Origin of the sequence: Pseudoalteromonas atlantica (genome assembly GCF_043641955.1) — a bacterium.
In the GTDB taxonomy this organism is placed as follows: Bacteria; Pseudomonadota; Gammaproteobacteria; order Enterobacterales; family Alteromonadaceae; genus Pseudoalteromonas; species Pseudoalteromonas atlantica_A.
Genome location: NZ_JBHZRV010000001.1, coordinates 576,715 through 634,385, shown reverse-complemented (window position 1 = coordinate 634,385; position 57,671 = coordinate 576,715). Strand labels below are relative to the sequence as shown.

Here is a 57,671-nt window from a genome sequence, read left to right as displayed (position 1 = left end):
CGGCCCCAACAAACGGCATACCACCTTGTTGTGGGCATAAATCAACATGTTGGAAAAACTCAGGCATAGCACCTGATTTAAAAGGAAGTGTATACCGGGGATCCACAGGTTTTAAAGTCATTTCTTTCGACACGGGTACATGAACACCAGAATTACGTGCTTTAGCAAAGCAAGCTTGCACAATCACGCTTACTTGATCGTTTTGTACAGCTTTGGCTAAAACTTGAGTACTGTTTTTACCTTCTCGTAATATTTCAACATGTAATGAAAAGTCTGTGTCGGCTAATAATGGTCCTACAAAATTTGTACTTAATGACAGTAAACGTCGCGATGGCTCAATCTGCTGGCGCATGGCTTGATAAAGTAGTGATGCAGATAAGCCGCCAAATGCGGTTCTACCTTGGCACCAATTAGCAGGAAACTGCATGGTTGCTGTTTTTTGTTCAAGTGCTGACATCTTACCTATTTTTGTTGCAGCTTGTAGTAAATCATCAAAGTGCATAGCCGTTCCTTTGGAATAATATGTTATTTAGTTAATTTATATCACACAAAAACTGATCAGACCACTTGTGAAAGCGTGCTCAAATGGTCTAAAAAACACCAATTCATACTTGTTATAAGGTTATTTGCAAAATAAATTACAAAAAATCACTTTTTTTTCATTTTTACAGTTGAATTCAGTTTGGGGCATCCCTATTTACTAGTCATCGAACGTATTAACGAATTTTGAAGTTGGAGATGATTCATGGGTAAAATTATTGGAATCGATTTAGGTACTACTAACTCTTGTGTTGCAGTACTAGATGGCGATAAAGCACGCGTAATTGAAAATGCGGAAGGCGATCGCACAACACCATCCATCATTGCGTACACGCAAGATGGTGAAACATTAGTTGGTCAATCTGCAAAGCGTCAAGCAGTGACAAACCCTACTAACACTTTATTTGCGATTAAGCGTTTAATCGGTCGTCGTTTTGAAGACGAAGAAGTACAACGTGATATAGGCATCATGCCTTTCAAAATTATCAAAGCTGATAATGGCGATGCATGGGTTGAAGCGGGCGGCGAAAAACGCGCTGCACCACAGATTTCAGCTGAAGTACTGAAAAAGATGAAGAAAACAGCGGAAGACTTCTTAGGTGAAGAAGTAACTGAAGCGGTTATCACAGTACCAGCTTACTTTAACGATTCACAACGTCAAGCAACAAAAGATGCTGGCCGTATTGCGGGACTTGAAGTTAAACGTATCATCAATGAGCCTACAGCTGCTGCGCTTGCGTACGGTATGGATAAAAACAAAGGCGAAAACATTGTTGCAGTATACGATTTAGGTGGCGGTACTTTCGATTTATCAATCATTGAAATTGATGAAGTTGAAGGCGAACACACTTTTGAAGTACTTGCTACTAATGGCGACACGCACTTAGGTGGTGAAGATTTCGATAACCGTGTAATTAATTACTTAGTTGCTGAATTCAAGAAAGACCAAGGTGTTGACCTAAAAACTGACCCACTTGCAATGCAACGTGTTAAAGAAGCAGCAGAAAAAGCAAAAATTGAGCTTTCTTCGGCACAATCTACTGAAGTAAACCTTCCGTATGTAACTGCTGATGCTTCAGGTCCTAAGCACATGAACGTGAAATTAACACGTGCTAAGCTTGAGTCACTAGTAGAAGACTTAGTGATTAAGTCAATTGAACCACTAAAACGTGCACTAGCTGATGCAGACCTATCTGTTAGCGACATCAACGACATTATTCTTGTTGGTGGTCAAACACGTATGCCATTAGTGCAAAAAACTGTGAGTGAGTTCTTTGGTAAAGAGCCACGTAAGGATGTTAACCCAGATGAGGCTGTTGCAGTAGGCGCGGCGATTCAAGGTGGTGTTCTAGCAGGTGACGTTAAAGACGTACTATTACTAGATGTTTCTCCACTGTCTCTAGGTATTGAGACTATGGGTTCAGTAATGACTGCGTTAATTGAGAAAAACACGACGATTCCTACTAAGAAATCGCAAACTTTCTCAACAGCTGAAGACAATCAAGCAGCGGTTACGATTCACGTACTACAAGGTGAGCGTAAACGTGCAAGCGACAATAAATCTCTAGGCCAATTTAACCTAGAAGGCATTCGTCCTGCACAACGTGGTACACCACAAATCGAAGTTACTTTCGACGTAGATGCGGATGGTATCTTACATGTATCAGCTAAAGATAAAGATACAGGTAAAGAGCAAAAAATCACTATTCAAGCGTCTTCAGGTCTAAGTGATGAAGAAGTTGAAAAAATGGTTCGTGATGCAGAAGCTAACGCTGAAGAAGATAAAAAATTCGAAGAGCTTGTAGCGACTCGTAACCAAGCTGATGCAATGGTTCATGGCACGCGTAAGCAAGTTGAAGAAGCTGGCGATGCACTGCCTAGTGAAGACAAAGAAGCAATTGAAGCGGCTGTTGTTGACCTAGAAGCAGCAATTAAGAGTGACAACAAAGAAGAGATTGAAGCAAAAACTCAAGCTCTTGCTGAGAAATCACAAAAATTGATGGAAATTGCACAAGCTAAAGCACAACAAACTGGCGGCGACGCTGGTGAGCAACCACAACAGTCAGCTAAACAAGATGACGACGTTGTAGATGCAGAGTTCGAAGAAGTAAAAGACGACAAGTAATTGTCACTAACGCTTCTCACTAACCTAAAACATCATGACTAAATTGGGTGTTTAAGTTAGGATGAACAAATGAGGCGCGTAGGCTAAAGCTTAACGCGCCTTTTGCATGTAAAAAGAGCATGTAAAATAGCTTAAAAATTAATGGTAAATCGATATGATTTATCGGTTTATCCGCAGCCAAGCTGCAGTAGCAAAAGAGTAGTGTGATAGATATGTCAAAACGCGATTATTATGAAGTTCTTGGTGTGGCAAAAGATGCCAGCGAAAGAGACATTAAAAAAGCGTACAAACGCTTAGCGATGAAATATCATCCAGATCGTACCGCCGGTGATAAAGAACTGGAAACCAAGTTTAAAGAAGTTAAAGAAGCTTACGAAATCTTAACCGATGATCAAAAGCGCCAAATGTATGACCAATATGGTCATGCGGCCTTCGAACAAGGTGGTGGCGGTGGTCACGGTGGTTTTGGTGGCGGCCAAGGCGACTTTGGTGATATTTTTGGTGATGTTTTCGGTGATATCTTTGGCGGAGGCGGCGGTGGTCGTCGTCAATCTCGTCAGCAACGTGGTGCCGATTTACGTTACAACATGGACTTAAGCTTAGAAGAAGCTGTTCGTGGTAAAGAAGTTGAAATTAAAGTCCCTACATGGGTGAGCTGTTCACCTTGTGACGGCAGTGGTGCAAAGCCTGGTTCTAAGCCAAAAACATGTACAACATGTCATGGTGCAGGCCAAGTACAAATGCGCCAAGGTTTCTTTGCTGTTCAACAATCGTGTCCTACGTGTCAGGGCACAGGCCAGATTATTTCTGACCCCTGTAATAGCTGTCATGGCCAAGGCCGTGTAGAGAAGACTAAAACCTTATCAGTTAAAATACCAGCGGGTGTTGATACGGGCGACCGTATTCGTTTATCTGGCGAAGGTGAAGCGGGAGCTCATGGAGCACCTGCTGGTGATTTATATGTTCAAGTATCGGTACGTGAACACCCAATCTTCGTGCGTGATGGCAACAACCTCTACTGTGAAGTACCAATTGGCTACACCACAGCAGCCCTAGGCGGTGAGATTGAAGTACCTACGCTAGATGGTCGCGCTAAGCTTAAAATACCTGCTGAGAGCCAAACGGGTAAGATGTTCCGTATGCGTGGCAAAGGTGTTAAATCAGTTCGCAGTGGAGCTGTAGGTGACTTACTTTGCAAAGTGGTTATAGAAACACCTGTAAACTTAAATGAGCGTCAACGCGAATTACTTGAAGAGCTTGAGTTAAGCATGGGTAAAGACGGTTCAAAAAATCGCCCTAAAGAAAAAGGCTTTTTTGAAGGCGTGAAAAAATTCTTTGATGATTTAACTAAGTAATAATCGTTAAGTGATTTAAAAATGGCGCCACATGGCGCCATTTTAGTATAAACTGAAAAAATAGCGTGTGTATTCAATTATACAGCAGCACTTCCCGCACCTAAGCGCTAACCTCCTCAGCATAAAATTTAAACCAGATTTTATTTATAATTTTGTTGATTTAGTACATTTAACAACCAAGAAAAATTAAAACCAACTCTGTTATTGTCCAAATATTCCACAAAGTATGTAATTAACCTGAACTCTGGATAATAAATCTATCTCCAGCGGCTACTTTCACCGCTAACTGCGTTGAATTTACTTGCAATAGGCCAGCTATTGACGCGTAAATTCGCCTTGTTATCGCTAAAAGTTTCCGGCTGGAGACTAATAAATATATTTGTGATTTAATATCAATACATTAGTACATCTCTTAACCAGAGTTCAGGTTAATTATCTGCAGTACGTTTTATGTACAGATTTAAGGAAAAATAACAATGACACCGGCAATTATACTCTTAGAGCAAAAGCACATAAACTTTACTGTATTAAGTTATGAACATGATGCAACAGCAACACAATTTGGACTTGAAGCGGTTGAAAAACTTAAATTAAATGCAGAACAAGTATTTAAAACGTTACTGTTAGAAACGAGTAATAACAAACTCGTTGTGGCAATTACGCCGGTATCGCAGCAGGTAAATTTAAAGCAACTGGCTAAAGCATGTGGGGTTAAAAAAGTAGCGATGGCAGAGCCAAATAAAGTGGCTGCTAGTACGGGCTATATTTTAGGGGGAGTCAGCCCGCTTGGTCAAAAAAAACGTCTTGATACATACATTCATCAAAGTGCTGAAAAATTTAACACTATTTATGTGAGTGCAGGTAAGCGCGGCCTTGAGATAGCACTGTGTCCGTTGGATTTACAAACGCTAACGCAGGCGACCTTTGCCTGTTTTTGAAAAATATACCCAAGCCACCTCAAGATGCAGAATTCAGCGTTGCACAGGGGCTTAATATCAAGGCGTTACTTTGCAAGAATGGCAGTCCCTTTTAAGAATTAACAACGATGAGAGTAAGTACCTGTGAAACGCCCAAGGGTTTGGTTTAAAAGCGATTTATACTGCGTTATTGATTTTAACAAGGGAACAACCATTATTTGCAATCAATGCCTTGCCTAAATCGCTTTTAATTCCAACTGAAACTCACATCTTGAGGTGGCTTGGGTATAAAATGATAGATTTGCGGTTTTATTGCACAAAAATTCAAAAGTATTTTCAATTCAGCTTACACGTGTAAGCCGTTTTTATTCAATAACTTATGCATACCAAAAATAAATAAATTGAAAAAACTGTTAAAAAGTTGGTTAGAGCAATTGATCTAAAGTGATTTTTATGACGTAATAGTACTATAAATTATCTGGTCGGATGAGTTAATCATGAGTTTACGTACAAAATTAAAAAAAGTGTTACCTAGTATTTCTATTACTGAACAAGAAGCGCTTGATGCGGGTGATGTTTGGTTAGAGGGCTCTATCTACCAAGGTAAGCCTGATTTTAGCGCCTTGCGCGCTGTGCCAGCTGCAACATTAAGTGCAGACGAGCAAGCCTTTATCGATGGCCCATTACAAGAACTAATGGGCATGATTGACGATACAGAGATTCAAAATGGCATTCATTTACCTGACTACATTCTCGATTTTCTTAAAAAAGAACGTTTCTTTTCACTTATCATCCCTAAGTCGTTCGGCGGTTTAGAGTTTAGTCCTTATGCTAACTCAACTATCGTAGGAACAATTGCAACTAAAAGCTCAGCGGTTGCGGTAACTGTTATGGTACCTAATTCATTAGGTCCGGGTGAGTTACTACTTCATTTTGGTACAAAAGAGCAACAAGCTCATTACTTACCACGCTTAGCAAATGGCCGTGATATTCCCTGTTTTGCATTGACTAGTCCAGAAGCGGGTTCTGATGCAGGCGGTATCCCTGATTTAGGCACCGTGACTAAAGGCATGTATAACGGTGAAGAAGTATTAGGCCTTGAAATCACATGGGACAAACGTTACATCACGTTAGCGCCAATCGCTACAGTACTTGGCCTAGCCTTTAAAGTAGTTGACCCTGATGGTTTACTTGGCGGCAAAGAAAACCTAGGCATTACCTGTGCGCTTATTCCAAAAGAGCACCCAGGTGTTGAGCTTGGTAATCGCCACGACCCTATGGGTATTCGCTTTTACAACGGTACTACCCGTGGTAACAAAGTATTTGTACCAATGGACTTCATTATTGGTGGTCAAAAGAACATCGGCCGCGGTTGGCAAATGCTGGTTAGCTGCTTAGGCGCTGGCCGTGGTATTTCATTACCGGCATTAGGTGTAAGTTCGTCACAAGTTGCATTTAAAGGTGCATCTGAGTATGCAGCAGTGCGTGAGCAATTTGGTTTAGCCATTGGTCAGTTTGAAGGTATTCAAGAAAAACTAGCAGACATTGCAGGTAAAACTTACCTACAAGAAGCAATGCGAGTACTGACAACTGAAGGCTTAGGCATGGGCTTAAAACCATCTGTTGTTACAGCAATTGCAAAATACCACATGACAGAGATTGGTCGCGATGTACTTGATTCAGCAATGGATATCCAAGCCGGTAAAGCGATTCAAAATGGCCCGCAAAATACATTAGCCAGTGGCTATGTGGCACAGCCTATTGCTATCACTGTAGAAGGTGCAAACATTCTAACTCGTAACCTAATGATTTTTGGTCAAGGTGTTATGCGTTGCCACCCATATTTACAGTCTATGGTTGAGTCAATCCACAGCGAAGATAAAAACGCAGATAAAGAATTCAACAGCATTTTACGTAAAACAGTAGGCTACAGTGTAGGTAACAGCTTACGTGCATTCCGTTTAGGTGTTTTACCATTTACCGCGGGCGCAGAGTCTAAATTGCCAGAAGTACGCGAATACGAAAAAGCAGCGCAAAAGTTATCTGCAAAACTTGCTGTTTATGCTGACTTCTCGTTACTAGTGCTAGGCGGTAAACTTAAGCAAGCTGAAATGCTTTCAGCACGCTTAGGTGACGTGATGAGCTTTTTATATGCGGCGATGGCATCAATCAAGTACTACGAGCAAAAAGTAGCGAGCAGTGAGCGTGAGCAAGCATCGCCATACTTCCACTATGCAACTCGTTTTGCTTTACAAAGCGCAGAAGAAGCATTGCACAAGTTTTTAGATAACTTCCCAGCAAGCGGTACACGTAAGTTTATGCGTTTCATTACCATGAACTACTCAACTAAAATGCCAAAGATCAGCGATGACTTAATCCGTGAACTATCTAAGCAAGCACAGCTAGATACAGCGTTTAAAAAGCAAATCACGCATCTAGTTAAGCCAGTTGAAGGCGACGGTCATCATATTAATGAGCAAGCATACCAAGCTAAAATGGCGTGTTTAGACTTACTTGCAAAAGTTAAAAAAGCATTACGCAGCAAAACAATCAAGCCAGGTATTCGTTTTGCCTTAACACTTGATAATGCGCTTGTAGCTAACATCATCACAGAAGATGAATATGCAAAATTAATTGATTACAACAAAAAGCGTGAACGCGCAATTCGTGTTGATGAGTTTGATTTTGACTTAAACTTGTTAGATGAAAATGCAAAGCCAGTAAACCCACTGAAAAGCGTTGTTAATCAGTAATATTTGATTTAATTCAACAATGTTAGCGCCCAGCAGTTCGGGCGCTTTTATATTCAAAAGCCCATACAAAATTGTATGGGCTTTTTTGTTTGTGATATCAAATTACTCGTGCCATTTAAAACGAAATGGATAAACCCACACAAATAGTAAAGGACGGTAAAACCCTCAACTTTACCTATGGTCCGCAGCATATGCGCTTTAAACAAGTAAATGGCAGCGTGACTACTTTTTACAGTGATAAATTGTATGAAGAAGAAATCGACGGCACAAACACTACCTGGCGTGCCTACATAGACGACATCGCCGTAATAAGCCAAACCACCCATGAAGGCGCAGCCATCCGCTATACTCACCGCGACCGCCTAGGCAGCGCACGGGTATTTACCGACCACAACGGCCAAGTAGAAGCAGAGCGAAACTACGACCCATTTGGTAAACCTCGCCTAGCCAGTGGTGGGTTAAAAAATCCAGCTAAAGAAGATGATTTAGAGGATACTAAAACACGAAGAGGCTTTACCGACCACGAACATTTAGATAATGTAGAGCTTATTCATATGAACGGGCGGGTGTATGACTATAACCTTGGTCGGTTTATGAGTGTTGATCCGTTTATTCACCTTCAAGGTGGCAGTCAGGGAATTAACCCTTATTCGTACATCATGAATAATCCATTGTCGGGGACTGATCCTACTGGTTATTTACCTGAAACAGCTGAGTTTGACGTTGACGATATAAAAAATATAGAAATCTACGAAGACGGCTCAATTACTGTCAACTTTAACAACGGAGCTGAGAGCGCGAGTTTTTCAAATGTAACTATATCTGACGGAGTTAATACTGTTGATATAGGAAGCCAAGTATCAATTGCTAAAAGAGATGCTGCTATTGCTCAGGATGTGTACAGCGAGAAAAGCACGTTTGGGAAAGATTCAAATCTGCAAAGACTCGGCCAAGAAAAGCTGGAAGAACTGGGACTGGATGGTTTAGATTTCAATGATGACGAATCTGGGTTTCAATCTGCTCTTTATCATGACTCTGAAAGAGATGAATACATTTATGCTTTTGCGGGTACTCAAGATGCTAAAGACTGGGCAGCAAATGGAGCGCAGATTGAAGGGGAATATTCAAAGCAACATGATTTAGCCCAGTACAACACTGGAATCATAAGGCAATCTCTTGGCGTTAACAGTGACAACCTGTCTACTACGGGGCACTCTTTGGGAGGAGGATTAGCCAGTTTGAGTGCAATGAAGTATTCATTAAGATCCTCTACGTTTAATGCTGCTGGTTTACATCACAATAGTATTCACGGCTTTCGGGCAAACAACGGAAGTACCACAAATATAATGGCTTACTATTTTGAATACGATATTGTTTCCAGAGCGCAAGATCTTCTGCAGTTTGCTCCAGCTGCTCTGGGCAATCGTGTAATGCTTCAACCAGCATTCAACATTAGACCAACTAACCAAGGCGATTGGCTACGCGCACACGGTATTGATGAAATCAGAAACTCATTGGATAGATTATGATGACAGTTAATTGCAGCCTACTCTCGACTATATCGATCGTATGTTTATTTTTCCTAATTGGTTGTGGTGATACTAAAGAGGAATTTTTATCAGTGGAACCCAAAGGGCAAACTTTGGTGAAAAATGGTCATTCAATTAACCATAGATTAGCTAAAGCTATAAATGAAAGTGACAAAGAAGCTTTTAATGCGGCACTGGAGGAAGGAGCAGATCCAAACGCAAAGCTTGATAATGGTGGCAGCCCTCTAAGTTTATCTACCATAAATTTCGACCACTATTATTTCAACGAACTCCTTAAAGCGGGGGGGGATCCGAATTTATACAAAGATTCGGCAAATAAAAATCTTATTTTTGAAGTTTTAGGGCCAGATAGAAGGGAACACCTCAGGGTGCTGTTAAAGTTTAATCCAAATCTGGATGTTAAAGATGGCGTTGACAGCAGTCCACTTATTTATGCGGCAATTATCAGTAATTATGAATCAATGAAAATTTTGATTGAGTATGGAGCTGATAAAACGGCAGTAAATAGATTTGGGTACAGTGCACTTGACGTAATCAAAGACAATGCAACAAGAGAATGCCTTCATAATGAATGTCCTTTATTAAATGAATTAAAGGAGCTGCTTGAAAAGAGCAGAGACTAGGGTCACCCATTAGAAAGTTCCGGTCAAGCAGGCAGCTGTGTTTTCTTGATCTTTTTATTCAAAAAACCAAGCGACAAATAAAGAAGACACCCATGCTAATGTTTGTATTTTTTATATTTTGCACTAACTTTTAATTAGTGCAAAATATGATTAGGGTGTCACATGGCAATTGCAAGAAAGCGTCAAGTAAGTTTGGTTGATACAAAGTATTATCACTGTATTTCACGTTGTGTTCGACGTGCTTTCTTGTGCGGTGAAGATCGTTTTACAGGTCAGTCTTTTGAGCATCGCAGAGGCTGGGTTGAAGATAAGCTGCTTGGATTAGCCAAGGTATTTTGCATTGATGTATGTGCTTATGCAGTCATGAGTAACCACACTCATTTAGTGCTGTATGTTGATGATAAAAAAGCGGAGCGGCTAAATGATAAAGCGATTGTTATTCGCTGGCATAAACTGTGTAAAGGCACCTTGCTAACGCAAAAATACGTACAAGGTGAAAAGCTAAGTAAAGCAGAACTCATCTTTTTTAATCAAACGGTCAAACAGTATCGCGAACGCTTATCAAGTATTAGCTGGTTTATGCGGTTGCTAAATGAAGATATAGCGCGCAAAGCAAATAAAGAAGATAACTGCACAGGTAGGTTTTACTCGCTGCCATCCATGGCGCTCACCCTTCGGGCCGCCTAAGGCGTTCAAAGTTGTTCCTTACAATTTTGTGGGAAGGAAGGTTCAAGTCACAAGCGCTGCTTGATGAAGCCGCACTCGCCGCCTGTATGGCATACGTTGATTTAAATCCTATCAGAGCAAAAATGGCGCAAACACCGGAAGCATCGGACCACACAAGCGTACAAAAACGATTAGAAAGCGTAACAGAAGGCAAGCAACCAAAAAAACTATTGCGTTTTGCCGGCATGCCACGTCAAATTAAACCAAAAGGATTACCGTTTGAACTTAAATCCTACCTTGAACTGGTTGAATTAACAGGGCGTTGTATACGAGAAGGCAAGCGCGGGTATATTGAAAGCACACATTTACCTTTACTAGAAAGAGTCAATATTTCCCCAGAAAACTGGTTAAAACTGACTACGCAATTTACGCGGGTATTTCATGGCGCAGTAGGTAGGACGACCTCACAAGACAGTTACTGTGAAAACTTGAACAGAAAACGGCGTAGCAACGTCAGCAATAGCGAAAAGTTACTGGCATAAAGTTAAAAGCCTTCAATAAAGAATGAAAACTGCAATCATGCAGTTATTTTTATGCGTGTAATTTAGGTGTAACAGTGATAAACGCTCACTTAATGAGCGATGTGTTAGTGAAAACAGAAAAGAAATAAGTTTTTAGTCCAAAAGAGTAAACTTAGTCGCACAGTCATATTTACTTAATTAAAGTGGCTGTCTAGATTATTTATAATTAAAGTGGCTGTCTAGTTTATTTACGATTCTAGAGCCCTATGCGCGGTTATATTTAGTTTTTTATGATAATTAGTGTGCTGCTTTTATACCTTTATACAAAAGCGGCACTCTGGATTTAATTTATGATTTGCCTAACCAGTAGCTGTTTTGGTAGATATTTTCCTTGTACGTTGATTCGCTATAATCGTACACGCGTTGCCAAAACAAACGGTCTAACAAGTAGTTATTGCCATCTTTGTGGAGTAACTTAAAGTTAATAAGGGAAAGGTATGTACCTGTTTCATTTGCTAAAATGCTGGTTTTACAGGTTGTAAAATCAGTTGCTTCTGGGCAGTTTGACATCATTGCAAATGTAATGCTGTTATCTTCTTCAAATTGCCAGTATGTGTTTGGTTCTAAGCTAGAAGAATTTGTAAGCCCATTTTGTGCAAAACTTAGGAAAGAACCGGTATTGTCATCATTTAAATACCAGTAAGCTGAACTGTAGCCAGAGTTATAGTCTTCGCGCAGGTAATTAAAGAAATGTTTGTAATCTGCGAGTGTTACCTCTTCTTCATCGATTACCTCAAGAAGTGGGTAACCTAGCATAGTATGGCGTTGCTCTTTATTACGTGCATGCGCTACGATTGTTTGCCCATCAAAAAGCTCAAAGAAATGTAATGTCGATTCTTCACCATTGCCTGATACTTTGATTGTCTCGCCATTATTATCAAGGCTTAAATGCCAATTAAACGTCTCGCCCGTTTTTGGGTTGTCAAAGGATACGGTTGCATTGTCATTTGCAGAGACTAAAAAGCTTGAAGGTACATACCGAATAGCAAGGCCTTCACCTGTGTCTACTTGCCCTTGTATGAGGCGCCCTGTATAGCGTTTGCCTGTTTCTAGTGTTGGCACTGCCATAGGCTTTATTACCCTTACAGCAAAAATGCTTTCTTGCGTGTCCATAGCAGCGAGTAGTTCAGGTGTTTCAAGAATGTTATTGGCTGTTAAGTCATCATGGTAGCTTAATGAATGAGATAACTTGAGCACGAGGAATTCATTAAATTGCGCTACCACATCGGCATGCTCTAGGTTTACATCAAACTGCGCATTAAACGTATTTCCTTCATTATTTTTTTGAAGCTTATCAATGGTGGCAACTGTTTTAGCTGAGTTTATTGTGAGTCGAGTACCTTGTAATACAGCAGAGAAGTCGACGTATTCTGTGTCTGTTGTTGTACCCGCGCTATCATACATAGGTAACGAAATTGCAATTTGCGTTTCAAAAAAGCTGTCTTCACTTTCTGCGTTTAAGTGACTCACTATCTTGTATGATGAAATTGAGTGATTAGTGTAATACCCCGAAGAAATAGCCGAAGGAATATCTTTATAAAGCGTGACTACTTCACCTTTATCTTCAGTCACATTAAAAAATTCAACGCGAATCGCATCATCACGCTTTGCAAGCACATCAATTTCTATTAGCTCTCTTTGCGCACAGCCGTCTCCAATACAATTTGGTACGAACTGCGTGCTTAACGTTATTACGTCAGGATTGCTCCAGTAAAAGCTACTTAAAATATTGTCATTAAATAGTACGCCTCTCTCTTCGTTTGCAAACGAAATCAGTATATCTTGATTTGCTGTATGCCAACTACCCATGATTTCACTGTTGGTCAGTTCAATGGGTTGCCATGCTTCACGATTTTCTGCCACATTAACAAACAACTGATACTGATTACTTGCTTGTCCGTCAGATATTTCAACAGTAAACGTATGGTTATTAACCTCAAAAAGGCTGGGGTTGATATTAAATGTTGCTTGGTTATTTTCAGTGCTTACCGTTATCCATTGTGGTTGATTAATAATGGTTGCACTAATTTCATCGCCTTGCTGGTCATAAAGGTCAACAACCAGGCTAGCCGTTTCAAGAGCTTTACTGTTAATTGATAGTGTTCCAGAGAGTGTGGGGGGGGTATTTATTTCAATAGGAATTGTGTCGTCTGATGTATCTTCACAGGCTGTTAAAACTAAAGCAAGAAGAGGCACACTAATTAACTTTTTCATTTATGTCCTTTTAATTTTGTTATTTTGTTGAAAATTACCTATAGAAGGTATTTTAGTCAACAGTGTTTGTAACTAATCGTAAACGCTATCTAACTTAATTAAATGAAGTTTTTATTAAAGCGGTTTAATTGGGAGGATCTCGTGCTTCGATATTTCCAATGTAGGTTTTTATATAACCTTATTAATTATTTATGGTGCTATTTAGGCTTTTGCTGTCTTAAAATCATATCAATTTAGCCACAAACTTTTCTCAGATTCTAAGCGCCTAATGCGGCCTCGCTATCTTGTTAATATATTTATTCATAGTGTTATACTTTACGTTTTTTAAATGGTAGAGCTTTTAATAAATGCACAGTAAGTTACTAAATCGTCATTATAATAGTGTCAACTTGCAAGAGGTCATTACATCCTTATGGAGTGGCTGTGGCGAGATAGCTCGCTATAAATTGGATGAAAAGTCCTGTGTTGTGAAGTCAATCAATGTGCCTAAACACATTGAGCACCCACGTATCAAACAAAGTCAGTTTGCAATAAACCGTAAACAACAGTCTTATGAGGTTGAGTTTACATGGTATCGCGATTATAGCAGTTTACTTCCAGTGCAATCACGTGCTTTGGAGTGTTTTAATACCATTAACTATAAACAGTTATTTGCTCTTGTGTTTGCTGATTTTAAGGAGCATGGGTATGACAATGCAACTTGTTGCCCTGAGCATATTTTGGCAATTATAAAATGGTTGGCTTATTTTCATGCATTTAATTTGGACTCTCAGGCAGATGGTTTGTGGCAACAAGGTAACTACTGGCACCTAAGTACACGACCGGATGAATTTGAAAAAATAACTGATAATGAGTTAAAACAAGCGGCACCTATCATTGCAAGTAAGATTCAAGACTGTCCATTCCAAACTTTGATTCATGGCGATGCAAAACTCGCTAATTTTGCAATTAATCATCAAACACTAGACGTACTCGGTTATGATTTTCAGTATGTCGGTAAGGGCATTGGCACTGTTGATTTAATGTACTTTTTGGGCAGTTGTTTGGATGAGAAAACATTAATAACTGATGCGAATAAGTACACAGCACTTTATTATGAACACCTAGGTGATGCGATTAATTACTTTGAAAAATCGTGTGATGCACAGTCAGTAATTGAGCAGTGGCAATCACTTTGGCCTGATGCATGGGCTGATTTTTATCGGTTTTTAGTGGGGTGGAGCCCGTGCCATTGGAAAATAAATAGCTACATGCTAAACCAGTATCAAGCTGTTATTCAAAAAATAAATAGGAAGTAGTTTAATGCAAAAGCAGATACGTTGGGGAATGATAGGATGTGGTGCGGTGACTGAAGTCAAAAGTGGCCCGGCATATCATAAAACACCAGCATTTGAGTTATACGGTGTAACACGGCGTGACCAAGCACTCGCTAAAGATTATGCATTGCGCCACAAAATACCCTGCGTGTACGCCAGTGCAGATGAACTGATCAATTGCCCTGATATAGATGCAGTTTATATTGCTACGCCACCTGATAGCCATTTAGCATTGGCTTTAAAAGTAGCTGAGGCGGGTAAACCGTGTTGCATTGAGAAGCCATTAGCGCCAACATATCAGCAAAGCAAGCAAATTATGGATACTTTTGCAGCTAAAAATATTGCTGTATTTGTTGCTTACTACAGGCGTTCATTGCCACGTTTTAATAAAGTGAAGGCACTTATTGAAGATGCTGCAATTGGAAATGTGCGGCACATTACTTGGCATCTTAATAAACCTGCAAATCCACTTGATTTATCAGGCACATATAATTGGCGCACAGATAAACAGGTCGCACCGGGAGGCTATTTTGATGACTTAGCCAGTCATGGCTTAGACTTATTTGCATATCTATTGGGTGACTATGAGGCGGTATCAGGTATTGCAACAAATCAACAAAAATTATATGACGCTTTTGATGCTGTCTCAGCTTGTTGGCAGCATAAAGCAGGTATAACTGGCTCAGGTAGTTGGAATTTTGGTGGTTTTTCACGGTTTGATGATGTGGTAATTTACGGCTCAAAAGGAGAAATACGCTTTAGTGTATTTGATGAGTGTGATATCCGTGTTATCACTGAACAAGGCAGCGAGAGTTTTACAATTGCAAACCCAGATAACATTCAATTATTTCATGTGCAAAACATGGCTGAATCACTATGTAATAGTCACCCTCATCCCTCTACAGCGCAAAGTGCAACACATACTAGCTGGGTCATGCAGCAAATTCTTAACTCATAACTTGCTATTGTTTAAATTGTGTTATTAATGCCTGAATTATTAGCTCTTTTTCAGGCTCAGGAAATACCTCAGAATGCGCGTTGATTATTTGCTGTTGTATCTGCTTTGTTTGCAAAGCGCTATCAAATAGTTCAATAACTTTTTGGCCCTGCTCTGACTTCGCGCAGGCAATGTAACCAAAAATGGCGTCATTAGCGTTTTCAATTGTGAGGTATAGTGCGCTGTTTGTTTGCATGTCTTTTTCATGTCTTGAGATAAAAACAGCACTGTATTCAATAATTGCATCTACCTTATTTTCAAACAACATTTTACTTAAACGGTATGCACTCGTGGTTCCTGGCAATGATAAAAATGACTCAGGGTGTTCATCAATGTACTTATCAATAAGGTGCCCATATGATCGGCCACTTGTGATCCCTATGGTTAATTTATATTTGTTCACTGCATCAGATAAACTAAGGCTAACAGGTAATTCAGGGCGATTTAGAACAATCAAGCGGTTTGCAGGAAATGCCATAATGGGGTAGCGGGTAAAAATAGCATTTTTCATACGCTCAGGTTTTTTAACTTTATTGTACAAGCACACATCTTTAGACGTATGCAGTTGTTGCCATTCTCGCATACGGCTTGCAGGCGCGAACTGGAGGGTTATTTTTCCTTTTAATACCTTTTCTATAGCCAGCATGTGAACAGTTGCTATATTTTGAGGATCATCGCCTAACTGTGGTGCAAAATCAGTCATTAATTGAACTGTATAGGGTTTGGGCTCGGCTGTTAACAGCCAGGAAGTTAAGATAAACAAAATATAAAAATAACGCAGGTGTCTGTTCATATTGAAATCGCTTCTTTGTTTATAGCTTAATTATAGATTGTTTAAACCAAAATTTATTCTATTATTGTGTTTATGAGTATAAAACAGTCTAAATGAGGATAACTAAACAAAAAAACACACACTTTTTAGGCATTAGCTAAATTTTTAAAAGTCTCGTTGGAAATTTTACGTTAAAATAAACTAAGTTTATCTTTCTATCGGGCAACAAAATGACAATCCATGTAATCAAACATCCTCTCGTTCAACATAAACTTGGTTTAATGCGTGAATACGGTATCAGTACTAAAAGCTTTCGTGAGCTTTCATCTGAAGTCGGTACGCTATTAACTTACGAAGCAACAAAAAACTTACCACTTGAAAATGTCGAAATTCAAGGATGGGATGGCAATAATCTGGATGTTGAGCATATTAAAGGTAAAAAAATTACCGTCGTACCTATCCTAAGAGCCGGTCTTGGTATGATGGACGGTGTTATGCAATTACTGCCTGCGGCTAAAGTAAGTGTCGTTGGCCTTCAGCGTAATGAGGAAACCCTAGAGCCAATTCCTTATTTTGAAAAGCTGGTAGGTAAAATTGATGAACGTTTAAGCCTTGTTATTGATCCTATGCTTGCAACAGGTGGGTCAATGATTGCTACTATTGATATGCTTAAAAAAGCAGGGTGTAAAGAGATTAAAGTAATAGTGTTAGTGGCAGCACCCGAAGGTGTAGAAAAAACTTTAGCTGCGCACCCTGATGTTGAAATTTTTACCGCTTCTCTTGACTCTCACTTAAATGAAAAAGGTTATATCATCCCTGGTTTAGGTGATGCTGGCGATAAAATATTTGGCACCGTTTAGGCTATTACTGTGACTAAAAATAGTGTGAAACAAGAATCTGCATTTTCTATAAAAACCATCTTAACTGGGGCGCAAATGTTATTTGTCGCCTTTGGGGCGCTCGTGTTAGTGCCACTTTTAACAGGTCTTGATCCGAACGTTGCGTTGTTTACGGCTGGCATTGGCACCTTGTTATTCCATGTTGTGACTAAAGGGCAAGTTCCAATCTTTCTAGCGTCTTCTTTTGCTTTTATTGCACCGATAATAGCGTGTGTGCAAATGTGGGGCGTGCCTGCGACTATGGGTGGCTTAATGGCTGCAGGTTTCGCGTACATGCTGCTTAGCATTTTAGTTAAATTAAAAGGCGTAGCAACATTACACAAAATTTTGCCTCCTGTTGTTGTTGGGCCTGTGATCATGGTGATTGGTTTAGCTTTAGCACCGGTGGCAGTCAATATGGCAATGGGCAAAAGTGGTGATGGCTCGGTACAGCTCATTGCTTATGAGCAAGCAATTTGGGTGGCTGCATTTTCATTGTTAGTGACATTGATATTTGCTGTATGGGGAAAAGGCGTATTTAAGCTTATCCCTATTTTAGCGGGTGTAGTAGCAGGTTATAGCTTGTCATTGGCACTTGGAATAGTACAGTTTGACGCAGTCAGTAATGCACAGTGGATTGCTATGCCCGCATTTACTTGGCCAGAATTTAAATGGCAGGCAATACTCTTTATGGTCCCTGTTGCTATCGCCCCTGCCATAGAACACATTGGCGATATGATGGCAATCAGCCAAGTTACAAATAAAGATTACCTTAAAAAACCAGGCTTGCATCGCACCTTATTTGGTGATGGTTTAGCCACTACAGCCGCGTCTATTTTTGGTGGGCCACCTAATACTACCTATTCAGAGGTAACAGGTGCTGTGATGCTAACACGTAACTTTAATCCTAAAGTGATGATATGGACGGCCATAATCGCGATTGTTTTGGCGTTTGTCGCTAAGATGGGTGCTGGTTTACAGACTATCCCTGTACCTGTAATGGGCGGTATTATGATTTTACTATTCGGCTCAATAGCAGTTGTTGGCCTTAACTCGTTAGTTAAATCTGGTGAGGATCTCACTGCGCCACGTAACCTATCCATAGTTGCACTTATTTTGGTATGTGGGATTGGCGGTATGCATATTGGCGGCAGTGAGTTTAGCCTGCAAGGCGTGAGTCTATGCGCTATTTTGGGAATTGTGCTTAACCTTGTGTTACCAAAGGCTGAAAAGCCCGCGTAGTTTTGAACAAAGTGTTAATTTTTTGCACCATGATAGCGCATTTAATATGCGCTATTTTTTTAACCTCATAAAAAATAAAGAAAACTAAAATTGGTCTAGTAACTGCATTTACCTTATTCAATCGCATGCCATACTTTTTGGAGAATCTATGCAAGAGGCGAATATAGTGGATATTACTCCGTTTTTAGCAAAACATCAGCTACCCCTTAAATACCAATATTTAAGTGAGCAATATTTTATTCCTTTAGCTGAAGATATAATTAGTGCCAAACCCACAGACCAAGCAATTTTAGTTGGCATTAATGGTTGCCAAGGCTCAGGAAAAACTACTTTGGCCGATTTTTTAGTTACTTGGATCAACAGTAACACTGAGTTTAATAGTATTAGTATCTCGATTGACGACTTTTATCATAGCCGTTCACACAGAGCTGAGCTTGCAAAAGGTGTGCATCCATTATTTACCACACGGGGAGTGCCTGGAACTCATAACGTAGCACTTATGGCAGATACCATTACTAATTTACTTGCCGGCAAAACTAATATCGCTTTACCTGAGTTTGACAAGCAATCAGACGAACCTGTTGCAGAAGACAAGTGGATTAAAAATACCACACCGATTGATATAGTCATATTTGAAGGGTGGTGTGTAGCAAGCGCAGCACAACAACCGTACCAACTTGAGTCACCGATTAATCAGCTTGAAGACAAAGAAGATAAGGAAGGAGTGTGGCGCAGATGTATTAACAGTTGTTTAGCAAATGAATATAGAAACGTATTTAGTTTAATTGATTACCAAATTATGCTCAAAGCGCCTTCGTTTAAAGCTGTTTATGGGTGGCGGCTGGAGCAAGAGCAAAAACTGCTAGCAAATAAAGGCGTGGGGCAGGGTACGTTTGATGAAACCAGCCTTGTCAGATTTATTTCACACTTTGAGCGAATTACCCGAGAAAACTTGAAGGTCATGCCTGAACATGTGGATGCGTTACTCACTTTGGATAAAGCGCGTGACATAACTTCTATGGTTTTAAAGGCCGATACTATCGCCGCACCACTTATTTTTACAGATTTAGACGGCACCTTACTTAATCATGATGATTATGACTGTGCGGAGATTCAGCCTTTCTTAGCAAAATTGACCGCTGCTGGCATTAGTGTAGTTTTTAATACCAGTAAAACATTTGCTGAAGTAACCGATTTACAATCCACTCTCAATCACCATCAACCATTCATCACCGAAAATGGCTCGGCTGTTTATATACCAAAGAATTATTTTGCTATTAAACCAATAGGCTGCGAAGAGCTTGATAAATATTGGCGTTACCCGTTAGCACCTAGTTGTAAAAGCTTACATGCTGATTTAAAAAAGCATGCAAGTGACTTAGCTCATTGTTATCAGTTGTTTAGTGAGTTAACCCCGTCAATGGTTGCATCTCTTACTGGGTTAGATATCACAAAAAGTAAACTCGCCTTAGCGCGTGAATACTCAGATCCCATTTACTGGCAAGGCACTGATCAGCAGCAGCATGATTTTTTAGCTCGGATGGAGACACTGGGTTATGAAGTGCTAGTCGGCGGGCGTTTTATCCATGTCAATAAACAAACAAATAAGGGCAAGGCGCAAAACTGGCTATTAAATCAATTTAAACATCACTACCGCCACCCATTTACGACGATAGCTTTGGGTGATAGTCAAAATGATATGGCTATGCTTGATGAAGCAGATATTGCAGTTTTGATCACCAACCCAAAAAGCAAAGCAAAAGCTAAATTATCCCATAAACCATGGCGTATTAGCGATAAACCAGCACCACAAGGCTGGATTGACGAAGTCACTGACATCAACATTATTAAGGCGCATATAGCACCGAAACAGGAGCAATCTCATGGCTGATTTTTATCAAAATGGCATTATAACTACGTTACATAATATTGCTGATCGTCCCGTAGAAGAGCTAGAAGCAGAGCTGGTGGGTTTTTCTAAACACCGTCCAATGGGTTTGATTTTACCCTCACTTTATAGTGAACTTGAGGGACCTGCGCTACAAAATATTGTTAGAGAACTCAAGCATGTGCCTTATTTGTCGCAAATTACAATTGGCTTAGATAGAGCTGATGAATCGCAGTATCGTCGCGCGTTGCAATTTTTTACAGAGCTTGACCAGCCACATAAAGTTTTATGGAATGAAGGACCAAGACTGCAAGCCTTAGATAAAGAGCTGCAGCAGCTTGGTGTGGCTCCCCGCGAACTTGGAAAAGGCCGTAATGTTTGGTATTGCATGGGTTACAAGTTGGCAACTGCCAAGGTAGAGTCGATTGCATTACATGACTGCGACATTTTAACTTACGATCGCGGTTTACTTGCACGATTGATTTACCCGGTTGCACATCCTCGTTTTAATTATGAATTCTGTAAAGGTTTTTATCCTCGCACGGCTGATGGCAAAATAAATGGCCGTGTTTCGCGTTTGCTGGTAACACCACTATTGCGCTCATTTAAAACAATTTTAGGTAGTACAGATTATTTGGAATATATGGATTCATTCAGATATCCATTAGCGGGTGAGTTTTCGTTTCGCCGTGATGTACTCAATGATATTCGGATTCCCAGCGATTGGGGCTTAGAAATTGGTGTTTTATCAGAGATGTACCGCAATTATTCTCATAACCGTTTATGCCAAGTGGATATTGCAGATAATTATGATCACAAACATCAAGATCTATCGCTTGATAATCAAGCCGCAGGTTTATCTAAAATGTCGATTGATATAACAAAGGCATTGTTTCGTAAACTTGCAACGCAAGGTGTTACATTTACCACTGAAACCATACGCTCACTAAAAGCGACCTATTACCGTATCGCATTGGATTTCATTGAGACATATCATAACGACGCTATGATGAATGGTTTAACCCTTGATATTCATCAAGAGGAAAAAGCGGTCGAAATGTTTGCCCAAAATATAATGAATGCTGGCCAGCACTTTTTACAGCACCCGATGGAAGCGCCGTTCGTGCCGAGTTGGAACCGTGTTGCCTCAGCCATGCCAGACGTATTTTCACGTTTAGAAGAAGCCGTAGAGCTAGATAATAAAGAGTTTTCATAAAAGAATGGGGTAGGGATATGAGTAAAGCGTTATTTGAACAACGGGTTGAGCAACATTTAGCAAGCATATACGAAGGTGTTGATTTATGCATGAGTATTGATGCACTAGCAAGTATGTTGATCACTACCATGTTAAAAGATGATCCTGTTCGTGACCCTACACCCCATAAAAATCGCTGGGATCAGCAAGACGTTATATTAATTGCTTATGGTGATTCAATTATGCGTTATGAAGCGAAAGAGCAGGCCGTGCCGGTTCCCAGTGAGCCACCTTTGCATACTTTACATCGTTTTATGAAAAATCAATGTGCAGGCACTATCAATGCTTTACATATACTGCCTTTTTATCCTTTTAGTTCAGATGAAGGCTTTTCGGTAATGAACTACGTTCAAGTAAATGAAGCACTGGGAAGCTGGGATGATATTCAAGCAATTGCACAAGACGTAAAATTAATGGCTGATCTTGTGATTAACCACTGTTCTAGTCGAAGCCGCTGGTTTGAAAATTTTTTACAAGGTAAAGAGCCCGGCGTAAGCTACTTTAAAACGGCTAGCTTAGAAGATGATTTGTCAAATGTGGTACGCCCTCGAACGTCACCATTATTAAACAGCGTTCAAACTGCACTTGGTGAGCGCCACGTGTGGTGCACTTTCAGTCCAGATCAAGTGGATTTAGACTTTGCAAACCCGTTAGTGTTAAATGAATTTGTGGGTATTATTCGCCATTATTTAGATAACGGGATTAAAATATTTCGCCTAGACGCGGTAGCATTTTTATGGAAGGAGCTAAATACGTCCTGCATAAACTTACCGCAAACTCATGAGGTGATCCGTCTTCTGCGCACGCTAATCGAGCATGTCGAGCCAAGCGCCATTATTATTACAGAGACCAATATTCCTAATCGTGAAAACTTATCTTACTTTGGTAATGCTAACGAAGCGCACTGTATTTATAATTTTTCATTGCCGCCGCTGTTGCTGCATACATTATTAAGTGGTGACAGCAAAGCATTAAAGCATTGGATGATGAGTATGCCGCCAGCCCAAAACGGGACAGCCTATTTTAACTTTATTGCCTCACATGATGGTATTGGTTTAAGGCCAGTTGAAGGCCTGCTAAATGAAGATGAAATAGGTCATATGGTTAACACGGTTAGTCGCTTTGGTGCCAAAGTATCGATGCGAACAGCAAACAATGGCACAAGTTCGCCGTATGAACTCAACATTGCGCTATTCGATGCTTTACAAGGGACTCATAAAGGAGTCGATAAATGGGGATTGGATCGGTTTATCTGTGCACATGCAATCATGTTTGCTCTAGAAGGCATACCTGGGCTTTATATTCACAGTCTTTTGGGGACAACCAATGATTACGCACGTTTTGAAAATAGTCAGCATAATCGGTGTATAAATCGTCACCGTTGGCAAGAATCTGCTTTGCTTGAAAAATTATCAGATGAGTCAAGTCATCATTATCATGTGTATAATAGTATTAATAGTTTGTTGTCTATTCGCAAGCAACAGGATGCGTTTCACCCGAATGCAACGCAGTTCACTTTGCATTTAAGCGGCGCTTTATTTGGCTTTTGGCGACAAAGTATCGATCGTCGCCAAAGTGTATTTTGCGTTTATAACATCAGTGATGAGTCACAGACTCTGCTGCTTGCCGATTTAAACTTAATAGACACAGAGCAATGGTTTGAGTTAATAAATGATGAGCCTGTTTGTAATGAACATCAAAGTATTGAGCTCAAACCGTATCAAGCATTGTGGTTATCTAATAGGCTATAGTTATATACCCAAGCAACCTCAAGATGCAGAATTCAGCATTTCACAGGTGTTTAATATTTAGGGGTTACATTGCAATTATGCTTTGGCTAAATGACTTTTTATTCTAACTGAACCGTTCATTTTTAGGTGCTTGGGGATGTAATAAAATCAATTGATTAGACTTTTAATAAAAGTATTCTTGATGTAATTTGTTACTTCAATTAGAAAAATGTAAATCCCCTTTACAGTCTTATTATTTAAGTTCTTTGAGGAGGTTTTCGACTGTAAATTCTTGCCAATTATCACTTGTTCTACTGAATTTTTTAAAATCTATTTCAGCTAAATTTGCTTTATTAATTCGTGATATCAATGGTTTGTTATGTTCACTTAAACGAGTAAAAATAGGGTATGTTTGATGAGGTATTGGCCAAGCCGCTGGGTTTTTATTGTGGTCATATAAGGTGATTAATGCATAGGCTCCTAATAAAACATGCCCACCAAATGAGACATCTAATGGTTGTAATGTTTTAGGTGTTGAGTCCCAGTTTATACCACCAACCCTAATTTTAGCTTCTTTATTGAGATTTTTAAGTGCTCGTTTTGCACCAAAGGCGATAGCATCATTTGCACACCAAATGAGGTTTATTTCTGGGGCTAACTGTAAAAATGCCATTGTTTTTATATAGCTTTCATTTTCAGACCAGTTAGCCACATCTTTCGCGATCAGTGTTACATTAGAGCGTGAGAGGTAATCCATTAGCCCTTTTGTGCGCTCTATTGAAGCTGATGTTGAATAATCACCAAGGAGTGCCAGCATATTGGCAGGTTCAGCTGAATGGGTTTTATGTTCCTTAAATAGGTCCTGCGCCAGCATACGGCCTACATTTTGATTATCAGGACTGATACTTCCTATTATATTGAGTCCATGTTCTTTCAGCACAACTAGCTTATTAGGCGAGGGCGGGTTAAGTAGAAAAAATATTGGAATATTTTTGGTATTTATTTTAGTTAAAAAGTCACCTGATACACTTTTTTCATCAACGAGTACTAAATAGTCAGGGTTCTCTTTAATTGCCTCTCGTATGAGATCTTTCATCAAAATATGATTGCGATTAGCATACTTAACGTTCAGATTAATCTCTAAATCATCAGCTGCGTTGTGCATAAGCTTTGCAACTTTGTACCAAAAGTTACCAGTGCTGTTCTCTTCTGTATGGGAGTCAGGGTAGCCCGGATTGACAAAGGTAACGTCAAGCGCATAGCTGTTAAATACAAACAATAAACAAATAAAACTCATTGTGTAACGATAAAATTGGGCTAGAAGCATTTGGTCTCAATTAAAACTTATACTTGTAAGTGCTTTTGTATAAAAAGTGATTTAGATGAAAACACTACAAAGGTTATATTTGCTTATGCGGTGCTATATAATACTAACCTTAGCACACTCACAGCAATAATCTTTTAGGGTTAATAAATGAAAGCATTTTTATGCATTGTAGTACTTATGTTTAGCCAATCAGCACTGTCAGCTGATGCAAACGAGTTGGAAACAACAATGAAAAATATGGGGCTTGCTTACAAGCAAACAGTGCAAGCAACTGATGTTGAGAAATTTAACTTTGCTATTGATGAGTTTATTAATTTGGTAGAGGAAAGTCAGCTTGCTAAGTTTAGCAAAGAAGCAGAAAAGTCAGTTAAAGGACTCGATAAAGTATTAGGTAAAGCTCAATTGGCAAAAAAACTTGCGAACGAACAAGGGTTGGAAGCGGCTAAAGTACCTTTAAGATCAATTGATCAATTACGTAAAGAGTATCATGAGCTGCATGAGCCACCTGGTTTTTGGGAACTATTATTTGGTAAATAACTTACAGAATATAGCTGTACGTAACCAAGTTACGGACAGCTAAAAGGGCGTAAGTTTACTTATTTTTTGCCTTTTTTCTTCATACCTTGTACTGCTTTAAAACGCGGGTTGTCTTTACAGATAACAAACACGCGTCCTTTCCGCTTAACTATTTGACAACCAGGTCGGTTTTTAGCGCTTTTAAGTGAGCTTAGTACTTTCATAAATTGTCCTTATTTAGTCGAAAGGTTTTTAAAGCGACGGTTAAATGCTGCAACACGGCCATCACTTGCAACCGTTTTTTGCTTGCCTGTATAGAAAGGATGAGAGTCACTAGAAACGTCAATCGGTACATACGGATATGTTTTACCGTCCAGTTCAATCGTACGATTCGTTTTAATTGTGGACCCGATGATAAAGTAACTGTCTGCTGCGGTGTCGTGAAAAGCAACCGTTTGGTATTCTGGGTGAATGTTTGGTTTCATGAAAAGCTCTATGCAATGTGATAGTGTATCAATTAATTTATATTAAATGAGAATCGTTTGCAAATTTTTTTTGCTCAATTAATATCAGTGGTGTTTGTAATTTATACAATTTAATCAAAAGATAAGCAGTCAGTATAAAAAAGCTGGCTATTGGGGTTTAGCCTGTTATAAATAAGATGTAACCAAGAAAAAGAAGGCAAGCTTTAGTATGAGCGAACAAATACCAAATACCACCAATGAGCAAGGCCAACAAATAGATCAAAGTGTTATGGATACATTGAGAAGTAAAGATAATTCATTACTTGCTCAACAGATTGATCCACTTAGTTGCACTCATAACGATATCGTTGAATTACTTGCGCAATACTTAGCTTTGAGCGATCAAGATGACGATGATTTATTTGATACTTGGTTTGATGGCTTAAATAAAGCGCAGCACACCGTTTTAAAGGTGTTTGAAGTTTACCGTGGCCAATTTGAGCATCAAGAGTCATAAAATAGATATTATTTCTGCGTTTACTTGCTGTAGTTAGCCATATAGTTGGGTGTTTAATTTTGGTTAAATATGGTTTACCTATTTAAGCAACAGTGCAAAACTATTGAGTTGGCTCTAAATTGAATAGTATTTTATTAACAATTGTTGGCTGTTTTATAACGCAAATACAGTGTATTGATTTCGTGCTACACTTAATTTTCATCTATTACTAAATGAGCAAAATGTTGCGTGTGAAAATATTTTTTATTTTATGTGTTGCCTTTTCCACAAAGGTAATGGCTATGCAAGAGCTTGTTTGGATTGAAGATGAATTAGATAAAAATTCCATAAATGTCAACCACACGACTTTCCAAGAGATAAAAACAAAGCTAGATTTGCCTATCAAATATGTACATGCAAATACTGCTCGTGCACTACGACTTTTGTCAGATAAAACACAACTGAGTTGTAGAGGTAATTTAAGAAAAACTGTTGAACGTGATGCTATGTTTGCGATGAGTAAAGTACCTCAAGTGGTATTCCCTGGATTGAGGTTATATAGCCATGTACCATTATCTGAATCGAGCACTGTTGATTTAAGAACGATTTCTGAGCCTGATTTACTTTTGGCAATACAACAAGCTCGTAACTATGGGTTTAATGTTAAGAGTATTGGAAAATTAGAAATACTAAATACTCATGCCAGCAAACGGTCAAGTTCGCTTGTAAAAATGTTTGAAAAGAAAAGGTTCGACCTTCTTCTTGAGTACCCTAATGTTTTTGCTCAGTATGCAAGCCAAGCTCTTTCTAATAAGGTTTTTGAATACTCTATTATACAAACAGGTAGCCATAGCCTAGGTTATATAGCCTGTACTAATTCTGTTGAAGGAAGGGCTTTGGTAAAAAAAATAGACAATGTCATTAAAGAAACCGCTCAAACAGACGCCTTTTTCTATTCGCAAGCACAATGGTTTAAACACAGTACCATTGCACCGCTTTACAATAGTGTATATAAAACAAATTTTTGATATTTATGCGAGCTTCTGAGCAACCGCACTATAGATAAAGTTTAAATCTAACGGCTCATTCGATAAGTAAGTAACCTGAAATCTGGATAATAAATCTATCTCCAGCGGCTACTTTTACCGCTAACAGTTTCCGGCTGGAGACTAATAAGTATATTTGTGATTTAATATCAATATATTAGTACATCTCTTAACCAGAGTTCAGGTTAAGTATTATTGAGTAAAATTAACTTCAAATATAGTTGAACGTTAAAATTAACTCTATCAGCCTCAGGGGGTTATTGAGTTAATATGTCTAGTTAAATGGGCGAAGTTTTCATTGTGTTCACCATCGGTATCTATAAAATTTACCTTAGTTTGGCTGTTAAATAGGGCTAGGGTTTATCAATAAAATTATTGTGTTTATTAATAGTATCTAATTTGCCTGTTTAACTTAAAATGCAATGTGCTCTAAATTTAAAGTTTGTGACAGCACGACGTATACATATATCTCTATACTGAATTTGTATGTTAAGTTGCTGTTTCATTACGCTTATCTATAAATAATAGAACAATTATTTCAGATGAAGTTATCACTGTTAATTGGGCAACTAAAGCAAGTAAAATCCCAACTCCTGCATGAATATCGAGCTCAACCCCGAATACCAAATAAGGCACTAATACAAAGCTCAAAACTGCAGAGCAGCCCCTAACACAAGCTGTTTCAAGATTATGATAATCCATAGATAAGAGATATATAATAAGGTATGGGGTAAGTAATAGATAAAAGCTTATTTCATTAGGCCTAAAATATTTAACGCAAATAGCAATAAATGAAGCAATAGCCAACACTTTTACAAAATAGGTGATTTTATTAATATTCATAGCTTTCCTTAGCATTTAAAGTTTTGTTGATGCAAAGTTTATCGCCTAACTATATTTCAATATAGTTCTCAGGCATTTAATTCTCATTCCTATGCATCATGGTGGAGTGACTTTATAACCTACAAACATTATTTTAATTGAAAAGGTTAAATAACAATCTCCATTTCCTAGGCTAAGCGTAGTTGTAAACACAAAAAATGCAAAAAAATAATACCGTATTTTAATTCAAGTCACCGCGCCACTTTAACTCATAAAAGTGATATACCGAGTAGCTTAGAGGTTAAAGGCTGATAATTGAGTACAGCTTAGAGAATGAGCAACTTTTTTAAGTTTGGCACTGTAATACAACTACTTAATTGATAAATCATATTTAAGCACAAGAGCTTCGATGTAGTGTGTTCTTAATGTGTGCTGTTTTTCATGTTCAGCGCCATGACTCAATGCACGATTTAGTAATTTCAGAGCTGGGTGAAGTCGTGCCCTCTCATCTTGATTGAGGCTAGCTTTAGTACGCAGTTCCGTAATGTCATCAACGACTAGGCGACCAATATCAACAGCGGCTATTTCATCAATTAATCCGTTTTGTGTAAGTACACCATATTTACTGCATAAAAATTGTTGCCATACTTGCTGTAAGTGCTCTTCAATTTCACTGCCAAATAGCTCTTCGTTAAAGACAAATCCTTGCTGCGCAAGCTTATTGAGTGCAGCCATATATTGTTGTGCAAAATAATTAAATGCATGACTGGATGATTCAATTTTTTGTTTAGCTAACCCTTGTCCCCAGTTCACACTACCGCGTGGGTAGTAGTCGTCATATTCTTCGCATTCATATAAACCAGAGTAGGAGCTGCAACTAAGGGTATTTTTAATGCAGTAGCTTGGCTTAGGAAATAATCCTGAATCCTGCCATTTTATGAGTGTTTCTTCGTCAATGGCTAGCGCTTGGCAGAGTTCTTCGCTGTGATAAAAGTGGGTCGCTAAAAATTGTGATAAACGCATAAAGTGGCACTCAAAGTTATAAAATATAAATACTGTTTATTTGTACAGTGCATTCTGAACCAGGGTCACACATAACACAAGTTATTTTATAATTTCATTATGCAGAACTCCCAAAATAAACCTATATATGTTACAAATACGGCAAGTTTTTTTAAGAATATATTTTTATGCGCAGCCTAGAACAAATTAAACAAGCAAGTCTTATTACAGCAATTAAAACCCCTTACTTATCAACGGGTGAAATCGACCTTGCGACTTATGATGACTTAGTTGAACAGCAAATTGCAGCGGGTGTTGATGGTATTGTTGTGGGTGGCACAACGGGTGAAGGCCAGTTAATGAACTGGGAAGAGCACTTAATGCTTATTGCTCACAGTGTAAATAAATACTCAGACAGACTTGTCATTGTAGGGAACACTGGCAGCAATAATACGCGTGAAGCAATTAAAGCTACGCAGTATGGGTTTGCAAGTGGTATGGATGCCTCGCTACAAATTAATCCTTATTATGGCCGTACTTCTATTGCTGGTGTGAAAGAGCACTTTAAACGCGTTTTAGCCATTGGTCCTGCTTTTATTTACAACGTTGCAGGACGAACTGGGCAAGATTTAACTCCTGACATTATTGAGCCTTTAGCACAACATGAAAACTTTATCGGCGTTAAAGAGTGCGGTGGCAATGAGCGAATTGATCATTATGAAAAGCAAGGTATTGCGTGTTGGTCTGGTAATGATGACGAAGCCCACAATGCACGACATACCTACAAAGCACATGGTGTGATTTCAGTTACTTCTAACTTGATCCCAGGATTGTTTCGTCAGTTAATAGATACAAAAAATGAAGAACTAAACAATTCGTTACAGCCATTAATGAATTGGTTGTTTTGCGAACCTAATCCGATTGCAATAAACACCGCATTAATGATGACAGGCGCTGTTAAGCCGGTATTTAGAATGCCTTACACACCGCTAAGCTCAGCACAACAAATTGAAGGTAAAACGCTTATAAACCAGCTTAGTGAGCAAGATGTTGTGGGTCGTTTCGCTGAGAATTTAGATATAGATACTGTATTGGTTTTATCTTAAATATTTCAGAACACTACTTTCAGCCGATAATAATATGGGCTGAAAGTAGTGTTATTGCCAATAGTAATTAAGCTTTAATTGCCACACTGATTCATTTGCATACTCAATAGCAAACCGTACATCTAAGTCTTGGTTAATTGGCAGTGACACTTCTAAATTCGCAATTCCTGGCAATTTATTGTGAAGGTAAGATTGCTCAAACGATGCTCTGAGTTTTAAGCCTGAATTACTGCCAGTGATAATGCCTGCTTCAACTGAAGAATCATAAAAATGACTGTTTAAAGGTAAGTCGCCTATAGCACCATTAATTAGCACATACGTTAAAGTTTGCTCATTGAATTGCCAGGACTTGCCAACGCCTCCCACAGCAAAAGTGCTTTTACACGATCTACATAAGGATTCTTGTCGTTCAAAACCAAGGTTTATTTTCCACGACCACATTGTTTCATTGGCCCAATCAAGTGAATTGGGATTAAAGGATTCTAAGTCTAACAAGTGAACTTTATTTAGGTAAAAATTGTTGTTATTGAGAGTAACTTCAGTATCCAGCATTTCTAAATTAGAAAACGGTATACGGGCAATATCAGACGCAAGAGAGTCAAAATAACTAAGCCTAAAGCCAACTTTAAAATAGTTATTAGCAGCGCTATGAGCTGCTGTAAAAGACGTATTCGATGCCTTTTGTGCTTTATGTGGAGGTTGCTTGGAATATTGATAGTTATGTTTGTTTTCACCAATAGGTAATTTTAATCGCGCTTTTATCAATGCTTTTTTTAACTTATTAGTCAGGGTTGGTGTTTGCTTTTGTACTTGTTTGAGTTGTACCAGCTCAAATAAAGTGCCAATGATTGCTTTTTGAGAATGTATAGTTAAATTCAAAAAGTCATTACTTGACAGTACCTTAGGTGACAAGTAGATACTTTTGACAAAAGCTATTTCTTTTGTAGTTAATCCATCTATATGTTTGTTAAATACAGTATTTCTAGAAGGTGTGAACTTGATTTCTTTAACCGCCTTTTTACCATTATATTGCGCCCTTTCTAAACGAGAAAAAATAGTAGCAGGTATAACCCATGGCGTGCTTGATTTGGTTAGTTGGTCACCAATCACTAATTCAATAATCTGCGCAAGGTGGAATGCACAATTCTCATCTGCAAAATAATAATCAAAATCCGTACCTAATAGCTCCCATAAATGGTTCGCAATAAAAGTCACGTCTCGGGGTGTTAAGTCAAGCGTGTACTCCCACAAATCTCTTAATTCTATTTCGCCATAGTTATGTTGGTGGCGGTAAAAAAGCTGATCTGAAAAGCCGGCTTTATAGCCACCAAATAAGCCTTTTGTTATATAAATCAGACCATTTTCATTTTCAGGAACATGTGCACCATAGTTAATACTATAATCTAACAGTTGATTTTTTGTCTTTGTTGAGCGGTTGAGTTTAAGTAAAAGGTGGCCGTATAAAGATGCAGGATTACTCATATAGCCAGATGCAAATACTAGACTGACAGAATGAATTTTTTGACTATCTCGCCACTTTGCTAAGTCGGGACAGCTAACAGTGCCTTGCTTAAAAGAGACACCTTGTTCTGTAAGCCACTGATAGCGAGCAGGAAATTGGCACTGCATTGATGCGTCTGTATCAAAGGCATGAAGCGTCGCTTTAAGCTCTGAAAGTGGGTTGTTTTTTCCATCTTTAGCTAAAAAAAACGAGTTATTAGTAATATAGCTATCGGGCTTTATATGGCTTTTATAGTGACCTAACTTTAGCCAAATTGGGTTATTAGCTAGTGAATGTGGTGAATTAAAAGCAAAGCTAGAGAAAGAGAGAAATAAAAAAAAACTAATGACGGGAATAAATAAATTCATTTCTTAACCGAAGATCAAAGGGCCGTTAAGCCCTTAAATAATTAGATAGCAGCACATTGAGCTGAAAAGTTAGTCGAAATTTGACCTTCAACTAACTCATAAAAAGCTTGTGGGTTATCTACAGGTGCATTTGCAAAATTATTGCGCACAGTGCTGATGATTTGTTGGTGTGCTATTGCATCACAACCACGTACATTTAACATTGCTGAAATATACTCACCTTCGCCTTGTGCGATTTCTTGTTCAAGCACTGGGAAAGTTTGTTGAATGAATTGTGCCGTTTTAACGTTTGCGCCTTCACAACTGCCTACTGAAGAGATGTTTGATGAAACGGCTGTTGTACCCAAATCCCAAATAATGTTAGAAATTGCCGCGGCAACACCATTTTCTGGGAATACCATCGCGCCAATACCACATTCTTGCCATGGGTTAATGCCATTATTTGCTTGTGACGGCATAGAAATAAATGCAGTTGCTAAAACTGCAGCACTTAAACAACTTTTTATCATTATTAGTTTATCCTTATTTTAAATGAGGCCTTTTAAAAGGCTGGTGGATAATACACATAACATTCAATTAAAAGCAATGTATGCCTAGTATAAAAATGTAAAAAAAAGGTACGTGGTTACCCAGTACGTTGTGACTGGGTTTTAACCTATTTCGTGTGGTTTAAAAGTCTGATTGTTAAAAGCTAAGGATAAAAGTAAGTTTAAGTTGTTTTAACTAACGGTTGTTTCACTTTTGCTGTATAATTTGCGACCCCTTGATATGTGGCCGTAGGTAATACAGCATGAATTTTAAATCTTTTAGTTTTTCTCCTGAACTTATTCAGGCGTTGGATGAACTCAACTATCACACCCTTACGCCCATTCAACGTGGTGCTATTCCTGCAGTGCGAAAAGGCAAAGACGTTTTAGCCAGTGCCCAAACTGGGACAGGTAAAACGGCTGCATTTTCATTGCCTATTATTCATAAATTATCTGAAACTGCTCATACTGCTCATACTGCTCATACTGCTCATACTGCTCATACTGCAACTAATGCACCACGTGCTTTAGTGCTTGCGCCTACACGAGAGTTAGCCGAGCAAATTGCAAATAATATTAAAGATTTTGCTAAATATACATCACTTAAAACAGTGTGTTTATTTGGTGGCGTAAACATTGCCGGACAAGCCAATGGCTTAAAAGAAGGTGTTGATATTGTTGTTGCCACACCGGGGCGTTTACTTGATCATATTCGTTTAGGTAATTTAAGCCTTGCGCAGGTAAAGCATTTAGTGCTTGATGAAGCAGACCGTATGCTTGATATGGGTTTTATCACTGATATGCAAACGGTCATTAATGGTTGTGCAGAAGAACGTCAAATTTTATTGTTTTCAGCTACTTTCCCTGCGGCTATTAAACAGTTTGCTAGTAAAGTGTTGAAGCAAGCTGAAATTGTCCGTGTTGATCAAACAAACAGCACCGCAGCAACGGTGAATCACGTTGTTTACCCTGTTGAAGAGCGCCGTAAACAAGAGTTATTATCTGAACTTATTGGTAAGAAAAATTGGCAGCAAGTTCTGGTTTTCGTCAATATGAAAGACACTGCTGATGTTCTCGTAAAAGAACTTAACCTTGATGGTATTCCTGCAGCTGTTTGCCATGGTGATAAATCACAAGGCAATAGACGCCGTGCTCTTCGTGATTTTAAAGAAGGTAAAGTCCGTGTTTTAGTTGCGACTGAAGTGGCAGCTCGTGGTATAGATATTGACGGTCTTCCTCGCGTAATTAATATTGATCTGCCTTGGCTTGCTGAGGATTATGTTCACCGTATAGGTAGAACGGGTCGTGCGGGTAATCATGGTGAAGCAATTTCATTTGTAAGCCGTGAAGAAGAAAACATGCTGTTTGAAATTGAAACCTTGATTGGTCAAAAAATTAAACGTGAATTCTTACAAGGCTATGAAGTAAGTAACCGTGATGTGCTAATTGATAAAATTGGTAAAAAGCCGTCACATTTACGCCGTAGTCATACTAATAAACCATCAGGGCAAGCAACGGGTGAAGCGCGCGCTAAAAACCGTTCACGTATTTCTGGTGTGCGTAAATCGCTTAAAGGTGCAAAGTTAGCACTTAAAAAATAGTGTTCAGTGAAAGTTAAGAACAATAAAAAAGCCTGATAAGTCAGGCTTTTTTATTGCTCAAAATTGACTCAAGCAGTGTGAATCAATGCTATGGTTAGTCGTTAGTCGTTAGTTGTTAGTTGTTAGTTTAACTATGCTTTTCAAGCATTGATAAAGCAAGTGCTTCGGCTGCTTTGATGCCATCAATGCCCGCCGATAAAATACCGCCCGCATAACCGGCACCTTCACCTGCAGGATACAAACCTTGCGTATTAATACTCTGCATCGTTTTATCGCGTTTGATACAAATAGGTGAGGAGGTGCGTGTTTCAACACCTGTTAACAGACCGTCATTGGTTGAAAACCCGCGAATTTTTTTATTGAATGCGGGGATTGCCTCTCGAATTGCTGCAATAGCAAATTCAGGCAAAACGTTTCCTAAATCAGTGAGCTTAATGCCAGGAGTATAAGACGGTTTCACATCACCGATATCACTTGAGTCTTTGCCTTTTAAGAAATCGCCAATTAACTGCGCAGGTGCATCGTAGTTACTTCCGCCAAGTTCATAAGCTTGCTCTTCTAACTTACGCTGCAAATCTATGCCTGCAAGTGGATGACCTGGGAAATCTTTTTCAGGTGAAATACCCACAACGATTGCACTGTTTGCATTTCTTTCATTACGCGAGTATTGGCTCATACCATTGGTTACAACGCGACCTTCTTCTGAGGTTGCTGCAACCACAGTGCCACCAGGGCACATACAAAAACTATAAACGGTACGACCATTATCGCAGTGGTGAACAAGTTTATAGTCAGCTGCGCCTAGGATTGGGTTTCCGGCATTGTCACCAAAACGGCATTCGTCAATCATAGACTGCTTATGTTCAATTCTAAAACCGACAGAAAACGGCTTAGCTTCAACATAAATGCCTTTATCGTGGACCATTTTAAATGTATCACGTGCACTGTGACCAACAGCAAGTACAACATGCTGCGTGTCAATTTGTTCGCCCGAAGAGAGTTTTAAACCTGTCACTTGGCCTTCATCGAGTAAGATATCGTCAACGCGAGTGCTAAAACGTATCTCACCACCAAGCTCTTCAATACGCGCACGCATTTTTTCAATCATAGTGACTAATTTAAAGGTCCCGATATGGGGCTTGCTGACATAAATAATTTCTTCGGGTGCACCGGCTTCAACAAACTCGGTAATAACTTTACGGCCATAGTGTTTAGGGTCTTTAACTTGGCTGTATAATTTACCATCTGAGAAAGTACCAGCGCCGCCTTCACCAAACTGAACATTTGATTCTGTATTTAAGGTACGTTTTCGCCAAAAACCAAAGGTATCTTTTGTTCGCTCTCTTACTTCTTTGCCTCGCTCTAAAATGATGGGTTTAAAGCCCATTTGTGCTAGTACTAATCCAGCAAATAAACCACATGGGCCAAAACCAATAACTACTGGTCTTTGGTTTAAACTTTCTGGTGCTTGAGCAACAAACTTGTAGCGTGTATCGGGGGCTGTTTTTACATGTTGGTCTTTACTGAATTTTTCGAGCAAAATTGCTTCATTTTCAACATCAACATCTAGGGTATATATAAGTAAGATAGCGGTTTTTTTACGTGCATCATAACCACGTTTAAATACATTAAAGCTATTTAACTGCGCTTTTTCTATGCCTAGTTTGGTTAAAATTGCTTGTTGTAAGGCATCTTCGTCATGATCAAGCGGTAGCTTTATTTCGGTTAAACGTATCATATTTAATCTCTGTTAGGTGTCTTAGCGATAACTCTTCAGCTATGCTCACAATATATAGCTATTTTACGTTAATTTAAGCGCTGATGGCAGTGATTATTTATTGTATTTTTGCTGTGGTTGGGTATGATCTTCCGCTTATATTTTATTAACCCTTGAGCACGCGTATTATGGCATTTGTAGTCACAGAAAATTGTATAAAGTGTAAATACACTGACTGTGTGGCTGTGTGTCCTGCTGATGCTTTTTATGAAGGCCCTAATTTCCTAGCTATAAGCCCAATCGATTGTATTGATTGTGGTTTATGTGTTCCTGAATGCCCAGCAGAGGCAATATATCAAGAAGATGAGCTACCGAAAGAGCAAGTCGAGTTTACTGAACTAAATGCTGAACTTGCCCTTATTTGGCCGCGTATTACTGAGGTGAAGCCTGCTCCGAGTGATGCTGACAACTGGAATGGTGTCCAAAACAAGCTTAAGCTTATTGAAACATAAGTTGTTTTTAAAAAATACCTGCGAATTTATTATTATATTTAACATTTTAATCATAAAAATGTTAACAAATGTACCTCACTAAATTACAATCCACGCGTTAAATTACTTATTCTGAGTAATCGAATCTAAATGGATGTTTATGCAGTACAATAATCTAATAATAAAAACTCTTCTGATCATCTGCGTGTTGATTTTTAGCGCGGATTCAATGGCCCAGAAACAACACTTCACTTTAGCCCACATCGAACAATCAATAGACTTGGATGGCGAACTTTCAGAGCCGCATTGGCAAAACGCCACTTTGATCCCACTAATTTATCAAAATGAACCTAACGAAAAAGGGGTTCCTCCGGTTAAAACTGATGCGTATTTATATGAAGATGGGCAATATTTATATGTCGCGTTTATGGCATATGATGATAACCCAGAGAATATAAGAGCAGCATTACGTGATCGAGACACGCTATGGGCAGATGATAACGTTGCCTTAATGATAGATACCTTCAATGATGAAAGAACGGGGTATGAGTTTTACGTTAACCCATTAGGTGCGCAGGGAGATATGCGCATGACGGATACCGATGGCTGGAGTGAAGACCCGTCTTGGAATACGATTTGGGATAGTGCAGGGCAAATTACGAATGAGGGGTATGTAGTTGAAATGCGTATTCCTTTTACAGCATTACGATTTCCAAAAAACAAAGCGGATATGACATGGAGTATCGCTGTGTGGCGAAACTATCCGCGGGATGTAATGTACCAGTTAGCCAATGTGGGCTTTGATCGCGATGTAAAATGCAGCTTTTGTCAATTTGATAAAATCACTGGTTTTAATGCAATGGAGCCAAGTAAAAACATTCAGCTAACACCAACTGTTACAGCTCTTAGACATGATATGAAAGACACTGTACCTGGGGATTGGAGTAATGGTGATATTGATACCGAAGCTGGGTTAGACCTACGTTGGGGTATCAGCCAAGACGCGGTTATTAATGCGACAATTAATCCTGACTTCTCACAAGTAGAAGCTGATAGTTTAGAGCTTGATGTCAATACCACTTATTCAATCTATTATGCTGAAAAGCGCCCGTTTTTTCTTGATGGCGCGTCATACTTTAAAAGTAGCTTATTTGAGCTGCTTTATACCCGTACTATTGCACAGCCGAAAATCGGCGCAAAAATAACAGGTAAGTCAGACGCTCATAGTTATGCATTTATGTATGCTGATGATGAAAATACCAGTATTTTGTTACCTACCAACCAGGGCTCTGGTTTTGCAAACTTAGCTGAAAAATCTAAATCTGCGGTGGGTCGTTATCAGTATGATATAGGTGATAAAGGCACGATAGGTGTAACAACAACACACCGTGAGGCTGATAATTACAAAAATAGTGTGGTTTCGCTTGATGGTAGTTATTGGTTTAATCAGACCGACAGCATACTTTATCAAATAGCCAGTTCTGACAGTCAAAACTCGAAATACCTTGTTGATTTTTATGACTTAGAAGAGGAGCAGTCTGACCAAGCATATAAAGTAGAGTTTACTCGTGAGAAGCGTGATTATAAATTATTTGCAAGTTATGAAGACATTGGCGATGACTATCGAACTGATTTAGGCTATCAAGCAAAAGTTGATTATAAGAAAGCATTAGTGGGCGGTGGTCAATCTTGGTATTTAGATGCGAATAATCTAGTAACGGAATACTCATATAACCTAGATTGGGATAAAACGTGGGCGCAAGACGGCACTTTACTGGAAGAAGAATATGAAGGGTATATTTACTTAAAAGGTCAAATGCAGTCATTTTTAGAGTTAGGCTTTATCCATCGTAAAGAAAATTATTATGATAATTTTTACAATCAAAACATTGGCTATATTTGGGGCGGGTTTAAACCAACTAAAAACATAACGCTTAACTTATACAGTGAATTCGGTAGTAAAATTGATTACAGTAACGAGCAATTGGGTGACCAGTTTATTATTGAGCCTGAAATGACGTGGGATATAAATGACCACTGGCAGCTGCAAGTTGAGCATAGCTATAATCGCCTAGATAATCCTCAGGGTGAGAATGTATTTACTGCAAACTTAACCGATCTGCGGGTATATTATAAATTCAATATGCGCTCTATGGTCAAACTGATTTTACAGTTTGAAGATATAGATAGAAACCAAGATGCGTATTACTATGGCATAAGCCAATTAAATAAAGAGTATGGAAGCCAACTAGTGTATTCGTATAAGATTAATGCGCAGACCTTATTTTTCCTCGGTTACTCTGATAAAGGTTTTCAAAATGATGGGTTAAAAAACCTAGAAAGAGACCAACGAACATTCTTCACAAAATTAAGCTACGCATGGCAGCTTTAGTGATAAATAAAGCAAATAAAAACGAGCCTATTTAGGCTCGTTTTTATTGATGCAAGTTATTACAAATTCCTAAAGTAGGCTTCTACAAACTGAATCTGATTTGGTTCTTTTGGGGCTGTTTTAAAGTTAATAGTATTTTGAGTGTGACGTAGTTTCAGTTCGTCGCTAAAGGTACAATCAACAGATTTAAACGGTTTTATTTTTGACTTGAATAGTGCTGAGTTTTGACATTGTTTTACTAATACATTTGCTACCTGAGCACAGTATGCTCCTACAGCATAGGTCTGTAAGGTACTATTATCCAACTCATGCCAGTTAACTTTAGTTTTTATTTCTTTTCCACAGTGCTTGGCTAGTGCTTCATCTGCATCTGTCAAAGCCGATGCGAGATTTTCAATTGCTCGTTCTCTATTGAATAATGCAAGCTTAGATTGAACGCCTTTATCCAATTGCATTTTGTATTGGGCGTATGTGTCTTCACTTATTGCTTTATTACGTTTGTCTTTTAATTCAGATAAATAGATAGCTTTACTGGTATCTGGTAAATATAACGAATAACTGCAACAGCTGTAACCTTGCTCACGGGTAACCAACGCGCGCTGTTGTCCGTCGTAGGTGTATTTATATGCTTTAATACTACCATGTGGGAGTAGATCGGTTAAAAACACCACCTCATCAATGGGATGGTTTACGCCTACAACTTTGACCAAAGCTTGTGTTTTATCGTGATTTTCGACAATAGTCACTTGCTCACCAAGCGGCGATTCTAACACTATAGGGTACTTTTGTAGCTCTAGGGCAAATACGTTTGAGCTAAATAGGCATAAAAGAAAAAGTGTATTTTTCATTAGTAAAGTCCATTTTATTAATAAGTTTAGTATGCATAGTGTAACAACCCTTGTTTACAATATGAATACAATTAGCTATTTTTAAATTTCATTAAAATAGATCACAATGGTACCACCATTCAATGCACTGCCATTGTGTATATTTATGCCAATGCCAAAATTATCAAACCAATCAGTCCAATGCGATACATCCCATAAAAAGCCAAAACCATATTCGTAAAAATGGTTTGTTCCAAGTGGTGCAATTGCATCAGCGCCTAGGTCTACTCGCTGTGCTTTGACATAAAATGATTGTGTAAAATCAAAAAAAGAAAACATATTAAAATTTGCTTTAATAGCGTTATTTATTTGCCAGCTTTCTGGATTGATAGATTTAAGTGATTGAGGTTTTGAAAGTGCCCAGCCATAGTAATATTCAAATTTTAGCTTGTATTCATAATGGCCCCAGTTTCTAGGGAGTTTATAAGTTAATGAGGCATTAGGGTTAATAATGACAGAGTTACTGCTGATATTGACATAATTTCCATCAAGAAGGGGTTTCAATCGCTGCTTACTCTGTTGGCTGTTGTAAATGTAATCATTATTGTAGTGCATCAAGTGAGAATTTATTCCTGCGCTATAAAACCATTTCGAACCAATAGAATGCTCAATACTCGCTCCTACAGTCGCATTAAATATTTTTTCTGTATTGATATCGGCCTGTTTTTTATTAAATATGGCGACATTGTGTCTTTGTTCTAAATAACTGACTCTAGTATGAAAGGTACCTCTGTGATTTAAGATTGGCTCGTTGAAATTAAAATCAAACGGCAGGCTATATAAAGTAAGCTGTTGTCTTAACGCTAAAGCTTCATCCGCCTCTAGGTTATTTTGATGTGTGTTAATGAGTATATTCGGATCAAAATTACCATACCCTAGCGAGATGCTCTCACCGTTAGTTAAGATTAGAGAGCCCGCAAAGGCTGATTCAAGCTGTTTTTTTGCATTTGCAAATGTATTGGATGAAAACAGCGACAATATACATAGCGTTATTAATAAATACGAAGGCATATTAAAATTAATAAGAATTGAATAAAGTAAGTGTAATAGGTTTATTCTTTAAAACAACACAGAGAAAAGAATACCAGCCTTGGCTGGTATTCTTTCACTGATATTAAGGCGTGTAATAAATAGGGGAGCCTGGGCCAACCGGTAGCCCTAAAACAAATACCCATAAATAAAACAATACAACCCAACCAACAAAGAAGAACATGCTGTAAGGCAGCATTGTTGCAACGAGTGTACCTATACCCATGTCTTTTTTATACTTAGTTGCAACAGCGAGAATGAGGCCAAAGTAACTCATCATTGGAGTAATTAAGTTTGTTACAGAGTCACCAATTCTGTAAGCCGCTTGAATTGTTTCTGGCGCGTAACCAATCAACATTAGCATTGGGACAAATATAGGTGCAGTAACAGCCCATTGAGCAGAGGAAGAACCTAGGCTTAAGTTTACTAGTGCACACATAAAAATGAACAATACAAACACCTCAGGACCAGTTAAATTAAGCGCTTGTAATAATGCAGCGCCATTAATTGCCAGAATAGTGCCGAGATTTGTCCATTTAAAGAATGCAACAAACTGTGCAGCAAAGAATACAAGTACAATGTACATACCCATTGAACTCATGCTTTTACTCATAGCATCAATGACATCTTTATCGTTCTTCATGGTACCGACTACACGGCCATAGACAAAGCCTGGGATACCAAACGTAACGAATATAAAGACCACAATGCCTTTTAAAAACGGAGAGTGAGCTACAAGGCCGGTTTCTGGGTTACGCAAAATGCCATCAGCAGGCACGATAGTCCATGCCAATAAAAGAGAGACTAAAAGTAAAGAAACCCCAGCCCATTTTAAGCCTGTTTTTTCTAATGTTGTTAACCCTTCAATATTGTTATCAGCTAGATCGGCGCTGGCGTCATCAGGGTTATATTTTCCTAAACGTGGTTCGACAATTTTTTCAGTAACAAAGGTACCTAAAAGCGCAATAAGCAGTACTGATATCATCATGAAATACCAGTTGGCCTCAGCGCCAACTTGGTAACTTGGATCAATCATCTGTGCTGCCGGTGTGGTTATACCAGCAAGTAATGGGTCGATAGTTCCTAGTAATAAGTTTGCACTGTAACCACCCGATACACCAGCAAACGCGGCAGCTAAGCCAGCAAGAGGATGGCGACCAAGGCTGTGGAATATCATTGCTGCTAGTGGTATTAATACAACATAGCCAAGCTCAGATGCAGTATTTGACAATATAGCGGCAAAGACCACCATAAATGTTACTAAACGCTTAGATGCGCCCATAACCATGCCACGCATTGCTGCAGATAAAAGGCCTGAATGCTCAGCAACACTAACGCCAAGTAAAGCAACCAATACAGTGCCTAGTGGAGCAAAACTAGTAAAGTTAGTCACCAAACCTGTGACTATACGTTGCAGGCCTTCGGCGCTTAATAAACTTACAACTTCAATAACACCATCAGGATCGCGTCCTGCCGAACCAACGGGACGAGGGTCTATAGCGCTTAACCCAAACCAATCGGCTATACCGCTGAAGACGATGATCGCCACACAAAACATCGCAAATAAAGTGATAGGGTGGGGCAACATATTCCCCAAAAACTCAACAGTTGATAAAAATCGGTTAAATAAGCCCGATTCTTTTTTTGTTTCTGTTGAGTTTGCAGTGTCAACTGCTTTAGACATAGCAAATTACTCAAAATTATAAAAATTGCCGCAATTTACCATTTTTAAGCTGAGGTATCACCTATAAACGATAGCTTACTTGTTAGGTACGTTGAATGTGTGTTTAATTAACTACCCCTTTAAATAAAAGGGGATAACGCCTCAATCTGTTGCCTATATAATCATCAGCCAATATTTGTTCACAAATCTGATTAACATCATTACTTGCTTCAAATACCCAATCAAACCGTTCAATAGCTAATAAAAAGCCACGTTTTAAGAATTGTTGCTGCCTATACTCATCAAGATTATTGCGAATAATGTTGAGCTTACTGGGATCAGCTTTTAAATTATCAACAACTTGATTAATAAAAAGAGAGTGTCTGCGCGATGTTGGTCGTTGTCTTCGCTGTACTCTAGGCACTTTACCTCCTAGGCTTCATTCAGTATGTTTGACAGCTTTTTGAGAAAATCATCTTTGTGCTTATCGTGCTCATAGTCTAGGTGATATGTGTTATGAAAACCAAAGCGCAATAGCACGCCACTGCCTTTTAGATAAATAGTATACCCATCAATGTCAGAATAAGCAGTTAACCCCATGTAAAGCTTACCTTCTTGCGTATTCTCGCCGTGTTGAATGATTTGTTCATAAACAGCTAAAATTTGTTTACCTTCAATTTCGTTTTTCATGATTCCTCCGTTTTTCAATAATACGTTGAAAAAGTCAATCTGGTTTAATAATGGCTATCATAATGTTTTCTATAGTATATAAAATAAACGTGATTATGTTTGAAAATATCTTGTTTAGAGTGCTCAATATAACTTTGAAATTTAATAAAATTAACCTATGCTCGAATCATAAATTTAACTGAGTTTTTAGCACTATGGACAAAGCGTTACTCAATAAAACACGCGAATTATCTGACCGACTTATCGCTCTACAAACCCCTATTCGTATTTTAGATGCGATTAATTGGGATAAAAATGTAAAAGACGAGTTTTTCAAACAGAAATGTCAGAAAAACCCATTAATAGATAAAGCATACTACCAACAGCGTGATTTAGGCTTTGTTCCTAGTGAATTGCGCCAAGCGTTTTCTGATCTAAATCGTAATATTATCAGCCAACTTGGGCAGCTTAATCCAATAGCGCAATACATGAGCAAAATGTGCACAGAGTATAAAACTGTTTTAAGTATGATTGAGTACAGAGGCACTGGTGAGTTTCATGATTTATCTGTGGAATTGTACGGTCATCCGAAAGATTTATTTCATGCCGGGGAGCCTTCTTTATCTGAACTGGCAAATATGTTGGAAATGCCATTAAAAGACTTATTAGCCGCTGATATCTTACCTGATGATCCGAAAAACATTGAAGCAGATGAAGCGGTTCAACTCCTTGCAGATCAAGTTCGCATGAGTATGCAAGGTATTGATGTTGAAGTTATTCTAAGCGACGGTATTGTTAGTGATGCGGCTGCAGGTGCAAACAATATAAAGCTAAATCAAGATGTGAAGTTCTCGCAGCGTGAGCTTGATATTTTGGAGGTGCATGAAGGGTGGATTCATGTAGGTACAACACAAAATGGATTGGCTCAGCCTTACCTTACTTGCTTAAGCAAAGGCACACCAAGCTCAACTGTAACGCAGGAAGGGTTGGCGGTATTAACTGAAATAATAACGCTCAAATCAACCCCTCGGCGTTTAGCAAAGCTTGTAAACCGTATTCAAGCGGTGACTAAAGTAATTGATGGAGCTGAGTTTGTAGATATTTACCGCGACTATGTAGCGCAAGGTTTAAGTAAAGATGAAAGCTATACCTTAGCGCAACGGGTATTTCGTGGCAGTACACCTACCGGTTTACCTTTTACTAAGGACATCGCCTACATTAAGGGGTTTGTGCTTGTTTATAATTTTATTCGCGTTGCAATACAGCTTGGTAGGATAGATCAGCTGCATCTGTTGTTGGTTGGTAAAATATCGATTGATGATTTTAGATTAATCTCCCAACTACATGATTTGGGTGTAATAGAAGATCCTAAATTTGTGCCACCACACTTTAAAGATTTGCGGGGTATTGCTACATGGCTTAGCTTTGGCCGTTTTATCGGTGAGTTATCTTTTGAGCAATTGGAAAATGACTATAAGCCCTTATTTCTATAGTGTTATTTGAGCCAGCCCTTTTGAATAGATTTACGCAAAAAAACCTCACTAAATTAGTGAGGTTTTTCATATCGGTATTTATTAACGTGCGTTCGTGCTTTCAAATATCTTATCTGCCGAAGCTGCAACGAAACCAGTATAGAGCTCACCATCTGGTTTGTTATAACGAAGGGCAAATTCATAAAAACAGCTTGGTACACTCATTTTTGTGTCACTAAACTGAACTGCAAAGTCATCAGCTAGCGTAGATGATTGTTCAAGTAATACTTCAGGAGAGCCTTTTACTTCGCCACCAGATGTATTTAATGCAAAGCCAGCATCTTTAAGCGCTGTATTTACGGCTTCAATATTATCAAACTGGGCAAGTTCATTAATGCTTACTGTAAAATGGTTTGCACGGTAACCCCAAGCAGACATCCATGCTGCGTACTCACTTTCTTCAAGTAGCTTTTTGTAGGTGTCAGAGCTGACTTGCCAGTGTGTACCTGAATATAAGAAGTTTTCTGCCGTGACAGCACTTTCATCAATGCCCTCAACCATATCATTAACGATAGCCTGTAGCTCTGGTGAGCACTTTTCTACCAGCAACTCAGAGATAAACACTTTTGGTTGCGTGGTGTCTGGGTGCTCATAGTGCTTTGCATAGAGTTTTTTAGCTTCAAAATGATATTCACCACATTCTTTATAGCCAATAGCTAAAAAATGAGCTGCTAGCTTTTCAAGGCCAATTTTTTCATGGTTGAAAGTACGCAGTGCAATGTGATCATTTAGGATGTCGTCTTTTTGAGTCGAGCCCAATAACTCATGAACCTTTACTGCTGATGGAGTAACAGCTAAGTAATTTTGCCATAAGTTTTCAAATAATGTGTTTACGTTTGTGTGCATTATAATTCCTTAAATTTTTTGACTATAGCGTCTGCTAATTATTCGATGATTAAGCCCGGCGCAAGGCTAGAAGGTAAATTAACGTGTTCAGCCTCCACGGATGCAACAGGGTATGCGCAATAATCAGCAGCATAATATGCGCTTGCTCTGTGGTTACCACTTGCTCCTATACCACCAAAAGGCGCAGCGCTTGAAGCACCAGTTATAGGGCGGTTCCAGTTTACAATACCGGCACGAATACGTTTTAAAAAGTGTTGATAGTCAGCATTTGAATCGCTTAATAAGCCTGCAGATAAACCAAATGAAGTGTTATTTGCTTGTGCTATCGCAGCATCAAAGTCATCATAACGGTATACTTTAATCAATGGGCCAAAGTGCTCTTCGTCTGGTATATCGCCAATGTCGGTGACATCAATAATACCCGGGCTGACAAATCCAGTGCCTGCTTTTAAATGTGTTAATTCAACTAATGAAGTTGCACCTAAATCAATTAAAGCTTGCTGTGCAGACACCATTCCTAAAGCAGCTTGCTCGCTGATCATTGCGCCCATAAATGGTTGAGGCTCTGCGAAACTATCATCGACAACAATGTCTTTAGTTGCGCTAATAAGCTTAGCCAAAATAGCATCACCATTTGATCCATTTTCAATAAATACCTTGCGTGCACAAGTACAGCGTTGACCAGATGTTATGAAACCTGATTGGATAATATCGTGAACAGCAGCATTTACATTAGCAACATCTTTGACGATTAATGGGTTATTCCCTCCCATTTCGAGTGCAAGAATTTTCCCCGGATGGCCTGCAAACTGTTTATGCAATATATGCCCGGTGTTTGAGCTACCCGTGAAGAATAACCCATCAATATCTTGATGACTTGCAAGTGCTTTACCTGTTTCGACTTCACCTTGAACTAAGTTGATTACGCCAGCAGGTAAGCCCGCTTTCAGCCATAATTCAAGTGTAAATTGCGCAACATAAGGGGTCAGCTCAGAAGGCTTAAACACCACCGTATTACCCGCTAAAATTGCCGGTACAATATGGCCATTCGGTAAATGACCAGGGAAGTTATACGGGCCAAATATTGCCACAACACCATGAGGTTTATGGCGAATAAAGGCTTTAGCACCAGGCATAGGGTTTTCAGTGGTGCCGGTACGTTCGTTATAGGCTCTAACTGAAATAGCAACTTTACCTGTCATAGCACCTACTTCAGTGCGGGTTTCCCAAATAGGCTTGCCTGTTTCTTTGGCTATAATTGTGGCGAATTCTTCGCTGTGTTTCTTTAACAAAGCAGCAAAATTTTCAAGTATGCTGATGCGTTCTGCAAGAGGCGTATCGGCCCAGCTAACCTGTGCGTTACGTGCGGCTTTAATAGCGTTGTGAACTTGCTCTGGACTTGCGCTTAAGCCTTGCCATAGTATTTCGCCATTACTTGGGTTTATCGAGCTAAAGCTGTGACCCAGACCTATTTGCCATTGATTATTTATTAGTTGGTTGTTTTGAGATTCAGGACTCATAAAATTCCTACTTTGTTTACAGGCGAAAAAATCTCGCTGCATCGCCTTGTTTTAGTTTGAGGGCGTGTGCAACGTCTTTGCTCACGATTAGAGTATGCTTAGCATGATTGTAATGTGCATGCTTGGTAAACGTTGCTCTAAAATCCGCTACTCCTTGATTACAAATTGCCAACGTATCAGAGCTTTGTTCATCTACATAATCAAGCTCGCCGATAGAAATCGGGCACACTATTGAATCCCTTACACTGCGAATATTACCAAGTTTTGCTTCTACTGTGGGGCCTGCATCAAACAAGTCGACGTAGCCTCTGTGTTCAAATCCTTCTTTTTCTAGTAATTTAAGTGCTGGTTTAGTTTTTTCATGCACTTTACCAATCACTTCTTGAGCTCTTTTGCTCAGCAAATTCGCATAGATAGGGTATTTAGGCATTAACTCACTGATAAAAACCTTATCCCCCAAACCTACTAAGTGATCTGCTTGTGGAAATTCGATACTAAAAAAATGCTCTTCTAGCCACTGCCAAAATGGAGAATGGCCGTTTTCATCACTTACCCCTCGCATTTCGGCGATAATTGTGTCAGCAAAGCGTTCACTGTGTTGTGCCATAAATAAAAAGCGTGAGCGTGATAAGAAACGTCCAGCTAGCCCTTTTCGACTATTTTCACGTAAGAATAACGTGCAGATTTCAGAACAACCAGTGTAGTCATTACACATACTCAGAATATCTACTGTGTTATAAACGTTTAAAGTAGGTGAATGATGGACTGTTTTACCAAGGTGGTAATGATAAAGAGGAACATTAAGACCCACAGCCGCTTCAATGGCTGTTGTACCAATGACCTCTCCTGTGTCAGTGTCTTCAAGGACAAAGAAATAGCTTTCATCAAGCGGTTGGCTGATGTCTTTAGAAAAGCTGCTTTCTGCGCGGGCAATTTTCTCAAGTAACAAAGTATCGTCAACGGGTAGCGATGTGAAACCATGACCAGATTCGATAGCGATTTGTTTTAACGCTTCAAAATCAGTGTTCTTGATAGGGCGTAATACATGCATTTATTAAAGCTCCATTAGCGCTCTTTAAAGAGCGCTAAACTAAATTAACCGTTTACTACATCAGCTACGGCTTTTTCAAAACGCGAAAGGCCTTCTTTTATATCTTCAAGCGGTATCACTAATGATGGTGTAAAACGAATAACATTGGTGCCAGCCACTAAGCTCATTAAGCCATGTTCAATACTGGCAACTAAGAAATCTTTAGCTCGACCTTCAAATTTACTATTAAGTACAGCGCCTAATAATAGTCCTTTACCGCGAACTTCACTAAACACATCATACTTTTCGTTGATCGCGGCAAAACCGTCACGGAATAACTGTTCACGCTCTTTAACGCCTGCCAAAACATCTGGATTATTTACAGTATCAAATGCAGCTTCAGCAACGGCGCATGCCAAAGGATTGCCGCCGTATGTTGAACCATGAGTACCTATTTTAAGGTGCGCTGCTATTTCTGTTGTGGTTATCATGGCGCCAATTGGAAAGCCACCGCCAAGCGCTTTTGCTGTTGTTAAAATATCAGGTGTAACACCTAAATCTTGATAAGCGTATAAAGAGCCAGTACGGCCAACACCGGTTTGCACTTCATCAAATATTAATAATGCATTGTGTTTATCACATAACTCACGAACGCCTTTGATAAACTCATTAGTAGGAGAAATAATACCGCCTTCACCTTGCAGTGGCTCCATCATCACAGCACAGGTTTTATCACTAATTAGCTGTTCAAAAGCAGCAAGGTCATTATAGTCACAATGATCGATAGCTGCAGGCTTAGGGCCAAAGCCATCTGAATAGGCCTCTTGACCACCTACAGTGACAGTAAAGAAAGTGCGACCATGGAAACCTTTGTTAAAAGCAATAATTTGTGTTTTGTCTTCACCGTGAACATCTAGTGCAAAACGACGAGCGAGTTTAAGAGCGGCTTCATTTGCTTCTGCGCCAGAGTTAGCAAAATAAACTTTATCTGCAAATGTTGCATCAGTAATTTTCTTTGCTAATCGTAATGCTGGCTCATTAGTCATTACATTTGATAAATGCCAAATCTTCTCGCCTTGTTCTTTAAGCGCATTAACAAGTGCTGGGTGGCAATGACCAAGGCAGTTAACCGCAATTCCACCTGCAAAATCAATGAACTCTTTTCCTGTTTGATCCCATACGCGAGAGCCTTCACCACGCACAGGGATTACAGCAGAAGGGTTATAATTTGGGACCATGACATCGTTGAATAAATCTCGAGAAACTTGCATTTGACGCACCTTAAATAGCGAATAAGAAAATGAATGAACGTGTATCTAAATATCATTTGGCTGCTAGAAGCAGCATTTAATTGTTATTTACCTATTATCTAGCTTCGTTAGTTAAATTTGCAGTGCTAAATTGTTAAAAATGACTATAATAAAAGTCATATTGATGAATGGAGTTAGCAAAGTGATAGGAAAGCAAGATGAAAAGCTACTTGCAATTTTAAGAACCAACGCTCGTGCAAGCATTTCTGATTTAGCAAGGGCGCTGAATTTATCACGTTCAACTGTTCAAAGTAGAATGCTTAAGTTAGAAGAAACGGGTGTTATAAAAGGCTACAGTGTTGACTATGGGGAGGCATACCTTAATGCGATGGTTGCTGCACATGTATCAATTAAAGTTAAGCAAAAACTAACAACGAAAACAAATTTAGAGCTTAAGCAAATTGATGCTATTTCACAGTTATATGCGATCAGCGGTGAATTTGATTTAATTGCTGTTGTTCAGGCACAAAATTTAGAAAAGTTAAGTCATTTACTTGATGATATTGGCAATTTAGATGGCGTTGAGCGCACTACATCTTCAGTTATTTTAGAAACTAAATTTAATCGTTAGGGTAATAGTAAATAAATCACTATAATAAGTTTAATATCAGTCATAACAATTTAGTGTAAATAGCTTTTATAGGAACTACACTTAGTTCCTATAAAGCTTAATAATATTAGTGTCAAATAGTGTTATCGCACAAAGATTTGGCTTTTGAGGGCTTATGCAAGTCGGTTTACTAAATTCAATTATTAAAATTACGAAAAACAAAGATGTAGACTCACTCGAGTATACTATAATCTCTACGATTCAAGAGTTCGTTAAGTGTGAAGAAATATCGATATATAAAGATTTAGAAGTCGTTGGAGAGTTGCGGATTGAACGAAGCGCTTCTTTAAAGTTTTTATCTCAAAGTGATTTTATTTGGCAAGATAAAGACGTCATAAAAGAGCCAGATGCTGAGTTAATTTCATGTATTACCTCCTCCTGTATTATTACTGTTAAATCAGATAACAACAAAGAACGTAGATGGCTTCCTATCTGTGTGCGTGATAAACCCGTTGCTGTTATCGCTATTTTATCGCAGCATTTAGAAAGTGAAGATCAGGTATTGCTGAATGCGTTTTGTCGTATCTTCGAAAATTACTTAGCAATTTTACATGAAAGTGAAACAGATAAACTGACAGGGCTATTGAATCGTCAAACGTTTGATAAAAAGATCAAGTTACTGATTGAAAAGCAAATGGCGAAGCAGCATCAAATCATCAAAACAGATGAAAAACGTTCTAAGCATTCAGGTTCCTCCTCTTGGCTTGCGATTGTTGATATTGATCACTTTAAGAAAGTAAATGATGAATACGGCCATGTATGTGGTGATGAAGTGTTGTTATTGTTAGCACAAAAAATGAAAAGCTATTTTCGTTCATCAGATTTAATATTTCGCTTTGGGGGAGAGGAGTTTGTATTGGTATTTGAACCAACAAATTATGATTTTATCCAAGCTAAATTAAATACATTTTTAGATTTAGTGAGAAATACAAAATTTCCTTTTGTATCAAACCTATCTTTGAGTATTGGCTTATCTAGGATCAGTCCCTATGATTTTCCTATTTCGGTTGTCGAAAATGCTGATAAAGCACTTTATTACGCTAAAAGAAACGGGCGTGACCAATTATGTTTTTACGATGAATTAGTCACAAAGAATTTGATAGATACCAAAGAGAACCATTCTGACATTGATTTATTTTAACTGGGAAGGTGATTTTTTAATTACCTTTTTTGTTGCTTCATCGAGCTTGATAACATAAGCATTACCCCCAATACCCTTAAATTCTTCATCGGTAAATACTAGCGTGTTTTCATCATAAAAGGTTATGGCTTCTTTTTGAGTCACAATGCCTAAATCAATTTGAGACACGTCACCAGAGAAAAATTTATCACCTTCAAAGTTTTCAAATAGCCAGATACTCGTTGAATCGAGTAAGACTAGTTTTTTTCGGCTTGGGCTTAAAGCAGCCGATGTTATCCAGCATAGTTTTTCCATTGTGGTACATGTTTGAAATGAATCAACTAATTGTGCATTAAAGTTAGCAGCATGATCGCCCACTTTATAAACGTTGGTTATGCCATCAAATGGTTTAGTTCTGTTTTTTGTAAAAAGATATAAATGTCTGCCAAATGCAACAAAAGCCTCTAAGTCATAATTTCGTTTATTAGGTGCAACAGGCTGGTCATTGAGCTCAGGGTATGTGAATTTAATAATTTCAGCTTGCGTAGAGTTACCTTTTATATCGATGGGGTTTTCAATTTTATAAATAGTTAGCCATCGGCGCTCTTGCTTGTTATTACCAAAATCACCTAAGAAAAAATGCCCGAAGTCATTCTGGGTTATGTCTTCCCAATCTATATTTTTAGCGTTAGTAACAAGTACTTCTTTTGAGATTGAGCCATCTTCACTGAGACGGTAAAGCTTAGCATCATCGCCACCGTCATTAATGGCCCAAAGTTGATTAGATTTATCAAATTCGATACCTGATATTTCTTTAAGACGTGCATCCACTGTTAGTTTCTTTTTACTATAAAGAGTATAAATAGATGAACCGATAATAACCGCTAAAATCAGTACGGTAGATATGATGAGAGTAAAGAAACTTTTTTTGAGCATAGGTTTTTTGGCAGGATATTAATATCCCACTATTATGCTGTATTTAAGCAATAATTACTACTTGGAGACTTAACCATTAGGCTCAATTTGCCATACACCTGTGCCTGTTGCAGCTACATGATTGACGTTACCTTGCAATACTTTGTTGCCAACATTAATAGAAGATTCCGGTCGGCTGACTAAATAACCTTGCACGCTACCAATCCCTAAGCGTTTAACAAGATCAAATTGTGCTAGTTCTTCAACACCCTCAGCGACTATTTTCAGACCTAATTTAGTGCCCAGTTCACTGATGGAGTTTAAAATTTCATTGTATTTCGGGTTTTCATTTGCTTGAGCAATAAAAAGTCTATCTATTTTTAAAACATCGATAGGTAGATCAGCCAAAGTACTTAAAGAGCTAAAGCCGGTACCAAAGTCATCAATTGCAATAGTAACGCCCTGTGTTCTAAGCTTTTCTAATTCTTTGATTATGCTATTGCTGGCCTTAATTAGCGTTGACTCAGTTATTTCGAGCATCAGTGCTGAAGGTGGTAAGCCTGTTTTATCAAGTTTTTGCATAACCCAGTCATGGATTGGGCGGTGTTTTAATTGAATTCCTGAAACGTTGACTGAGATTTTTACTTTGCGCATACCGGCATTATGCCATGCTGACATTTGTCTACATGATTCAAGCATAATCCAATCACCGAGCTCTAATATTAGGTTGGACTCTTCAGCAATTGGAATAAATTCAACGGGTGATATCATTCCTTCGACCGGGTGATCCCAGCGAACCAATGCTTCGAAATAGTCAATAGCACAATCTTCAACATGAACGATTGGCTGAAATGAAAGGTGAAAGTTTTGACACGCAATAGCTAAACGCAACTCTTCAAGTAGGTAATGGTAGCGGCGCATTTTATTACCCATTTCAGGTGAATAAACTTTAAAAATTCCACGGCCGTCGGTTTTCGCTCTATACATCGCAACATCAGCCATTTGTAATAATGCATGAGGTGTAGATGCACTATCAGGGTAAACTGCCACACCCACACTTGCACTTATTTTTATCAGCTTATTACCTAAAACAAAATCACGTTCTATTTCACTCAGTACATTTTGCGCAACGTCTAATGTTTTACTTTCACTATCGATATTATTGATAAAAATAGAGAATTCATCCCCGCCCAAACGCGCAAGGTTTTGCTCTAACATACTGGTTGGATTAATATCATTAAGTTTGTGATTACGTAATACGCTGGCAAGTCGCTCAGCAACTTGTATTAACACTTCATCGCCAAAGCTATGGCCGAAAGAATCATTCACCTGTTTAAAGCCATCCAAATCTATAAACAGTAAGGCACAGTGCATTTTTTCAAGCTCAGCGCTATTTAATTGTCGGTCAAGGTGTTCAATGTAAGCATGGCGATCAATTAGTTGTGTTAGCTTATCTTGGCTAATGCTTGTTTGTGTTTCTCTGGCATAAGTTGCGATATGTGAGTTTAAGGCTGATAAACCTTGGCTTAACCGAGTCACAGGGTTAACAATTTCTAAAGATGGTAATTGGATCTTAAATGAACTTAACAATTTATCAGTTTGAACGTTTAATTGTTCGATCACTTTTTGTTCACGTCGTGCACGTTGTAAATTACCTAAATACCAAGTTAACCAAAAGCCCATCAGAATTAAAATAATGAGATTTGCTGGAGAAAGAATAGTGGCTAGTAGTAACGACGAATATTGCACGGTAACAAATTCAGAATCCGTGATTTTTATAAGTAAATAATCATGGTCGTTGGTTGATATTACACTGTGCCCACTTAAAACAGGGTTATACCAAGAAGGCATATCTAAATGAGTTTGCGCTATAGGGAACGTCCGAATAGCAACACTGGACTGTTTTGGATTAATACTATTTACTTGTTTTGTCAGCAAAATATTTAAGCCGTAACAAAAGACAATTAAAGTAATTAAAGCAATACTGATTACACGGAAAAATTTAGTCATTCTATTAAGCCATTATGACCCCCTATTTTATTATGATTATAGCGAAGAGGGTTGGTACTTTTTTTCAGTATATAGTGTGTGAGTTCAAGAGACAAACTTTTCACAAGCACGGTACTAAAAAAATATGATTTTATATTTTAGAGTACTTAATCTACTGTGTTTGTTGAATTTTTCGCTAGTTTCAAATTTAGTTTATTTCACTTTACGAATCTTTATATGTTATCTATTTTGTTTACTGTTAGTTGTTTGATAAGTGAACTATGGTTTAGTTCTTGCAGATTTCAATTTAACGAAAAAAATAGCCGCACATAGAGCTGTTTTGCACCATGCTTGTGCAGTGAGTTTTTTAATGCACTGTCATAAAGCATAAATATAAGTTTGATTAACTTATAATCATCCCCCGGCATTGTTGAGTAGTTGAACTGGCACGGTGGCAAGGATAAATAAACATGAAGTTTAGTTGGAGCCCGCTATGTTGAGTAAACGTTTTTTTAAAACCAAAGAAGAAGCTGAAGTAACGTTCGAATTTAGTCACCCTGAAGCACAAGAAGTGCAACTTGTTGCTGAATTTACAGATTGGCAACCTGTCGCAATGAAATTTAATAAGAAACAGCGCTGTTTTAAATTAAAGCAACGCTTACCTAATGATCAACAGTTTCATTTTAGATACCTTATAGACGGTACTATTTGGGATAATGACCATCAAGCAGATGGTTACGTAGCTAATAATTTCGGTACTGAAAACAGCATTGTTAATACTCAACGTGTGTAAGGTAATATAATGGATTTACTTTCGCAGTTGTTTTATCTGCATGGTATAGGTTACGAATACACTAAATATACAGGGGAACAGGTATTTTTTGAACATGATACCCGTTCAGCTGCACTTAATTGCTGTGGTGTAGACACTGAGGACGTTCAACAAATTGAGCATTTAAATATTTCATTGGATGCTGCTAAGTGGTTGGAATATGTGCCCAGTTGTAGCATAGTTCAAAGCGATACACCTGTTTTAAAAGTACGTGTTGATCAGCGATTATTACACCACATTTGTCATATTTCTTTTGATAGTCTGGATATTGAGCCAATAGAAACCAGCTTGCAAAATCTTGTATGTACAGGGGATTACACCTTTAATGATGTCGTTTATTTAGAGTTACAGGTTGGCTTACCTAATCTCCCTGTGGGATATCATCGTGCTAAAGTTTCCATTAATAATAAAACAGCCTCAACGGAGATTTGGGCAACACCCAAACAAAGTTATCAAATAACTGATAAGAAGCGCACAGGCTTATCAATTCAGTTATACAGCTTAAAAAATAAGGCTGGATTGGGGATTGGTGATTTTGCCGATTTGATGGAATTGACTTGCCACAGTGCAGCTTTGCAACTTGATTATATATTACTTAACCCATTGCACTTGCTTTTTGCTGACGAGCCGGAAAGAGCGAGCCCTTATAGTCCAAATAACCGAGCTTTACTTAATCCATTATATATCGCTATTTCTTTGTGTGAGGATTCACATGATAACCCTGAATTGAGTCAACTCCTCAAAAGCCATGAGACGCATGAGAACGACAATCAATATATTGATTATACATGGGTTACTCAATACAAGTACCAACTTCTTAAGTGTTTGTACAACAACTTTATTGCTGATGAAAACAATGACCGAAAAACGCAATTTTCACTTTTTTGCCGCGAACATCGCACGACCTTAGCAACGCTAGAGCAACACGATGTAGAATTTGCTAGCTATCTACAGTGGCAAGCGCATACTCAGTTAAAACAATGTCAAAATGTAGCCAGGGACAGCGGTATGGCAATAGGCTTAATCAATGACTTAGCCGTCGGATGTGCTGGCGATGGGGGAGAGTTTATTACTCAACAACACCTATTTGCTGTAAATGCGCATGTAGGCGCACCGCCAGATCCGTGGGCTAAACAAGGTCAAAACTGGGGCTTACCAGCATTAAATCCGTTGAAAATGGGTGAAAATAACTTTGCTTTTTACCGAGCGCTCATAAAAGCTAACATGGAAGATGTGGGGGGGCTGCGTATTGATCACGTAATGGCCATACGTAGGTTATGGTGGTGCTTTAATAATCAGGGCCAACAAGATGGGTGTTATGTTTATTACCCTTTTGAATACTTACTGGCAATTTTAACCATCGAATCGCACTTGAATGAATGTATTGTGATTGGTGAAGACTTAGGTGTCGTGCCTCACGAAGTAAAAACAGCGCTGGCAGATAAAGCTATTTTTTCCAATAGCTTATTTTACTTTGAGAAAGATCAACATGGTGAATTTTTACCTGCCGATGCTTTTGACTCCGATTGTTTATTAATGATTGCTAATCATGATGTGCCGCCTTTCTTTGCTTGGTGGGAAGGCCACGATTTAGACTTAAAGATGCAGTATCAATTAATAGATGAAGCTCAACAAATGCAAGATGTTGAAATTCGCCAAGTTGAAAAGCAAAGAATGTTAAGACTTTTAGAGCAAAGTGGTCATCATGGTTATACGCTAAATACGAAAGCTAAAGATATATATACTGCTCTAACATTAAGTCTAGCGCATTCACCAGCTCAACTTTTCGCAATTCAATTAGATGATTTGGATGAGCAAATACTCCCGGTGAATATTCCTGGTACGAATAAAGAATACCCCAATTGGCGAAGGGTGCTTTCTAAGCCATGTACAGAAATATTAAAACAACATGCTAATTTGCTTAGTGAAATAACTTCAATAAGGACGTATTAAATGAACAGTTCTGTTCAAATTAAATCAGTATCCGATCAGTATAATCAGCAAGTAGCTGCGCTAGAGCGTGGTTGTTTTAAAGACCCGTTTAGTTTTTTAGGCGTACATACAGATTCAAATTCTAAGCAAACTATCCGCTGCTTTTTACCAGGAGCACAAAGCGTCTGTGTTAAATCAAAAGGTACGCTACTTAATTGTTCTCGGTACATGGATTCGGATCTATTTATTGCACACGTTACTTCAGTACTGAGCGATGACTATGAACTCATTATTGAATACCCTGATTGTACCGTTCAGCAACGTGATATATACAACTTTCCCAGTGCGCTAGATACGCATGCAATGTATTTATTTAATGAAGGTACGCTTGAGCATGCTTACCGTCATTTAGGCGCACATTTTATAAGCCTAAATGCGGTTGAAGGGGTTAGGTTTAGTGTATGGGCCCCTAATGCGAGTAGTGTTTCAGTCATTGGTGAGTTTAATCATTGGCAGCGAAACCAACATTTTATGCGATTTAATCCTGGCTCAGGGGTGTGGGATATTTTTATACCAGCACTTAAAGAAGGCCAGTGCTATAAATTCGCTATTACAACGACGAGCGGTGAAGTACTAGAAAAAGCAGACCCATTTGCGTTTAAAATGCAACAAGCGCCGGGTACTGCTTCGGTATTGCAGGCACAGTTAAGTGCAATAAAGCTTACTGATAAAATGTTAAAGCAAAAAGCGCAGCGAAATACTATCAATGCACCCATCAGCATTTATGAGGTTCATTTAGGTTCTTGGCAACGAAAAATTGATAACCGTTATTTAAGTTACAGTGAATTTGCTGATCATCTCATCGATTATGTTAAAGAAACTGGCTTTACTCACATTCAATTAATGCCTATTAGTGAGTACCCGTTTGACGGTTCATGGGGTTATCAACCTGTGGGCCTATTTTCTCCAACAAGTCGCTTTGGTGGCGTTGATGACTTTAGATATTTTG

At 38.7% G+C, this 57,671-nt stretch carries 48 protein-coding genes and 1 pseudogene (2 of these 49 only partly in view); 27 read left to right on the top strand and 22 right to left on the bottom strand.

The window, feature by feature from the left end:
- Nucleotides 1-502: the 5' portion of an acyl-CoA thioesterase gene (locus ACHUE3_RS02640; RefSeq protein WP_394189895.1), read on the bottom strand. 314 nt of this gene lie to the left of the window's left edge; only the first 502 of its 816 coding nucleotides appear in the window; the start codon lies at nt 500-502; its stop codon lies off the left edge, out of view.
- Between the two features lie 243 nt (nt 503-745).
- Here ACHUE3_RS02640 and dnaK point away from each other — a divergent pair, with 243 nt between their 5' ends.
- The 7 genes and pseudogenes from dnaK (at nt 746) to ACHUE3_RS02605 (ending at nt 11,071) form a co-directional block, all read left to right on the top strand.
- On the top strand, nt 746-2,665 hold the full coding sequence (gene dnaK, locus ACHUE3_RS02635) for a molecular chaperone DnaK (protein WP_394189893.1): 1,920 nt from the start codon (nt 746-748) through the stop codon (nt 2,663-2,665).
- Nucleotides 2,666-2,877: 212 nt separating this feature from the next.
- Entirely contained in the window at nt 2,878-4,020 is a 1,143-nt protein-coding gene (gene dnaJ / locus ACHUE3_RS02630; RefSeq protein WP_394190266.1) for a molecular chaperone DnaJ, read from the top strand.
- Nucleotides 4,021-4,496: 476 nt separating this feature from the next.
- Complete coding sequence (gene ybaK, locus ACHUE3_RS02625) at nt 4,497-4,958, top strand: Cys-tRNA(Pro) deacylase (RefSeq protein WP_394189891.1); 462 nt, start codon at nt 4,497-4,499, stop codon at nt 4,956-4,958.
- 476 nt (nt 4,959-5,434) lie between these two features.
- The gene (locus ACHUE3_RS02620) at nt 5,435-7,690 is read left to right on the top strand and encodes an acyl-CoA dehydrogenase (protein ID WP_394189889.1); all 2,256 of its coding nucleotides are present in this window, start codon (nt 5,435-5,437) and stop codon (nt 7,688-7,690) included.
- A 125-nt stretch (nt 7,691-7,815) separates the two neighbouring features.
- Nucleotides 7,816-9,219 (top strand): RHS repeat-associated core domain-containing protein, encoded by a 1,404-nt coding sequence (locus ACHUE3_RS02615; RefSeq protein WP_394189887.1) that lies wholly within the window; start codon nt 7,816-7,818, stop codon nt 9,217-9,219.
- A complete protein-coding gene (locus ACHUE3_RS02610; RefSeq protein WP_394189885.1) occupies nt 9,216-9,863 on the top strand; it encodes an ankyrin repeat domain-containing protein in 648 nt (215 codons plus the stop codon). The genes ACHUE3_RS02615 and ACHUE3_RS02610 overlap by 4 nt, the downstream gene beginning before the upstream one ends.
- A gap of 162 nt (nt 9,864-10,025) precedes the next feature.
- Nucleotides 10,026-11,071 (top strand): annotated as a pseudogene (locus tag ACHUE3_RS02605) (transposase).
- Nucleotides 11,072-11,398: 327 nt separating this feature from the next.
- Here ACHUE3_RS02605 and ACHUE3_RS02600 read toward each other — a convergent pair.
- Nucleotides 11,399-13,324, bottom strand: a complete 1,926-nt coding sequence (locus ACHUE3_RS02600) for a hypothetical protein (protein WP_394189883.1) — start codon at nt 13,322-13,324, stop codon at nt 11,399-11,401.
- 347 nt (nt 13,325-13,671) lie between these two features.
- On the opposite strand from ACHUE3_RS02600, the gene ACHUE3_RS02595 reads away from it, so the two are divergent.
- Both ACHUE3_RS02595 and ACHUE3_RS02590 read left to right on the top strand, forming a co-directional pair.
- A complete protein-coding gene (locus ACHUE3_RS02595) occupies nt 13,672-14,622 on the top strand; it encodes a kinase (RefSeq protein WP_394189881.1) in 951 nt (316 codons plus the stop codon).
- 4 nt (nt 14,623-14,626) lie between these two features.
- Nucleotides 14,627-15,598 (top strand): Gfo/Idh/MocA family protein, encoded by a 972-nt coding sequence (locus tag ACHUE3_RS02590; RefSeq protein ID WP_394189879.1) that lies wholly within the window; start codon nt 14,627-14,629, stop codon nt 15,596-15,598.
- A 4-nt stretch (nt 15,599-15,602) separates the two neighbouring features.
- Here the strand turns inward: ACHUE3_RS02590 and ACHUE3_RS02585 are convergent, their stop codons facing one another.
- Nucleotides 15,603-16,340, bottom strand: coding sequence for an ABC transporter substrate-binding protein (locus ACHUE3_RS02585; RefSeq protein ID WP_394189877.1), 738 nt, complete (start codon nt 16,338-16,340; stop codon nt 15,603-15,605).
- A 299-nt stretch (nt 16,341-16,639) separates the two neighbouring features.
- Between ACHUE3_RS02585 and upp the strand changes: the two genes are divergently transcribed.
- From upp to ACHUE3_RS02560, 5 genes are all read left to right on the top strand, one after another.
- Nucleotides 16,640-17,269 (top strand): uracil phosphoribosyltransferase, encoded by a 630-nt coding sequence (upp, locus tag ACHUE3_RS02580; protein ID WP_099297707.1) that lies wholly within the window; start codon nt 16,640-16,642, stop codon nt 17,267-17,269.
- Nucleotides 17,270-17,278: 9 nt separating this feature from the next.
- Nucleotides 17,279-18,529 (top strand): uracil-xanthine permease family protein, encoded by a 1,251-nt coding sequence (locus tag ACHUE3_RS02575; RefSeq protein ID WP_394189875.1) that lies wholly within the window; start codon nt 17,279-17,281, stop codon nt 18,527-18,529.
- A gap of 148 nt (nt 18,530-18,677) precedes the next feature.
- Entirely contained in the window at nt 18,678-20,420 is a 1,743-nt protein-coding gene (locus tag ACHUE3_RS02570; protein ID WP_394189873.1) for an HAD-IIB family hydrolase, read from the top strand.
- Nucleotides 20,413-21,633 carry a glycosyltransferase family protein gene (locus ACHUE3_RS02565; protein ID WP_394189871.1) on the top strand — a complete coding sequence of 407 codons (1,221 nt, stop codon included), beginning with the start codon at nt 20,413-20,415 and terminating at the stop codon, nt 21,631-21,633. The genes ACHUE3_RS02570 and ACHUE3_RS02565 overlap by 8 nt, the downstream gene beginning before the upstream one ends.
- A gap of 17 nt (nt 21,634-21,650) precedes the next feature.
- Entirely contained in the window at nt 21,651-23,423 is a 1,773-nt protein-coding gene (locus ACHUE3_RS02560) for a sugar phosphorylase (RefSeq protein ID WP_394189869.1), read from the top strand.
- A gap of 232 nt (nt 23,424-23,655) precedes the next feature.
- Here ACHUE3_RS02560 and ACHUE3_RS02555 read toward each other — a convergent pair whose 3' ends face one another.
- A complete protein-coding gene (locus ACHUE3_RS02555) occupies nt 23,656-24,729 on the bottom strand; it encodes an ABC transporter substrate-binding protein (RefSeq protein ID WP_394189867.1) in 1,074 nt (357 codons plus the stop codon).
- Nucleotides 24,730-24,876: 147 nt separating this feature from the next.
- Between ACHUE3_RS02555 and ACHUE3_RS02550 the strand changes: the two genes are divergently transcribed.
- A complete protein-coding gene (locus ACHUE3_RS02550) occupies nt 24,877-25,266 on the top strand; it encodes a cytochrome b562 (protein WP_394189865.1) in 390 nt (129 codons plus the stop codon).
- 59 nt (nt 25,267-25,325) lie between these two features.
- Here the strand turns inward: ACHUE3_RS02550 and ykgO are convergent, their stop codons facing one another.
- Together ykgO and ACHUE3_RS02540 are read right to left on the bottom strand one after the other, a co-directional pair.
- The gene (gene ykgO / locus ACHUE3_RS02545) at nt 25,326-25,469 is read right to left on the bottom strand and encodes a type B 50S ribosomal protein L36 (RefSeq protein ID WP_087533969.1); all 144 of its coding nucleotides are present in this window, start codon (nt 25,467-25,469) and stop codon (nt 25,326-25,328) included.
- A gap of 9 nt (nt 25,470-25,478) precedes the next feature.
- Entirely contained in the window at nt 25,479-25,730 is a 252-nt protein-coding gene (locus ACHUE3_RS02540) for a type B 50S ribosomal protein L31 (RefSeq protein WP_394189862.1), read from the bottom strand.
- A gap of 208 nt (nt 25,731-25,938) precedes the next feature.
- Here ACHUE3_RS02540 and ACHUE3_RS02535 point away from each other — a divergent pair, with 208 nt between their 5' ends.
- Both ACHUE3_RS02535 and ACHUE3_RS02530 read left to right on the top strand, forming a co-directional pair.
- Nucleotides 25,939-26,226, top strand: a complete 288-nt coding sequence (locus ACHUE3_RS02535; protein WP_394189860.1) for a hypothetical protein — start codon at nt 25,939-25,941, stop codon at nt 26,224-26,226.
- A 281-nt stretch (nt 26,227-26,507) separates the two neighbouring features.
- A complete protein-coding gene (locus ACHUE3_RS02530; protein ID WP_394189858.1) occupies nt 26,508-27,233 on the top strand; it encodes a hypothetical protein in 726 nt (241 codons plus the stop codon).
- A 507-nt stretch (nt 27,234-27,740) separates the two neighbouring features.
- Here the strand turns inward: ACHUE3_RS02530 and ACHUE3_RS02525 are convergent.
- On the bottom strand, nt 27,741-28,094 hold the full coding sequence (locus tag ACHUE3_RS02525) for a hypothetical protein (RefSeq protein WP_394189856.1): 354 nt from the start codon (nt 28,092-28,094) through the stop codon (nt 27,741-27,743).
- A gap of 348 nt (nt 28,095-28,442) precedes the next feature.
- Complete coding sequence (locus tag ACHUE3_RS02520; protein WP_394189854.1) at nt 28,443-29,096, bottom strand: DUF6058 family natural product biosynthesis protein; 654 nt, start codon at nt 29,094-29,096, stop codon at nt 28,443-28,445.
- A gap of 167 nt (nt 29,097-29,263) precedes the next feature.
- Here ACHUE3_RS02520 and dapA point away from each other — a divergent pair, with 167 nt between their 5' ends.
- Nucleotides 29,264-30,181, top strand: a complete 918-nt coding sequence (gene dapA, locus ACHUE3_RS02515) for a 4-hydroxy-tetrahydrodipicolinate synthase (protein ID WP_394189852.1) — start codon at nt 29,264-29,266, stop codon at nt 30,179-30,181.
- A 51-nt stretch (nt 30,182-30,232) separates the two neighbouring features.
- Here the strand turns inward: dapA and ACHUE3_RS02510 are convergent, their stop codons facing one another.
- Both ACHUE3_RS02510 and ACHUE3_RS02505 read right to left on the bottom strand, forming a co-directional pair.
- A complete protein-coding gene (locus ACHUE3_RS02510) occupies nt 30,233-32,050 on the bottom strand; it encodes an Lnb N-terminal periplasmic domain-containing protein (RefSeq protein WP_394189850.1) in 1,818 nt (605 codons plus the stop codon).
- Between the two features lie 41 nt (nt 32,051-32,091).
- Nucleotides 32,092-32,559, bottom strand: coding sequence for a DUF3015 family protein (locus ACHUE3_RS02505; RefSeq protein ID WP_394189848.1), 468 nt, complete (start codon nt 32,557-32,559; stop codon nt 32,092-32,094).
- A 281-nt stretch (nt 32,560-32,840) separates the two neighbouring features.
- Here ACHUE3_RS02505 and ACHUE3_RS02500 point away from each other — a divergent pair, with 281 nt between their 5' ends.
- Nucleotides 32,841-34,178: a DEAD/DEAH box helicase gene (locus ACHUE3_RS02500; protein ID WP_394189846.1), complete on the top strand. Its 1,338-nt coding sequence runs from the start codon at nt 32,841-32,843 to the stop codon at nt 34,176-34,178.
- A gap of 127 nt (nt 34,179-34,305) precedes the next feature.
- Here ACHUE3_RS02500 and ACHUE3_RS02495 read toward each other — a convergent pair whose 3' ends face one another.
- Complete coding sequence (locus ACHUE3_RS02495; RefSeq protein ID WP_394189844.1) at nt 34,306-35,916, bottom strand: NAD(P)/FAD-dependent oxidoreductase; 1,611 nt, start codon at nt 35,914-35,916, stop codon at nt 34,306-34,308.
- A gap of 167 nt (nt 35,917-36,083) precedes the next feature.
- Between ACHUE3_RS02495 and fdxA the strand changes: the two genes are divergently transcribed.
- On the top strand, nt 36,084-36,407 hold the full coding sequence (fdxA, locus tag ACHUE3_RS02490) for a ferredoxin FdxA (RefSeq protein WP_394189842.1): 324 nt from the start codon (nt 36,084-36,086) through the stop codon (nt 36,405-36,407).
- Between the two features lie 139 nt (nt 36,408-36,546).
- Nucleotides 36,547-38,778 carry a carbohydrate binding family 9 domain-containing protein gene (locus ACHUE3_RS02485; RefSeq protein ID WP_394189840.1) on the top strand — a complete coding sequence of 744 codons (2,232 nt, stop codon included), beginning with the start codon at nt 36,547-36,549 and terminating at the stop codon, nt 38,776-38,778.
- 59 nt (nt 38,779-38,837) lie between these two features.
- Here ACHUE3_RS02485 and ACHUE3_RS02480 read toward each other — a convergent pair whose 3' ends face one another.
- The 5 genes from ACHUE3_RS02480 to ACHUE3_RS02460 form a co-directional block, all read right to left on the bottom strand.
- The gene (locus ACHUE3_RS02480; protein WP_394189838.1) at nt 38,838-39,626 is read right to left on the bottom strand and encodes a hypothetical protein; all 789 of its coding nucleotides are present in this window, start codon (nt 39,624-39,626) and stop codon (nt 38,838-38,840) included.
- 81 nt (nt 39,627-39,707) lie between these two features.
- The gene (locus ACHUE3_RS02475) at nt 39,708-40,676 is read right to left on the bottom strand and encodes a Solitary outer membrane autotransporter beta-barrel domain (RefSeq protein ID WP_394189836.1); all 969 of its coding nucleotides are present in this window, start codon (nt 40,674-40,676) and stop codon (nt 39,708-39,710) included.
- A 103-nt stretch (nt 40,677-40,779) separates the two neighbouring features.
- Entirely contained in the window at nt 40,780-42,378 is a 1,599-nt protein-coding gene (locus ACHUE3_RS02470) for an AbgT family transporter (RefSeq protein ID WP_394189834.1), read from the bottom strand.
- Nucleotides 42,379-42,481: 103 nt separating this feature from the next.
- Nucleotides 42,482-42,781, bottom strand: coding sequence for a hypothetical protein (locus ACHUE3_RS02465; protein ID WP_394189832.1), 300 nt, complete (start codon nt 42,779-42,781; stop codon nt 42,482-42,484).
- 8 nt (nt 42,782-42,789) lie between these two features.
- A complete protein-coding gene (locus tag ACHUE3_RS02460) occupies nt 42,790-43,047 on the bottom strand; it encodes a DUF3081 domain-containing protein (RefSeq protein ID WP_394189830.1) in 258 nt (85 codons plus the stop codon).
- Nucleotides 43,048-43,241: 194 nt separating this feature from the next.
- Here ACHUE3_RS02460 and ACHUE3_RS02455 point away from each other — a divergent pair, with 194 nt between their 5' ends.
- Nucleotides 43,242-44,519 (top strand): flavohemoglobin expression-modulating QEGLA motif protein, encoded by a 1,278-nt coding sequence (locus tag ACHUE3_RS02455; protein ID WP_394189828.1) that lies wholly within the window; start codon nt 43,242-43,244, stop codon nt 44,517-44,519.
- Nucleotides 44,520-44,600: 81 nt separating this feature from the next.
- On the opposite strand, the gene ACHUE3_RS02450 is transcribed toward ACHUE3_RS02455, so the two are convergent.
- The 4 genes from ACHUE3_RS02450 to ACHUE3_RS02435 are packed head-to-tail and all read right to left on the bottom strand — an operon-like array spanning nt 44,601 to nt 49,225.
- Entirely contained in the window at nt 44,601-45,404 is an 804-nt protein-coding gene (locus ACHUE3_RS02450) for a DUF1338 domain-containing protein (protein WP_394189826.1), read from the bottom strand.
- 38 nt (nt 45,405-45,442) lie between these two features.
- Nucleotides 45,443-46,924 carry a succinylglutamate-semialdehyde dehydrogenase gene (gene astD / locus ACHUE3_RS02445; protein WP_394189825.1) on the bottom strand — a complete coding sequence of 494 codons (1,482 nt, stop codon included), beginning with the start codon at nt 46,922-46,924 and terminating at the stop codon, nt 45,443-45,445.
- A gap of 16 nt (nt 46,925-46,940) precedes the next feature.
- On the bottom strand, nt 46,941-47,975 hold the full coding sequence (astA, locus tag ACHUE3_RS02440; RefSeq protein ID WP_394189823.1) for an arginine N-succinyltransferase: 1,035 nt from the start codon (nt 47,973-47,975) through the stop codon (nt 46,941-46,943).
- Nucleotides 47,976-48,019: 44 nt separating this feature from the next.
- Nucleotides 48,020-49,225 (bottom strand): aspartate aminotransferase family protein, encoded by a 1,206-nt coding sequence (locus ACHUE3_RS02435; protein WP_394189821.1) that lies wholly within the window; start codon nt 49,223-49,225, stop codon nt 48,020-48,022.
- 181 nt (nt 49,226-49,406) lie between these two features.
- Between ACHUE3_RS02435 and ACHUE3_RS02430 the strand changes: the two genes are divergently transcribed.
- Nucleotides 49,407-49,835, top strand: coding sequence for an Lrp/AsnC family transcriptional regulator (locus tag ACHUE3_RS02430; RefSeq protein WP_099293519.1), 429 nt, complete (start codon nt 49,407-49,409; stop codon nt 49,833-49,835).
- A 154-nt stretch (nt 49,836-49,989) separates the two neighbouring features.
- Nucleotides 49,990-51,015, top strand: a complete 1,026-nt coding sequence (locus ACHUE3_RS02425; protein ID WP_394189819.1) for a GGDEF domain-containing protein — start codon at nt 49,990-49,992, stop codon at nt 51,013-51,015.
- Here ACHUE3_RS02425 and ACHUE3_RS02420 read toward each other — a convergent pair.
- Both ACHUE3_RS02420 and ACHUE3_RS02415 read right to left on the bottom strand, forming a co-directional pair.
- Nucleotides 51,007-51,930 (bottom strand): hypothetical protein, encoded by a 924-nt coding sequence (locus ACHUE3_RS02420; protein WP_394189817.1) that lies wholly within the window; start codon nt 51,928-51,930, stop codon nt 51,007-51,009. The two genes, ACHUE3_RS02425 and ACHUE3_RS02420, sit on opposite strands and share 9 nt — an antisense overlap.
- Before the next feature lie 69 nt (nt 51,931-51,999).
- The gene (locus ACHUE3_RS02415; protein WP_394189815.1) at nt 52,000-53,919 is read right to left on the bottom strand and encodes a putative bifunctional diguanylate cyclase/phosphodiesterase; all 1,920 of its coding nucleotides are present in this window, start codon (nt 53,917-53,919) and stop codon (nt 52,000-52,002) included.
- A gap of 472 nt (nt 53,920-54,391) precedes the next feature.
- Here ACHUE3_RS02415 and ACHUE3_RS02410 point away from each other — a divergent pair, with 472 nt between their 5' ends.
- The 3 genes in view from ACHUE3_RS02410 to glgB are tightly spaced (at most 9 nt apart) and all read left to right on the top strand, a layout consistent with a single transcriptional unit that may run on beyond the window.
- Nucleotides 54,392-54,691 carry an isoamylase early set domain-containing protein gene (locus ACHUE3_RS02410; RefSeq protein ID WP_394189813.1) on the top strand — a complete coding sequence of 100 codons (300 nt, stop codon included), beginning with the start codon at nt 54,392-54,394 and terminating at the stop codon, nt 54,689-54,691.
- 9 nt (nt 54,692-54,700) lie between these two features.
- On the top strand, nt 54,701-56,683 hold the full coding sequence (malQ, locus tag ACHUE3_RS02405; protein WP_394189811.1) for a 4-alpha-glucanotransferase: 1,983 nt from the start codon (nt 54,701-54,703) through the stop codon (nt 56,681-56,683).
- Nucleotides 56,684-57,671: the 5' portion of a 1,4-alpha-glucan branching protein GlgB gene (glgB, locus tag ACHUE3_RS02400; RefSeq protein WP_394189809.1), read on the top strand. It continues 1,235 nt past the right edge of the window; the window shows 988 of its 2,223 coding nt (coding positions 1-988); the start codon lies at nt 56,684-56,686; the stop codon falls past the right edge of the window.

What these genes read in the sequence shown, in the direction of transcription:
- ACHUE3_RS02425 (WP_394189819.1), top strand. Translation starts at nt 49,990, where the DNA reads ATGCAAGTCGGTTTACTAAATTCAATTATTAAAATTACGAAAAACAAA.
- ACHUE3_RS02505 (WP_394189848.1), bottom strand. Translation starts at nt 32,559, where the DNA reads ATGATAAAAAGTTGTTTAAGTGCTGCAGTTTTAGCAACTGCATTTATT.
- fdxA (WP_394189842.1), top strand. Translation starts at nt 36,084, where the DNA reads ATGGCATTTGTAGTCACAGAAAATTGTATAAAGTGTAAATACACTGAC.
- ACHUE3_RS02495 (WP_394189844.1), bottom strand. Translation starts at nt 35,916, where the DNA reads ATGATACGTTTAACCGAAATAAAGCTACCGCTTGATCATGACGAAGAT.
- ACHUE3_RS02610 (WP_394189885.1), top strand. Translation starts at nt 9,216, where the DNA reads ATGATGACAGTTAATTGCAGCCTACTCTCGACTATATCGATCGTATGT.
- ACHUE3_RS02480 (WP_394189838.1), bottom strand. Translation starts at nt 39,626, where the DNA reads ATGAAAAATACACTTTTTCTTTTATGCCTATTTAGCTCAAACGTATTT.
- ybaK (WP_394189891.1), top strand. Translation starts at nt 4,497, where the DNA reads ATGACACCGGCAATTATACTCTTAGAGCAAAAGCACATAAACTTTACT.
- ACHUE3_RS02510 (WP_394189850.1), bottom strand. Translation starts at nt 32,050, where the DNA reads ATGAATTTATTTATTCCCGTCATTAGTTTTTTTTTATTTCTCTCTTTC.
- ACHUE3_RS02475 (WP_394189836.1), bottom strand. Translation starts at nt 40,676, where the DNA reads ATGCCTTCGTATTTATTAATAACGCTATGTATATTGTCGCTGTTTTCA.
- ACHUE3_RS02535 (WP_394189860.1), top strand. Translation starts at nt 25,939, where the DNA reads ATGAGCGAACAAATACCAAATACCACCAATGAGCAAGGCCAACAAATA.
- ACHUE3_RS02560 (WP_394189869.1), top strand. Translation starts at nt 21,651, where the DNA reads ATGAGTAAAGCGTTATTTGAACAACGGGTTGAGCAACATTTAGCAAGC.
- ACHUE3_RS02525 (WP_394189856.1), bottom strand. Translation starts at nt 28,094, where the DNA reads ATGAATATTAATAAAATCACCTATTTTGTAAAAGTGTTGGCTATTGCT.
- upp (WP_099297707.1), top strand. Translation starts at nt 16,640, where the DNA reads ATGACAATCCATGTAATCAAACATCCTCTCGTTCAACATAAACTTGGT.
- ACHUE3_RS02460 (WP_394189830.1), bottom strand. Translation starts at nt 43,047, where the DNA reads ATGAAAAACGAAATTGAAGGTAAACAAATTTTAGCTGTTTATGAACAA.
- ACHUE3_RS02455 (WP_394189828.1), top strand. Translation starts at nt 43,242, where the DNA reads ATGGACAAAGCGTTACTCAATAAAACACGCGAATTATCTGACCGACTT.
- ACHUE3_RS02435 (WP_394189821.1), bottom strand. Translation starts at nt 49,225, where the DNA reads ATGCAAGTTTCTCGAGATTTATTCAACGATGTCATGGTCCCAAATTAT.
- dnaJ (WP_394190266.1), top strand. Translation starts at nt 2,878, where the DNA reads ATGTCAAAACGCGATTATTATGAAGTTCTTGGTGTGGCAAAAGATGCC.
- ACHUE3_RS02540 (WP_394189862.1), bottom strand. Translation starts at nt 25,730, where the DNA reads ATGAAACCAAACATTCACCCAGAATACCAAACGGTTGCTTTTCACGAC.
- astA (WP_394189823.1), bottom strand. Translation starts at nt 47,975, where the DNA reads ATGCATGTATTACGCCCTATCAAGAACACTGATTTTGAAGCGTTAAAA.
- ACHUE3_RS02485 (WP_394189840.1), top strand. Translation starts at nt 36,547, where the DNA reads ATGCAGTACAATAATCTAATAATAAAAACTCTTCTGATCATCTGCGTG.
- ACHUE3_RS02615 (WP_394189887.1), top strand. Translation starts at nt 7,816, where the DNA reads ATGGATAAACCCACACAAATAGTAAAGGACGGTAAAACCCTCAACTTT.
- ACHUE3_RS02420 (WP_394189817.1), bottom strand. Translation starts at nt 51,930, where the DNA reads ATGCTCAAAAAAAGTTTCTTTACTCTCATCATATCTACCGTACTGATT.
- malQ (WP_394189811.1), top strand. Translation starts at nt 54,701, where the DNA reads ATGGATTTACTTTCGCAGTTGTTTTATCTGCATGGTATAGGTTACGAA.
- ACHUE3_RS02555 (WP_394189867.1), bottom strand. Translation starts at nt 24,729, where the DNA reads ATGCTTCTAGCCCAATTTTATCGTTACACAATGAGTTTTATTTGTTTA.
- ACHUE3_RS02415 (WP_394189815.1), bottom strand. Translation starts at nt 53,919, where the DNA reads ATGACTAAATTTTTCCGTGTAATCAGTATTGCTTTAATTACTTTAATT.
- ACHUE3_RS02500 (WP_394189846.1), top strand. Translation starts at nt 32,841, where the DNA reads ATGAATTTTAAATCTTTTAGTTTTTCTCCTGAACTTATTCAGGCGTTG.
- ACHUE3_RS02470 (WP_394189834.1), bottom strand. Translation starts at nt 42,378, where the DNA reads ATGTCTAAAGCAGTTGACACTGCAAACTCAACAGAAACAAAAAAAGAA.
- ykgO (WP_087533969.1), bottom strand. Translation starts at nt 25,469, where the DNA reads ATGAAAGTACTAAGCTCACTTAAAAGCGCTAAAAACCGACCTGGTTGT.
- astD (WP_394189825.1), bottom strand. Translation starts at nt 46,924, where the DNA reads ATGAGTCCTGAATCTCAAAACAACCAACTAATAAATAATCAATGGCAA.
- ACHUE3_RS02585 (WP_394189877.1), bottom strand. Translation starts at nt 16,340, where the DNA reads ATGACTGATTTTGCACCACAGTTAGGCGATGATCCTCAAAATATAGCA.
- ACHUE3_RS02590 (WP_394189879.1), top strand. Translation starts at nt 14,627, where the DNA reads ATGCAAAAGCAGATACGTTGGGGAATGATAGGATGTGGTGCGGTGACT.
- ACHUE3_RS02570 (WP_394189873.1), top strand. Translation starts at nt 18,678, where the DNA reads ATGCAAGAGGCGAATATAGTGGATATTACTCCGTTTTTAGCAAAACAT.
- dapA (WP_394189852.1), top strand. Translation starts at nt 29,264, where the DNA reads ATGCGCAGCCTAGAACAAATTAAACAAGCAAGTCTTATTACAGCAATT.
- ACHUE3_RS02530 (WP_394189858.1), top strand. Translation starts at nt 26,508, where the DNA reads ATGCAAGAGCTTGTTTGGATTGAAGATGAATTAGATAAAAATTCCATA.
- ACHUE3_RS02410 (WP_394189813.1), top strand. Translation starts at nt 54,392, where the DNA reads ATGTTGAGTAAACGTTTTTTTAAAACCAAAGAAGAAGCTGAAGTAACG.
- ACHUE3_RS02595 (WP_394189881.1), top strand. Translation starts at nt 13,672, where the DNA reads ATGCACAGTAAGTTACTAAATCGTCATTATAATAGTGTCAACTTGCAA.
- ACHUE3_RS02600 (WP_394189883.1), bottom strand. Translation starts at nt 13,324, where the DNA reads ATGAAAAAGTTAATTAGTGTGCCTCTTCTTGCTTTAGTTTTAACAGCC.
- dnaK (WP_394189893.1), top strand. Translation starts at nt 746, where the DNA reads ATGGGTAAAATTATTGGAATCGATTTAGGTACTACTAACTCTTGTGTT.
- ACHUE3_RS02450 (WP_394189826.1), bottom strand. Translation starts at nt 45,404, where the DNA reads ATGCACACAAACGTAAACACATTATTTGAAAACTTATGGCAAAATTAC.
- ACHUE3_RS02520 (WP_394189854.1), bottom strand. Translation starts at nt 29,096, where the DNA reads ATGCGTTTATCACAATTTTTAGCGACCCACTTTTATCACAGCGAAGAA.
- ACHUE3_RS02550 (WP_394189865.1), top strand. Translation starts at nt 24,877, where the DNA reads ATGAAAGCATTTTTATGCATTGTAGTACTTATGTTTAGCCAATCAGCA.
- ACHUE3_RS02620 (WP_394189889.1), top strand. Translation starts at nt 5,435, where the DNA reads ATGAGTTTACGTACAAAATTAAAAAAAGTGTTACCTAGTATTTCTATT.
- ACHUE3_RS02565 (WP_394189871.1), top strand. Translation starts at nt 20,413, where the DNA reads ATGGCTGATTTTTATCAAAATGGCATTATAACTACGTTACATAATATT.